43 protein-coding genes and 1 pseudogene (1 of these 44 only partly in view) are annotated in these 57,671 nt (G+C 57.0%); 17 read left to right on the plus strand and 27 right to left on the minus strand.

The window, feature by feature from the left end; genetic code table 11:
* The 3 genes from DYU11_RS29560 to DYU11_RS29570 all read left to right on the plus strand — a co-directional run.
* Positions 1-522: the 3' portion of a gasdermin gene (locus tag DYU11_RS29560; protein ID WP_119671352.1), read on the plus strand. Its footprint begins 324 nt before the window's first position; the window shows 522 of its 846 coding nt (coding positions 325-846); its start codon lies beyond the left edge, outside the window; its stop codon occupies positions 520-522.
* 61 nt (positions 523-583) lie between these two features.
* Positions 584-5,614, plus strand: a complete 5,031-nt coding sequence (locus DYU11_RS29565; protein WP_119671353.1) for a DUF5995 family protein — start codon at positions 584-586, stop codon at positions 5,612-5,614.
* On the plus strand, positions 5,611-7,734 hold the full coding sequence (locus DYU11_RS29570; RefSeq protein ID WP_119671354.1) for a sensor histidine kinase: 2,124 nt from the start codon (positions 5,611-5,613) through the stop codon (positions 7,732-7,734). Before DYU11_RS29565 ends, DYU11_RS29570 begins: the two co-directional genes overlap by 4 nt.
* 126 nt (positions 7,735-7,860) lie before the next feature.
* Here DYU11_RS29570 and DYU11_RS29575 read toward each other — a convergent pair whose 3' ends face one another.
* The 23 genes and pseudogenes from DYU11_RS29575 to DYU11_RS29680 form a co-directional block, all read right to left on the minus strand.
* Positions 7,861-8,856, minus strand: coding sequence for a redoxin domain-containing protein (locus tag DYU11_RS29575; protein ID WP_147368075.1), 996 nt, complete (start codon positions 8,854-8,856; stop codon positions 7,861-7,863).
* Positions 8,857-8,917: 61 nt separating this feature from the next.
* Complete coding sequence (locus DYU11_RS29580; RefSeq protein WP_119671356.1) at positions 8,918-9,253, minus strand: MGMT family protein; 336 nt, start codon at positions 9,251-9,253, stop codon at positions 8,918-8,920.
* Positions 9,254-9,412: 159 nt separating this feature from the next.
* Positions 9,413-9,976 carry a DUF3109 family protein gene (locus DYU11_RS29585; protein ID WP_119671357.1) on the minus strand — a complete coding sequence of 188 codons (564 nt, stop codon included), beginning with the start codon at positions 9,974-9,976 and terminating at the stop codon, positions 9,413-9,415.
* A gap of 40 nt (positions 9,977-10,016) precedes the next feature.
* Complete coding sequence (locus tag DYU11_RS29590) at positions 10,017-12,410, minus strand: T9SS type B sorting domain-containing protein (RefSeq protein ID WP_119671358.1); 2,394 nt, start codon at positions 12,408-12,410, stop codon at positions 10,017-10,019.
* A 226-nt stretch (positions 12,411-12,636) separates the two neighbouring features.
* Positions 12,637-15,096 carry a lytic transglycosylase domain-containing protein gene (locus DYU11_RS29595; protein ID WP_119671410.1) on the minus strand — a complete coding sequence of 820 codons (2,460 nt, stop codon included), beginning with the start codon at positions 15,094-15,096 and terminating at the stop codon, positions 12,637-12,639.
* Positions 15,097-15,138: 42 nt separating this feature from the next.
* Positions 15,139-15,780: an O-methyltransferase gene (locus DYU11_RS29600; RefSeq protein ID WP_119671359.1), complete on the minus strand. Its 642-nt coding sequence runs from the start codon at positions 15,778-15,780 to the stop codon at positions 15,139-15,141.
* Positions 15,781-16,012: 232 nt separating this feature from the next.
* Positions 16,013-16,375 (minus strand): DUF2237 family protein, encoded by a 363-nt coding sequence (locus DYU11_RS29605; RefSeq protein WP_119671360.1) that lies wholly within the window; start codon positions 16,373-16,375, stop codon positions 16,013-16,015.
* A 130-nt stretch (positions 16,376-16,505) separates the two neighbouring features.
* Positions 16,506-16,958 (minus strand): D-aminoacyl-tRNA deacylase, encoded by a 453-nt coding sequence (gene dtd, locus DYU11_RS29610; RefSeq protein WP_119671361.1) that lies wholly within the window; start codon positions 16,956-16,958, stop codon positions 16,506-16,508.
* A 15-nt stretch (positions 16,959-16,973) separates the two neighbouring features.
* Entirely contained in the window at positions 16,974-17,870 is an 897-nt protein-coding gene (locus DYU11_RS29615) for a class I SAM-dependent methyltransferase (protein WP_119671362.1), read from the minus strand.
* Complete coding sequence (locus tag DYU11_RS29620) at positions 17,858-19,078, minus strand: glycosyltransferase family 4 protein (protein ID WP_119671363.1); 1,221 nt, start codon at positions 19,076-19,078, stop codon at positions 17,858-17,860. Before DYU11_RS29620 ends, DYU11_RS29615 begins: the two co-directional genes overlap by 13 nt.
* A gap of 11 nt (positions 19,079-19,089) precedes the next feature.
* A complete protein-coding gene (locus DYU11_RS29625; RefSeq protein WP_119671364.1) occupies positions 19,090-19,893 on the minus strand; it encodes a glycosyltransferase in 804 nt (267 codons plus the stop codon).
* A 203-nt stretch (positions 19,894-20,096) separates the two neighbouring features.
* A complete protein-coding gene (locus DYU11_RS33885) occupies positions 20,097-20,222 on the minus strand; it encodes a hypothetical protein (RefSeq protein WP_262697198.1) in 126 nt (41 codons plus the stop codon).
* A 174-nt stretch (positions 20,223-20,396) separates the two neighbouring features.
* Positions 20,397-21,665 (minus strand): annotated as a pseudogene (locus tag DYU11_RS29630) (DUF418 domain-containing protein); the annotation flags it as partial.
* A gap of 126 nt (positions 21,666-21,791) precedes the next feature.
* Positions 21,792-22,226, minus strand: coding sequence for a TonB family protein (locus DYU11_RS29635; RefSeq protein ID WP_119671366.1), 435 nt, complete (start codon positions 22,224-22,226; stop codon positions 21,792-21,794).
* A gap of 46 nt (positions 22,227-22,272) precedes the next feature.
* On the minus strand, positions 22,273-23,625 hold the full coding sequence (mgtE, locus tag DYU11_RS29640; protein ID WP_119671367.1) for a magnesium transporter: 1,353 nt from the start codon (positions 23,623-23,625) through the stop codon (positions 22,273-22,275).
* 79 nt (positions 23,626-23,704) lie between these two features.
* Positions 23,705-24,493 (minus strand): 16S rRNA (adenine(1518)-N(6)/adenine(1519)-N(6))-dimethyltransferase RsmA, encoded by a 789-nt coding sequence (gene rsmA, locus DYU11_RS29645; protein ID WP_119671368.1) that lies wholly within the window; start codon positions 24,491-24,493, stop codon positions 23,705-23,707.
* Between the two features lie 78 nt (positions 24,494-24,571).
* The gene (locus DYU11_RS29650; protein WP_158600392.1) at positions 24,572-25,588 is read right to left on the minus strand and encodes a tetratricopeptide repeat protein; all 1,017 of its coding nucleotides are present in this window, start codon (positions 25,586-25,588) and stop codon (positions 24,572-24,574) included.
* Positions 25,575-26,240, minus strand: a complete 666-nt coding sequence (locus tag DYU11_RS29655; protein ID WP_119671370.1) for an RNA polymerase sigma factor — start codon at positions 26,238-26,240, stop codon at positions 25,575-25,577. Before DYU11_RS29655 ends, DYU11_RS29650 begins: the two co-directional genes overlap by 14 nt.
* Before the next feature lie 41 nt (positions 26,241-26,281).
* Positions 26,282-28,477 (minus strand): WD40 domain-containing protein, encoded by a 2,196-nt coding sequence (locus DYU11_RS29660; protein WP_158600393.1) that lies wholly within the window; start codon positions 28,475-28,477, stop codon positions 26,282-26,284.
* A gap of 53 nt (positions 28,478-28,530) precedes the next feature.
* Positions 28,531-29,952, minus strand: a complete 1,422-nt coding sequence (locus tag DYU11_RS29665; protein WP_119671372.1) for a C1 family peptidase — start codon at positions 29,950-29,952, stop codon at positions 28,531-28,533.
* A gap of 80 nt (positions 29,953-30,032) precedes the next feature.
* On the minus strand, positions 30,033-30,803 hold the full coding sequence (locus DYU11_RS29670; protein WP_119671373.1) for a hypothetical protein: 771 nt from the start codon (positions 30,801-30,803) through the stop codon (positions 30,033-30,035).
* A 1-nt stretch (position 30,804) separates the two neighbouring features.
* Positions 30,805-32,457, minus strand: a complete 1,653-nt coding sequence (locus DYU11_RS29675) for a LamG-like jellyroll fold domain-containing protein (protein ID WP_119671374.1) — start codon at positions 32,455-32,457, stop codon at positions 30,805-30,807.
* A gap of 280 nt (positions 32,458-32,737) precedes the next feature.
* Positions 32,738-34,363 carry an Ig-like domain-containing domain gene (locus tag DYU11_RS29680; protein ID WP_119671375.1) on the minus strand — a complete coding sequence of 542 codons (1,626 nt, stop codon included), beginning with the start codon at positions 34,361-34,363 and terminating at the stop codon, positions 32,738-32,740.
* A gap of 197 nt (positions 34,364-34,560) precedes the next feature.
* On the opposite strand from DYU11_RS29680, the gene DYU11_RS29685 reads away from it, so the two are divergent.
* The 6 genes from DYU11_RS29685 (at position 34,561) to DYU11_RS29710 (ending at position 44,046) form a co-directional block, all read left to right on the plus strand.
* Positions 34,561-35,847, plus strand: coding sequence for a hypothetical protein (locus DYU11_RS29685; protein ID WP_119671376.1), 1,287 nt, complete (start codon positions 34,561-34,563; stop codon positions 35,845-35,847).
* Positions 35,848-35,977: 130 nt separating this feature from the next.
* Positions 35,978-36,352 carry a hypothetical protein gene (locus DYU11_RS29690; RefSeq protein ID WP_119671377.1) on the plus strand — a complete coding sequence of 125 codons (375 nt, stop codon included), beginning with the start codon at positions 35,978-35,980 and terminating at the stop codon, positions 36,350-36,352.
* Positions 36,353-36,497: 145 nt separating this feature from the next.
* A complete protein-coding gene (locus tag DYU11_RS29695; protein ID WP_119671378.1) occupies positions 36,498-37,976 on the plus strand; it encodes a hypothetical protein in 1,479 nt (492 codons plus the stop codon).
* Between the two features lie 78 nt (positions 37,977-38,054).
* Positions 38,055-41,603 (plus strand): hypothetical protein, encoded by a 3,549-nt coding sequence (locus DYU11_RS29700; protein WP_119671379.1) that lies wholly within the window; start codon positions 38,055-38,057, stop codon positions 41,601-41,603.
* Between the two features lie 12 nt (positions 41,604-41,615).
* Positions 41,616-42,464 (plus strand): hypothetical protein, encoded by an 849-nt coding sequence (locus DYU11_RS29705; RefSeq protein WP_119671380.1) that lies wholly within the window; start codon positions 41,616-41,618, stop codon positions 42,462-42,464.
* 118 nt (positions 42,465-42,582) lie between these two features.
* Entirely contained in the window at positions 42,583-44,046 is a 1,464-nt protein-coding gene (locus DYU11_RS29710) for a hypothetical protein (RefSeq protein ID WP_119671381.1), read from the plus strand.
* A gap of 7 nt (positions 44,047-44,053) precedes the next feature.
* On the opposite strand, the gene DYU11_RS29715 is transcribed toward DYU11_RS29710, so the two are convergent.
* Genes DYU11_RS29715 through DYU11_RS29725 form a run of 3 tightly spaced genes read right to left on the minus strand, consistent with a single transcriptional unit; the run spans position 44,054 to position 46,140 of the window.
* Entirely contained in the window at positions 44,054-44,881 is an 828-nt protein-coding gene (locus tag DYU11_RS29715) for a hypothetical protein (RefSeq protein ID WP_119671382.1), read from the minus strand.
* 14 nt (positions 44,882-44,895) lie between these two features.
* On the minus strand, positions 44,896-45,789 hold the full coding sequence (locus DYU11_RS29720; RefSeq protein ID WP_119671383.1) for a hypothetical protein: 894 nt from the start codon (positions 45,787-45,789) through the stop codon (positions 44,896-44,898).
* Positions 45,790-45,798: 9 nt separating this feature from the next.
* Positions 45,799-46,140, minus strand: a complete 342-nt coding sequence (locus tag DYU11_RS29725) for a PKD domain-containing protein (RefSeq protein WP_119671384.1) — start codon at positions 46,138-46,140, stop codon at positions 45,799-45,801.
* A gap of 198 nt (positions 46,141-46,338) precedes the next feature.
* Here DYU11_RS29725 and DYU11_RS29730 point away from each other — a divergent pair, with 198 nt between their 5' ends.
* Positions 46,339-50,079 carry a PAS domain S-box protein gene (locus DYU11_RS29730; RefSeq protein WP_119671385.1) on the plus strand — a complete coding sequence of 1,247 codons (3,741 nt, stop codon included), beginning with the start codon at positions 46,339-46,341 and terminating at the stop codon, positions 50,077-50,079.
* 55 nt (positions 50,080-50,134) lie between these two features.
* Here DYU11_RS29730 and DYU11_RS29735 read toward each other — a convergent pair whose 3' ends face one another.
* Positions 50,135-50,572 carry a WapI family immunity protein gene (locus tag DYU11_RS29735; RefSeq protein ID WP_119671386.1) on the minus strand — a complete coding sequence of 146 codons (438 nt, stop codon included), beginning with the start codon at positions 50,570-50,572 and terminating at the stop codon, positions 50,135-50,137.
* Between the two features lie 413 nt (positions 50,573-50,985).
* On the opposite strand from DYU11_RS29735, the gene DYU11_RS29740 reads away from it, so the two are divergent.
* The 7 genes from DYU11_RS29740 to mnmE all read left to right on the plus strand — a co-directional run bounded on the left by DYU11_RS29740 (position 50,986) and on the right by mnmE (position 57,404).
* On the plus strand, positions 50,986-51,366 hold the full coding sequence (locus DYU11_RS29740) for a response regulator (protein WP_119671387.1): 381 nt from the start codon (positions 50,986-50,988) through the stop codon (positions 51,364-51,366).
* A 97-nt stretch (positions 51,367-51,463) separates the two neighbouring features.
* Complete coding sequence (locus tag DYU11_RS29745; RefSeq protein WP_119671388.1) at positions 51,464-52,225, plus strand: MBL fold metallo-hydrolase; 762 nt, start codon at positions 51,464-51,466, stop codon at positions 52,223-52,225.
* A 50-nt stretch (positions 52,226-52,275) separates the two neighbouring features.
* Positions 52,276-53,103: a LytR/AlgR family response regulator transcription factor gene (locus DYU11_RS29750; RefSeq protein ID WP_119671389.1), complete on the plus strand. Its 828-nt coding sequence runs from the start codon at positions 52,276-52,278 to the stop codon at positions 53,101-53,103.
* A gap of 123 nt (positions 53,104-53,226) precedes the next feature.
* On the plus strand, positions 53,227-53,790 hold the full coding sequence (locus tag DYU11_RS29755; RefSeq protein WP_119671390.1) for a hypothetical protein: 564 nt from the start codon (positions 53,227-53,229) through the stop codon (positions 53,788-53,790).
* The gene (locus tag DYU11_RS29760; protein WP_119671391.1) at positions 53,787-54,785 is read left to right on the plus strand and encodes an alpha/beta fold hydrolase; all 999 of its coding nucleotides are present in this window, start codon (positions 53,787-53,789) and stop codon (positions 54,783-54,785) included. Before DYU11_RS29755 ends, DYU11_RS29760 begins: the two co-directional genes overlap by 4 nt.
* Before the next feature lie 131 nt (positions 54,786-54,916).
* Positions 54,917-55,957: an oxygenase MpaB family protein gene (locus DYU11_RS29765; protein ID WP_119671392.1), complete on the plus strand. Its 1,041-nt coding sequence runs from the start codon at positions 54,917-54,919 to the stop codon at positions 55,955-55,957.
* Positions 55,958-56,024: 67 nt separating this feature from the next.
* Positions 56,025-57,404 carry a tRNA uridine-5-carboxymethylaminomethyl(34) synthesis GTPase MnmE gene (mnmE, locus tag DYU11_RS29770; RefSeq protein WP_119671393.1) on the plus strand — a complete coding sequence of 460 codons (1,380 nt, stop codon included), beginning with the start codon at positions 56,025-56,027 and terminating at the stop codon, positions 57,402-57,404.
* Positions 57,405-57,671: the final 267 nt, after the last annotated feature.

Below are 57,671 nucleotides of genomic sequence, written 5' to 3' on the forward strand. Positions count from 1 at the left end.
GGCGTAAAAACGCTGTCCTTATCTTTTCACAACGTACGTCGTCACTTCGCCGATCTCAACGAACTGGGGCTGGCCCTGGCCGGTCGGCGGCTGAACCTGAACCACCCGTCGCTGGGCCTGTTTCGGGGCGACGACCCGTACCAGATGCTGCTCGTGTCCGATGCCATCGTCAGCAGCGAGTTTTCCATCAACAAAGAGTCGGGTGGAGAAGGCAGCCTGGAAGCCGGTGTGCCGGCCCTGCACGATTACCTCGCCAAGGCTCAAACCAATCTCAGACGCGTATCAAACACAAAGTCGTCTATTACGTTTGAGGGTGATCAACCGCTGACGTTTGCGTTTTCGTGTGTGCGCTTGGAGACCGACCCAGCTACGGGGGCTTTGCAGATTCTGGAAGCGGTCACGCTGCGGGGCGATGGACCGCAGGAATCGCAGCCGCGCATACTGCTCGACAATGACCTGAACGAACCAGGGCTGCTGGTATTCGACGACGAGCCGGCTACCACAGAGAAATCTGACAAATGAACTTTTAGTCCTTGATAATCAGTGGTATTATCAATAGGTTTGTTTCAAACCCTTTCACACCATGACAACCCCTAACCCGACTTCAACGAAAGCAGATACGCCCCACCTGTACGCTCTTCTGGTAGGTATCGGCGCGTATAAACAAGTGAAAGCATTGAGCGGTCCGGTCAACGATGCTCAGGCTGTAGAACGGTACATTCAGCAACTCACCGATTTCAACGTTCATCCGCTTGTCCTGACCGACCGGCAGGCTACTAAAGCGGCTGTTATCGACGGATTTCTGAACCATTTAATTCAGGCCGGACCAAACGACACGGTCTTGTTTTTCTTTGCTGGTCATGGGACGCAGGAAGATGCTGATCCCGGTCTGTGGCCAACCGAGACCGACAGAAAACTGGAGTCCCTGGTCTGTTATGATGGCGATGCCGGTAGCCCCTGGAACTACCTCCTGGCCGACAAGGAACTCCGTTACCTGATCGGGAAAGTGAGCGCTACAGGAGCGCACATCGCGACGATTTTTGACTGCTGTCATTCGGGCGACAACACTCGTTCGGCTGATATAGTGGCTGAACTGCTCAGTGGGAGAGACGTGCGGGAACGGCAGATACAACCGTTTGCCGGTTGGCGTCCCTATGAAGCTTTTTGCTTTCATAATGAATTCTCTGAAGAACTGCTACGGGATCAGGGGATAGGCGTGGTGCTACCGCAGGGGGCGCACGTGCAGATAGCCGCCTGCCAGTCGGACGAAACGGCTAAAGAAGTAGATGGCGAGGGCGTGTTTACCAAAAGCCTGCTGGCTGTGCTGAAGGCCTCTCATGGGCAGTTGTCGTACCAGGATCTGCATAACCGCGTTCGGCAGTACCTGCGGTTTAGTTACGTGCAACGGCCAAGAGTGTATACACCGGATGAGAAGACAGATGGGTTACTAAACCGGGGTTTCCTGAATCGTCCGGTAGAGACAGGTACCGTAACGGCGTCGATCCTGTATAACAACGAGAAAGGCTGGCTACTCGATGTGGGCGCTATTCATGGGGTTGGGCAGACAGCCCGCACCATTCGACTTTATGATCCAATCACGCAAACGGCTCATCCGGTCGAAGTTGGTGAAATTGGCGCTGATTACACCATACTGACTATCGCTGACGATATCCGGCAGCGCCTGGACAAAGCCGTTGTGTACCGGGCTACCGTTGAGGGCCTGCTCACGCAGCCCATCCGGCTTCACTACAAAAATCACGATGGGCTGAAAAGTGAACTCACCGACTGGCTGGCGTCAACGGATTCGGGGCAACCTGATTCGCTGGACGGCATCATGATTCTTGAAGACGATGAAAAACAGGCCGATTACACGCTGCATAGCCGGAATGGCCTGTATTATCTCGCACGTCCTTGTGACGAGAACCGACCGCTGGTTGAACCTATCCGGTCCGATGATCCCGAAAAATTTACGACACTAACCCGTTACCTCAAACAGATCGCGCGGTGGCAATACCTCCGGGACCTGCGTAATCCGGCATTGGACGAGCCACGACTGAGCGTTTCAATAACGGTTGGCGATAGTGAGCCCGTTTCGGTGACGGGCGCTAACCCTGACCCGGTACCCGTTTCGTTTACAAAACAGGCCGATGGCACCTGGAGTACGTCGCTGACGATCCGGCTGACGAACACAACCAATCGGCCACTGTTCTGCACCCCTTTGTATCTGTCGCGGGACTTCATATCAGACCCTACTTATCTATCTAAAATTCATCAACTAATTAAACCGGGTGACAGCATTGAGCTGTCGCAGTCAGATATATATGACTCGAACATACGCTATAGCCCAATGGGATTTGGGCTGGAAGAAGTAATCCGGCAATACAACTGGCCTAAAGCGACTGAATACTTCAAGCTGATTGTAACGACCGACCCGCTTTCTGAGGTAACCCTGAACTTTTTAACGCTCGAAAAGCTTCCGGACCCACCGGTCCTGGTACTCGATGACGATCGGGGTGGATCGAAGCCACCGTCAACCCGAACGGTTGCGCTTCCACAGTGGAGTACCCAGACGATTACGCTCGATCTGATCAATCCAGAATACAATAAAGTTCGGCTAAACGAACTGGAACGCATGCTAGCCGTACCGGAGGATGAGCAACTGGTCGATGACACGGCGATTCGTCTGGAAAAGAACAAGCGGTTTATGATGGCCGATTTTGCGCTTGGTCTGTACTACGAAACGGATACAACCAACCCCCTCCATCCGACACTTAAGCTGCGCGACGAACTGACCGTGATTCAGCCCGACGGCGAACGGGGCCTGTTCAAGGATCTGGCGCTGAATCTGGCCAACAAGGCGGCTAACTGGTCCCAGAACCGGCAGTATCGGCAGCGGCTGGTCAGCTATCCCGACGAGCTACGGATCGTGGCCGAGGGGGATTCATGGTTTCAGTATCCGTTTCTGCTGCGCGACGTAGTCGATTACCTGTCGGGCGTTTACACGGTGTACAGCGTGGCCGCTGCCGGTGCTACCCTGAAGGACTACCTGAAAGATAGCCGGTTCACCGAAGCGATTAACGCGATAAAGCCGGGTTTCTTTCTGCTCAGTGGTGGAGGGAACGATCTGCTGGGCGAAGGATTCGCAGAACTGATTGCCGACGTGCCAAACCCTGCTCAGACCGGTCCTGAGCGTTACCTGGCGCATGGGTTTGAGAAAAAACTGACCGATATAGAAGAACACTTCAAACGGATTTTTGAGCTGGTCAGTCTCGCCAATTCGCAGGTGAAAGTACTCGTCCACGGCTACGATTACGTAGTGCCCGCCGGGTCCCACAAATTGCCGGGCGGTTCGGTGTGGATGGGTAACGTGCTGACGCAGAAAGGTGTCAGTAATCCGGCCGAGCGGGAAGCTATAGCCCGCTACGTGATCGACGCCTTCAACGAGCGGCTGCGTGGGGTGGCAGCTGCCTTTCCGAACGTAACGTACCTCGATCTGCGGGGTACCATCCAGCGTACCGAGCGGCTGGCCGACTACTGGTACGATGAAATTCACCCGAATGACAAAGGCTTTCTTAGCGTAGCCAACCAATTTGTTAAACAGATCCGACGCTTAAAAGGGGATTCGGCTGCGGAGTCTGATACTACGTCGTCGGCAGCCGATCGGTGGACCGACGAGTTCCTATGGAGCAAACGTCAGGTGGGTGACCCGCTCGCCGATGGCGTTATCACGACGTTGCTGGCTGAGAATCAGAAAGGCGAAGTCGACCAGATCTTTCAGCTGCTTGTGCAGAACCGGCAGTTTCCGAATCCGGCATTCTATAACCTGCCCGAGCCGGTGCGGAAGGTGGTGGAGAACTATTTTACCGAAACCAGGGCGCTGCCCGACTTCGCGGAGCCGTTCAAGCTCATGACGGCGGCCGACGTGTTCCGGCAGCACGGGCCCAAAATACTCTTCATCCTGCTGTGTAAGTCCCTGCCGCTGTGCTACACCTGCTGGCGGGGCGCTAAGGTGCTTTATCGTACCGGCCGGCTGCGTGTGCACGACGGGTCCCTGGATTCGTTTACCCGGCGGCTAATGGAAACGGCGCAGTTTGTGGTGGACATGCTGACCCACGACAACTTCAGGCACGACGGTACGGCCATTGTGGCCGCGCAGAAAGTCCGGCTCATGCACGCCATCATTCGCCATTTTGCGCAGGAGCGGAACTGGGATACCGAAACCTATGGAATTCCCATCAATCAGGAAGATCAGGTCGGTACGCTGCTGTCGTTCAGTGTTGTTATCATCGACGGTCTGGAGCAACTCGGCATTACCCTCACCCCCGACGAGCGGGCCGCGTACCTGCACCTGTGGCACGTTGTCGGCCGGATGATGGGCATCGACGAAGACCTGCTGTCGGAGAACGAAGCCGACTGCCGGTTGCTGATGAGCCGGATTCTGGACCAGCAGGCTGGTCCATCGGTTGAGGGGGCCGCGCTGACCGAGGCCTGTATCGACCTCATGACCGAGCGCATGATGATTAAGCCCCTGCAACGGTTGTCGCCGTATTTTGTGCGCTTTTTTATCGGCGACAACTACGCTGATATGCTCAGTGTACCTACTGCTGAAGCCGACGAGTCGACGCTGCTCAAAGCCGTACAGTGGTTCGATCAAAGCATCCGTGATCTGGGCAATAAAAACCGTATTCTGGCGTCGCTGGGCCGAACGTTCAGTCACGGCATGATCCGGCAGATACTGGCGTTCACAAATGCGGCTAAAAAGGAGCAGTTCTACCTGCCCTCGGCCCTGACCGACCACTGGGACGAAACCGTACTGCCCGACTTCCGGATTCCAACGCTTGAACGTATCGACGACGTTATTTTCTATCTCGACAAAGTAGCCCGGCACCTGCGGGCGCAGAACAATCCGATGGGCTATTTCTGCGCGGTGTATAAACTCGTGACCCAGCGTGTAGCTGAAGGGCTGCGGCTGGGGGTTTTCGAGAATCCGTTGGAAATGGAGCAGGTTGATGTTGGCTTTGGTAACCGGTACTTCGAAGCCCTGAATCAGTATTTCGACGGCAAGCCGGCTACCGGGCCCTGGCAGGTATCGTTTGACGCAGCTAAATCGCTCATAACTACCAACCAGCACATTTTTGTCGCGGCCAATGCCCACATCTCGTTCGATCTGCCCATTGTGGTGGCGGAGGTCTACCGAGGGAAAGATATTACCCGGTTCATGGGTGATTTTGAGCGCATGAACAAGCTCTTCGACGGTATGTACACCCAGATGAACGATGACATCGGTCGTATTTTCAAACCGTTCGGGCTGGCCGTCGAACACCTGTCGCAGGAGTTGATAGCGATGGAAAACAAGGTGATGAAAGCCGGCCGTGACCTGGCCTGGGCCAAAAGCCTTGAGCTGCACCAGGCCCGGACAGACAACGAGCACCGGCAACTGATCGATGAGCTGGAAATTGAATCGGCAAACCGGGGGCGTATCCTCACCCAGCCCTTTGCGTTGATTGGTACGGTAACCGAAGTCATTGCTCAACAGGAGTTCGGAACAGTAGCGCATAAAGTAGATGTGATGCTGCGAACGGCTTTATTACCCGTTGTACCCGAGCGCCTATGAAACACGTTTTCCTGCGGTTTTTCCTGTTTATAAGCCTCGTTGGGTCACTCAAGGCTGCACCGGTCCGGTTTCGGGATCCGGTGCAGCCTTACGACCTGTTTACGGCGAGTTCGCTGCTGGAAATACAGGCAGGGAGTGTCTCTATTGACCAATTGCTGCAAAACCCCGGTCGCTACCCGTTCGAACCTGCCCGAAATGAACTGATCAAACCGTATGATCGGCAGTTGAGCTATTGGCTGCGGGTTGAGATTACGAACGAAACCGACGAAAACCTGTTCCTGCATTTCGTGTATGCCGGTACGGAGTACATCACCGTTTACGAAGTGGTCGACCAAAAAGTGGTGGACGTGCACCGGTTAGGTACGCTTCAGCCCGAAACGACATACACCTATCTGAAAAGTAATGAAGTCTGTCCAACGCGGGTGCGCCGGGGGCAGACTCATACATTCTACGTGTCCATGCAGGGCGTTTATACAACCGCCTGGCCTGTTTTCTGCCGGTCGACGGATAATCTGCTGAATTACCTGCACCGCACTGATCTGTTTTATGGATTGTATTACGGCTTTATCCTGATCATCATCGTATACAGTCTGATCCTGTACGTCCGACTCCGAGAAACCGATACGCTGCGCTATGCCATCTGGGTGATTTTTGTAGGGCTGCAACTGGCCTTGTTCCGGGGGCACACCAACGAGTTTTTCTGGCCGTCGAATCCGTCCATTGAACGCTACGCGACCGTACTGGCCGGCATCACCGGGCTGCTTCACATTCCGTTTACGCTGGCTTTTCTGCGGCTTCGCCAGCAGGCACCGGTTCTGCACAAAGTAGGGATTGGTATTTTCGTGCTGTATGCCACGGGTATTCTCATCAACGTAGTGGCGGTTACCCTCCAGGAGCGGGTGGGCCGGCAGATTGACATTGTGCCGCAGGTTGCCCTGCTGGAGGGAATTTTTAGTATCTCGGCCGGAATCGTTACGTATCGCCGGGGCTTCCGGCCGGCCCTGTTCTACATCATTGGTAATGTCGTTTTCTTTGCGTCCATCTTTGTTTTTCTGGTGTATGCCGCCGGTCGGCTGCCGCATTCATTCTGGTCGTACAACAGCATTCACATCGGTTCGGGTGTAGAAATTATCCTGTTTACACTCGCGCTCACCTACAAGGTGAATCTGTTGAAGCGGCAGCAGGAAGCGGCCGTCCGGGAACAGTTACGGCTGTCGGAAGCCAACGAGCGGCTGGTGCAGGGACAGAACGTAATGCTGGAAAACAAAGTGGAGCAGCGAACCCACGAACTGAACCGCCAGAAAGAAGAACTGCAACGTACGCTGGACCAGTTGAGGGCGACGCAGGCGCAGCTGGTGCAACGTGAAAAAATGGCTTCACTCGGTGAACTGATGGCCGGCATCGCCCACGAAATTCAGAATCCGCTCAACTTCGTCAACAACTTCGCCGAACTCAGCGTCGAAATGCTCGATGAGCTAAATGATGAGCTGGCGAACGACCGAAAAGAAGAAGCCGAGCAACTGATCGACGACATGAAGCCAAATCTGCAAAAGATTGTTCATCACGGCAAACGGGCCGATTCGATCATCAAGAGCATGCTGGAACATAGCCGCAGCAGTTCCGGTACCAAGCAAGCGACCGACATCAATGCCCTGGCGGATGAGTACCTGCGGCTGGCGTACCATGGGCAACGGGCCAAGGACAAGAGCTTCAATGCCGAACTGGTCATGGACTTCGACAGGAGCCTGGGGGCAGTCGAAGTGATGCCGCAGGAGATGGCCCGGGTTTTGCTGAATCTGTACAACAACGCTTTTTACGCCGTTGCCGAGAAAGCCCGGCAGCAGCCGACCGGGTATCAGCCGCAGGTAAAGGTCAGTACGCACCGCGACAACGGTACGGTTGAAGTACGGATAAAAGACAACGGCACCGGTATTCCACGCGAACTGCTTACCAAGATTTTTCAGCCGTTTTTTACCACCAAATCGACCGGTCAGGGAACGGGCCTTGGCTTGTCCTTAAGCTACGACATCATTACCAACGGCCACGGCGGGCAGATGATCGTCAACACGGAAGCCGGTCAGTTCACCGAGTTCGTAGTCAGCATACCGGTTTTGAAGTAAGTAGAAGCAGGCTGATTGGTGGAATCAGATCATACGTGGAAGGCTACTTTGTTCGAAGCAAGGCACCAAGTATGGTTGCTATCTCCTCTACTGACTTCGCTCGGCCAATAACCTCTTTTCGGGCGTTTAGCAACACGTAGTAGGAAGATCGACGCCGAATTTGTTCCACACAGTAGTCGTTGGCTCAGCGGCATCGATGACCCGAAGCCAGGGTACGGTTTGTGAATCTGTAGCGTTTGTATCCTGCCTGGTTGAAACCCTGATTATTTCCAAACCCGATGGGTGATACGTTGCATAAAGCCTCTGCAGGGCTGGTTCCTGCTGTTGATGAGGAACAAGATAGCTTACATAAAATTCCAGCAGTACGTATTTACTTTTGACCTTCGACAACGTCAACCGGTTGCCGGACACCATCGATAAGGTGAAGTCGGGTGCTTTTATGCCCAGTCGCTGGCGCAACAGATGCCCGGTGATGCGTGCATAGGAAGGGTAAGCGGCAAAGGTGCCCAGTTTATCCAGGAGTTTTACCGCTGTCGGGTGCGGTAGCATCGTATAATTGCTTGCAAACAGATACCAACTGGCTTTTGCGAATGGGTTTGACTGAATCAGCCTGTCTATCTGCATCGCATAGGCGTTGTCCAGTGAATCGATCTGTTGCTGGGATGGAATTGACAGAATTGTATCCCCCTGGAAAATGATCTCTTTTTTGGTAGTGGCCCGTACAGTATCTAACACATCGTCGAATTGTTTCCATAGGTAATTCGTCGCCGATCCTTGCACTTGATAGGAAATAACAGCCCCGGAATCAACCGAAATCTGGATGTGGGTAGAGTCGATAAAAAACGTAAGATCTTCCTTGTGCCCTTCCACCCAAACGTAGGCTGGACAAGGTTCGGCGATGTTATGGACAAATCGCGCCCGCTGGTCGTAGATTGATGTTGTGTCAATCAGATTGGGTTGCGCCAGGGACCTGGCCACTAATAGCACCTGCCGACCTTCCCAGGATTTTGGAAACGTGCAGTCAATGATGGTTGACTGTGCCCATAGCGAGATTGGGGCTACCAAGAAAGCGATAAGGAGTAAACCTACAAACCGAGTATGAAGCAGCATACTTTCGGGCAAAGTAAGGTTGAGCAAAATCTGGACAAAAAGCTTATCCTGATTGGTGTCAATGAAGCGGTTGTTACACGGCCAGCTCCACGCTGGGGTCCCAGAGCAACTGCTGAAACTCCACCACCTGGTCGTTTTCCACCCGGACGCCCTCGGCTTCGAGCAGTTCCTGCATAGCCGTAGGCGGGCCGAAATGGTGTTTGCCCGACAGTACGCCAATCCGGTTAACGACCCGATGCGCCGGTACGTCCGGGCGGTTGTGGACGCCGTTCATGGCCCAGCCAACCATCCGCGCCCCGGCCCGAAGACTCAGGTAGCGGGCAATGGCCCCGTAAGTGGTGACGCGACCAGGGGGAATTTCGCGCACGACCCGGTACACTTCCTCGAAGTAGTCTTTTTCCTCAAGCATGGCGCTCGTAAGCGAATTCGATCGGTCTGAACGGCACGTCTGACCAGGCAAACTTGCTTACGAGCAGACGCGGAGTTGATCCAGGGGTAAAAACTGATTGGTAGTCACTGAATGACTGGTCAGACGTACCGTACAGACCAGTCATTCAGTGACTACCAATCACTTCTCTTCGATAGCGTTGACTAATTGGCCGTACCATGCTTCCCCATAGGCGCGGATGAGCGCTTCCCGCACAAACTTGTAAACCGGTACGTTCAATTGCTCGCCAAAGCCACAGGCCGGGCTACAGATGGGCCAGCGGTCGTAGTTGAGGGCGTGAAAGGCTTCGTATTTCGTAACACGGATAGGGTACAAGTGGCAGGAGATGGGTTTCTTCCAGTCCACTTTGCCGTCGTTGTAGGCCGCTTCGATGCCGCATTTCAGAATGCCGCGCTCGTCCCAGGTGGCATACACGCACTCGCGGCCGCCTACGGTCGTGGTGACGTAGCCGCCGTCGACGTCCTGTTCGTAGCGGCCGTTTTCTTCGATGGCTTTGATGCCCTCTGGCGACAGATACGGTTTGATGTCGTCGTAAATCCGGTCCAGAATAGCCGGTTCGTCGGGTTCGAGCGGGGCGCCCATATCGCCTTCCACGCAGCAAGCCCCTTTGCATTTATCAAGATTGCAGACGAAGAACTTTTCGGCTACGTCGTCGCTGATGCAGGTGTTTTCGATTAAGATCATAGCTGGTTGGCCCACCCGCTAAACAACCGGGTAAGCGCTGTCACCGCGCCAGGACCACCGATCCGCGTAAGGGTGCGATGTCGGGCGACAGTTTCAGTACGTAAATATACATCCCAGCCGGCAAAGGTTGGTCATTGAGCAGACCGTCGAACGGCTTTTTATAGCCGTCGCGTTCGTGAAAAACTACCTCGCCCCAGCGGTTGAAAACCGTAACCTGAGCACTGGGGTAGGCTTCGATGCCGAACAGCTGCCATGTATCATTGATCTGGTCGTTGTTGGGCGAAAAGATGTCGGGAATGCCCAGCCGGGCGCGAATCAGTACGCGCACCGTTGCTTCGGATACGCAGCCGTTCGCATCGGTTACGCTGACCCGGTAGGTCGTGTCCCGCTCGGGATTGGTTACGGTCGCCGTTGCCTGGGTGGGGCCGCTCAGCCAGGTCAGGGGTTGCCAGCGGTACTGAAACGGGCCGTTGCCGTTAACAACGGCTTCGAGTGTAATGATGCTTTGCGTACCCGCCGTCACCTCGCCGGGGAGCTGAATCGTGGGCAGAGCATTCACCCGGATCGTCTGACTGGCGGTGTCGCCGGGGCACCCGCCCGGACTGGTCGATCGATACACGATCTGGTGCGTACCGACACCCGCCTGGCGGGCTGAAAACGACGTACCATTGACGCCCGGTCCGCTGAAAACGCCCCCGGTTGGCGTGCCGCTTAGCGTAACAACGGGGCCATCGGTACCACAAACGGCCGCCAGCGGAGCCATTGTGGGTTTGACGCGGGGCTGAATAGTGAGTTTCAATACGTCGGAGGTGTCGCGGCAGCCGCCCGCATTGGCCACGATCACGGCGTAGTCACCCGCCTGTTTTGCAAAAAGGGTCGTGCCGGTCGATCCCGGTACATCGGTCCCGTTGAACCGCCACTGGTACGTAGCGCCCCCGCCGGCGGTCAGTCGCAGGGAGTCACGTTCGCAGATAACCCCGGATGGGGGCGTGAGCGTAGCCGTTGGTCGGGCGGCCTGGGTCAGCACGACGGTGTTGCTGGTGGCCGTACAGCCGGTGGAGTTGTCGCGAATCTCGACGGAGTAGCTACCGGGCTGGTTCACAATCCGGTCGCGTTCGGTAGAACCGCCGAGCGCCGTTCCATCTCGGAACCAGTTGTACGTAACCGGCAGGGTCGAGGCCCGGAGCGTGATGGTGTCAGACGCCGAACACAGAGCCGTTTTGGTGGGCGGCTCAATCTGAACGGTTTGTTCGAACGACCGGGCGGTCAGCGTGCGTGATTTGTTGGTCTGGCCGCAGTTATTCTTGAACGAAACGACTACGGTGTACTCACCCGCCTGATCGACCGTTAGTTTCGGCTGCGTTGCGCCGTTGAGGTTGGTGCCGTTACGTTGCCACTGGTAGTTCAGATCAGGGTTCGGTTCGGCCGAAAACGTTGCCGTTCGCCCCGTACACAACAGGGCGACGTCGGCCGCTACGGGGTAGGTATCGATGGTTGCGACGGGTTCGGGCGGAATGTTGTTCGGGCAGTCGACGGCGACGAGCTGGTAATCCTGCCGGGTTTCACCAATTTTCTGACCATTCCGAAACTCCTCCACTCTGACCGTAAAGACGAACCGTCCTTCGCGGTTGGCCGTTACCGTCAGAATACCCGTTTGTGGATTCAGCTGAACGGCCGGATTTCCCGGAATGGGGCTCGTAGCCGAGTAGCCACCGTTGAAGGTGATTGCCGGGAACGGCCCCGGAATCAGGGCGTTGGTATACAGGTTGGCCAGCGTCGTTACGTTGCCGCGCAGGGGGGTAGTAAACGAATACTGAAGCCGGTCGCCATCGGGATCGGTGGCCGCGCAGGAAAACGTAAACGGTTTGTTCACGCACATGTAATCGGCGTTGATGGGAAGGAACTGGGGCGACGAATTCCGGGCCGTAGCGCCCGTCATCGGCGGAAATTCGAGGTAATACGTAAAACCGACCTGGGTGCCGTTGAGGTTCGTAATGCCGCCACTTCGGCAGCAGTCCTGGTTAGAGAGGTAATAGCCGGCCGGGTCGGTGTAGCGGCTCGGGTCCAGCCGAATTTCCCGCTGGTATTCGACAATGCCCCATTGTACGTTCTGAGCGCCAGTGGGGCAACTGGTGTTCGTGATCGGGACTTTAGCCAGGTTGTCCTTACTCGTGATCGGCGTCGTGATGGAGAGTGAATCCATCAGCTGATTGTCCCGCTTACGGAAAATGACGAATAAAAGTCTCGGCGTAATAGGCTGTGTTCCGCGGTCCAGATCGTAATAGTACGTGAGTTTGATGAGAAATCGCCCCGGCTCTCCGTTGACGTTGGTCATCTGCATGTGCCCCCCGATGATGTGGTTGGCCCGTGCCGTAAAAGTGAGCGCAATCGTTAACAACACTCCGATAAGTCCAATCCACAACGCCCGATTCATAGTTGAATAAGTTGACTAATAAGCTGATATATAGCTGATTGTTGTCAGGTAAGCAGCGCATCCAGCGAGGTTAAATTACAAATAAGCGGGTTACACTACCGACTAAATCAATGGAACGGTCGGGTTCAACAATCGGATATTTATTAGACGGTTGATAAACCAAAAGCCGCCGGGGGGTCCCCCGGCGGCTTTTGGCCTGTTTCTGATCGATATACCGACCGGCAACTTATTCCGCCGGCTTCATGATCTTGATCTTCTGACCTTCTTTGACACCCACGTCCGTCAGTGAATTCCATTCCTGAATCTGTTCAATTGTTACGTTGTACTGCTTCGAGATCCGGAACATGGTTTCGCCTTTCTCGACCGTGTGGTAGATCACGGCCTGTTTGGGTTGCAGCGCCGATGGCGACGGCTGCACAATCCGCCCGCCGGGCGTCAGTTTGACGGTCAGTTGCTGACCCACCGCCAGCCGGTCGTCGACTGTCAGGTTGTTGAGCGACAGCAGTTCCTCAACGGTCAGGCCGTAGAGTTTCGAGATGCTGTAGTAGGTCTGCCCGGCTTCAACCGTGTGCTTGCCGCTGCTGCTCGCCGTACTGGTCGATGGAGTAACCGTGGGGCGTTCAGTCGGCGTTACCGAGGGGGATACCGGCCTGGGTTCGGGCTTTACCGGAGTCGTTGTTTTCGGCGCTGGTTCGGCCGGGCGCGTTTCTGTTTTTGGCGAATTCAGGGCTACGTCATCGGCAGGCCGTGTCGTAACCGGTCGGTTGGTAGTGCCGGTTGATGTGACGGGTGGCTGCTCTACGCCCTTTCCCTTATCGATCTGTGCCAAAGGCGACTCCGTATCGTCTGATTGTGCCTGAACCGGTACGGTCGGCGTGGCTTTTGCCGTCGTTGTCGGCCGGGTGGTCGCCGGCCGGGGTCGTTCCGGCGTACTGGTCGTCGTGGTGCGGTTTGGGGTCGCGTCGCTCGATTCGGTAACCGGCGCTGCGTCTGGGGTTCGTACGATTACGATCCGCTGCGATCCGTCTGGTTCCGTGGAGCGGCTGCTGGTCGATGAAGTGGGTGTACTGCTCGGGAAGCCACCGGTCGATGGCCGGGATGAAGGGGCTGGTTCGGCCGGTCGTTCCGTACGGGCGGGGGGCGGAGTGGTACGTGTCGAAGTCGGTTGCTCGACCGTAGCGGGTTGTGAATCCGGCGACTGATCGTCCGGGCTGATGCCGCCTGTGACGAGTTTAGGCTGGTACACTTTCCGCTCCGATGCATTTCGCGGTACGTTGCTGCTCCCGGTTACCGGGCGGCTCGCTCCGTTGTTCATAGCCACCTCAGGACGGGCCGCCGGGGTTGGGGTTTTGTCGTAGACCGGTGGTGTCGGCGAGTTAATGATCTCGATGGGTTTGCTGGCCGGTCGGCGTTCGCGCAGCCACATCACCCGACCAACGGCCAGTTTCTGCACCCGGTCGAGCCGGTTGTAGCGCATGAGCTTCTTCAGACGAATGCCGTAGCGCTGGGAGATGGAGCGGGCCGTTTCGCCTTCGCGGACGTTGTGGAAGGGTACCAGGGCTTTCTTTCGCTTTTTGGCCAGGTAATACACGTCGTTGACGATAACTGGGTCGCGTTCGCTCATGTCGTTGTAGCGCAAAAAGCTCGACAGGCTGATTTTGGCTTTACGGGCCAGCGAAGCCACATTGTCGCCCGCCTGGGCCTGAATGCCCGGCAGACCGTTGATTTCGTACAGTACCGGATCATTCTTAGACCCCTGGCCGATATTCACCCGCCGAAGCACCGGGAAACCCACATCGTTCTGCACAAAGTCCGGCGTTTTCTTGTCGCTGACGCTGACAATCTTCTGCCGCACGTCGTTGATCTGGTTGCTGGCTACCGGTATGGCCATGACGTACGCCTTGTCGTTGGGAATCATTTCGGCCGCCAGCCAGCGGTTATACTTCCGGATCTCGTTGGCATCGACACCCAGTTCGGCGGCTACCGACTGAATGGTACGTCCACCGCCGTTAGGGTATTCCAGCAGCGCAATCGTGTTGGCAGACCGGTGAGTCGGCAGGGCGCTTTCAATGGCGAGCTTATGGGCGAAAAAGCGCAGAATGTAACGGTCGGTACGTCCATCGAGGGTGATTTCGCGGGCGTATGACCAGTCGGGAGGGATGAGCTTGGCAATACCGCCTGCGCCGAGGTAATAGGAATACAGCGATGCCACCCAGTTGTTAAACTGCGCATTGCTCTTCTTGATGTACTTGGCGGCCCCGCGGGTCGATGCCGTAATGCTTTTGCGCTCGTCAACGTCGTCGTCGACGCGCAGACCGTGGTCCATAGCCGTTTCGCGCTTGAACTGCCAGAAACCAACGGCCATGGACGACGAAACGGCGTCGGGCGTCAGGGAGCTTTCCTGCACAGCCAGGTATTTAAAATCGGTCGGTACGTCTTCGTCGACCAGAATGGCTTCGATGATGGGAAAATACAGCACTACCCGGTCGAGTTTGGCATTCCAGTACTGCCGGTTCGACAGCAGGGCATTCACATCCTGCTGAATAATGCGACGGGCACCATCGTCCAGGCGCACCGAAATATCGGCGAAGGTTACGCGGTCAGGAATGGGGGGGGCGGCTATCTGGGCCAGCGCAGTTACGAGGCTTACCAGGAACAGCAGCGGGGTTAGGACCAGTTTTTTCATAAGCTTGCAATCACAGATCAAAATCATCTAAATTACTTGGCGTCACAGTTTACGGATCACGAACAATCCGTCACGAATCGGTAGCAGCACATTTTCCACCCGCGGATCGTCCTGAATTTTCTGGTTGAAGTCCAGCACGGCCCGCGTCTCTTTGTCCGATGGTTTCACCGGTTCGACCACCTTGCCACTCCACAGTACATTGTCGGCCAGCAGAAATCCACCCGGCCGAACCTTATCGATAACCAGGTCGAAATACAACGCGTAGTTCAGTTTGTCGGCGTCGATAAACACCAGATCGAACGTATCGGTAAGCGTGGGTATGACGTCCGCAGCCTGCCCGAGCCGGAAATCAATTTTCGGGCCCAGCGGGGACTGCTGCCAGTAGGAGCGGGCAAAGTCTTCGAGTTCTTCGTTGTTGTCGAGCGTAATCAGCCGGCCATCGTCGGTCAGCCCTTCGGCCAGGCACAGCGCCGAATAGCCGGTGTACGTACCAATTTCGAGCACCCGCCGGGGACGGATCATCCAGGAAAACATGGAGAGCAGCCGCCCCTGTACATGACCCGACAGCATTCGGGGCCGCAGCACGTGGGCGTGGGTGTTGCGGTTCAGTTGGCGCAGCAGATCGCTTTCGGGCGAGGTGTGCGCATCGGCATAAGCAGCGAGAGCGGCAGGTAAAAAATTCATTCGGTAACCCAGGCGCCACCGCCTGAACGGTGATACCAACGGGGGGAGGTTTGGGTAAAGTTACAGTTTTCTGGTAAACGACCGCATTTTACCCCCTGGTATACCCGAAAAATTAGTTTTTGGACGCAACCCTCGGCGATGGACACCGGAGGGTAGCGCAGGCTTGATCCAGCAGCTAGCAGACAGGTATTGTTCGTCACCCGGTGTTCGCCACGCGGTGTCCGTCACCCGGTCATTCTTCAAACGCCACTTCGCGCAGCATATCAAGCGTCACGTAGTGCAGGGCCCGTTCGTGGGTGCAGGCCAGCAGCACGGGCGGAGCTACGCCGGCGTCGTAGGCTTCTTTCCAGCGCAGGGCACACAGGCACCATTTATCGCCGGGATGCAGGCCGGGGAAGCGGTACTCGGGGCGGGGTGTGCTGAGGTCGTTGCCCCGGCTGCGCGTAAAGGTCAGAAAGGCGTCGGTCATGATGGCGCAGACGACATGGCGGCCCTGGTCCGCTTCGTCGGTGCGGCAGAAACCATCGCGGTAAAAGCCGGTCATGGGGCTGGTGCAGCAACTGCCAAGCTCGCGGCCAAGTACGTTATTGGGCATGGTTTGTTGTGGTTTGTGGTTTGTAGTTTTTTAGTTCGTGGTTTGTAGTTTTTTAGTTCGTGGTTCGTAAGGCATAGTCTAACTCTACCCGAACAACAAACCACGAACCACGAACTACAAACCACAAACATCAGATCCTGTTTTTCGAATCAATGATGATCGTCACCGGCCCGTCGTTGAGCAAGGCTACCTTCATATCGGCACCAAACTCGCCGGTCTGGATCGGCTGGCCAAGATCGGCGGATAGCTGCTGGATCATCTGTTTGTATAACGGGATGGCAACGTCGGGCCGGGCGGCTTCGATAAAACTTGGCCGGTTGCCTTTTTTAGTGCTGGCGTGGAGGGTAAACTGGCTGATGAGCAGAATGTTACCGGCAACCGCTTTCAGGTCCAGATTCAATTTTCCTTCGTCGTCGCTGAAGATACGCATGCCGACAATCTTTTTGCTCAGCCACTCAATATCGTCCCGGGTGTCGGTGTGGGTGATGCCGAGCAATACTAAAAACCCCAAGTTGATCTGACCTTTGATCTGTCCGTCGATGGTGACGGAAGCCTGTGATACGCGCTGAATGACGGCGAGCATGAACGTAGAACACGGTTATTTGACGCCCTCAATATACGCCGATGGTTCCAGTGGATAATCACCGAACGCCGACTGATCAAAATTATATCGATCCCAGTGGCGGATGGCCGAGGTTTTATAGTCCTGACTGCCAACGGTTCGAAATCCGGCTTCGTTAAACTGCCTGGTCAGGAAAACCGGATCGTAATACCAGCGGTTGTTTTCGCGGCTCAGCCGCAGATACCATTCGGGCGACAGCCGGTTGATGAGCTTCTGGAGAAAAACGCATGCCGCTTTCCGGAACCTGAACCCGGCCGGAGCAGGTGAGCCATCGACGTATAAACCCTGACGTAACACATCCGCTACGCGCAGGGCGGTGCTGGTCATCAGCGGGTCGGCCAGGAATTCGAGCAGGTCGCCGTTGAGGTCGCGCAGATGAGTCAGGTTATACGCCTTCGTTTGCAGCACCTTACCCATCTGTCCGCCCGATACCGGCCGAACCGCCTGGTCGATTACGTTCAGCAGCGCCCAGTGGTACCGGTGAAAATGGTCGGTGGTGGGGTTTTGCTGATACTTGTCGAGCCAGGTTAGGTAATCCTGCGCGAAAAAAGCCAGGTCGGGTGTCGACAGGCGGCAGATACCCCCCGGTTTCAGTACCCGGTACATCTCCCGCGTTAACCGGTCACCATCGGCCACCGACAGGTGTTCCGCTACGTGGAAGCTGTACACGTTGTCGAACGTCTGATCCGGAAAGGGCAGGGGGTTGGCCAGCGACAGGTTGATCAGATTTGGTTCATCGGGATAAGGCAGCGACGTAAACCGAATGTGGCTCCACTCGTTGGCGAGCACCCGGCGTTCGGGTACGTAGAACAGCGATTCCGTACGCCAGATGAGCAGGTTTTTTTGTCCGTACGGATTCGTTACGTGTTGCATAAAGGACGTTGGGTTACGGATTGGCAAATGGTGATAAAACGCTGGGCAAACTGGCCGATGCGCTGCTGATACGTATGGTCGGCCGTGGCTTCGAGGAGCGGATCAGGCCCGGGTGTAAGCGACGGCCAGTGGGTCTCAAGGCATTCGGCGAGGGCATGGGCCGAGCGCGGGTCAAACAGGGTGGTCTGCGGGGTAAGCTGCTCATGGTGCATCGGAATATCGGACGCAAAGACCCGTTTGCCCAGCGACCGGCAATCTTCCAGCAGGGCGCTCCACCCTTCAAACAGCGATGGCTGTACGACGGCGGCCGCTCCGCGCATGAGCTGCACCTGATCATGGCGGGGCAGCAGCCCCAGGATGCGAATGGCGGTGTCGAGCCGGTGGTTGGTTATGAACTGCTGCAATTGCTGAAAATAGGCCGGAGCGCGGTAGTCGTGTGGGGAGCCGGTGCAGACGAGTACCATATCGTCTACCCCCCGCTGCCGGAGCAGGCGTATGGCCTCAAACAGCAGGGCGTGATTCTTATGCTTCCAGAACTGACTGGGAAACAGCAGGTATTTGTCCGGCAGTCCGTACTGCTGGCGATACGCGGCTACGTCGGGTTCGGACCAGTGCTGGTCGAGGTACATCGTAAAGGGCAATAAGGCCACTTTATGGGCATAAGCCGGGTACAGGCGTACGGCATCCGTATAGCTAAACTGATTGCTGACGATGACCGTGTCGGAAAGCCGCATCAGCCGCTCAAAGACCTGGTTGCGGAACGCGATTTCCTTCGCCGGAAAGAATTCGGGCAGATGGACATGCTGAAAATCCGTGATCCAGCTTACCTGCCGGACCGACCGACGCGGGGCAATGAGGTCATTGGCCGGAAAGATTGCATCAATCCGAAGCGCCCGCAGCAGGCGCGGAAACTCGTTCGTCGGAAATGCCAGCTTCCGTTCCCTAAGGGCTTTGCGGAGCACGTAGCGCAGCCGGTTAGACCACTCGGGTCGTAACGACGGGAAGTAGTCGAGTGCGTACAGGCTCTGCAGGTAAGGCTGCATGGTCTGGTAATGGTCGGGGTCGTGCTGCTCCCGGCGCAGCAGCAGGTGAAAGGCCGCCTGCTGGTCGGGGGGGAGGAGGCTGTTCCCGTATAGCAGTCCCTGCTGGTAGTGAACCCCCGCTATCCACCGCGCATTGCCGTAGCCGATTAAACCAATGTTGTTCATACATGCGCCGGTTATTGGGTGGATAAGACAGACAGCGCCCGGGTCAGTCGACGGCGCAGCCGGACTTTGAGGTTCAGCAGGCCCCAGCGCCGGCGAAGCTGCCAGCTGTTCCGCTCGAAAAAGTCGAGGAGCTGCATCCAGCCTAATACCGGCCCCCGAAACAGGTGTCGGTGAATTTGCTCGATCTCGCTGAAACACCTGGCCGGGTCCCGGCTGCTGATGCCCCGTTCGCCGAAAACAGCCACGACCTCCGGTACCACCTGACAGGACAAACCCGCGAGCGCCAGCCGGAGGTGCAGTTCACGATCAGCCGCGATCTGCCAGGCGGGGTTGTAGCGGAACTGGTCAAAAACGGAGCGATGGTAAAAGGTACCCTGATGATGCAGCCGGCATTGTAGCCAGTAGGGCGATCCGAAACGAGGGTGCATTACGTAACCCTGCTCGGCATACAGAACGCTCCCGGCTACCACCTTCGCCCGGGTTTCGGTCATGACTACGCTCAGCGTTGCCAGGGTTGATGCGTCGCGCAGCTGGTCATCGCAGCCCATAAAAAACAGCCAGTTGCCCCGGGCCTGTTCGATACCGGCGTTCATGCTGGCGTAGAGGCCCAGGCCCGGATGGGTCAGCAGGTGCAGCCGGGGTAGTGTACGCTGGTAAGCCGCCAGCATAGACGGTGTGCAATCGGTGCTGCCGCCATCGACAACAATCACTTCGTAGTCCGTAAAGACCTGACTGGACAGACTACTGAAGCAGCGATCGAGGGTTGATTCACCGTTGAGTACCGGAATTATGATGGAAAGAAACGGAGCGTACACAAGTCAGATAAACTAGCTATCTGCAAGTAAAACAATTTTTGGTTTTGTAACCTATTCTTCCCTGAGTAAACGGTAACTCGATGATACGTAACCGCTTTGAAACGACTGATGTGGTATCGTCATCGGCTGATGATAACTGCCTTGGGTGGCAAAAAAACGGGCGTAATACTCTTGAAGCACCTGATGGGACGAAAATCACTGCATCAGCTTATCCGGAACGTCCTATAACCGGAAAAGCTGGAAGGAGCGGCAAGCGCTTTGGCAGCCTGCCGGCTCCAGGCGTCAATCTGCTGCTGAACCAGCCGTTCCGCCGTGGCGATACGGGTCATTTATCCGGCAGTCGGGCTGGTTCGGGGTTCAGGTGTACATGAAGCGTATTGCTAAGCTGCCGGTGCGCCAACCACGGATTGCTCATGGATGAACTCCCGCTGCATCGGTTGGCGTTTCCAGTACGTCAGCGAGCGCCAGACCCACTCCAGCGGCCCCATACGGAACGACCGGAGCCAGACGGCCGAGAAAATGATCTGAAACAGCCAGATACCCGCCACCACGTAATAGAGTTCATGGAAGGCCAGCCTGCCGTAGTAGCCCAGGCCGTAGCCGTAGAAAATCAGCGTGCAGATCATCGACTGCATCAGGTAATTGCTGAACGCCATCTGCCCCACATTGGCCAGGGCCTGCATCAGCCAGGGCACTACGTTGGAACGGAACAGCAGGAGCAGCAGACTGGCATGACCCAGCGCTGTTGCCGCCCGACGAATCTGGTACAGCGCCTGAACGGGAAATGCATTGGAGTCGATCACCTGGCCGGGATTTTTCACAAAAGCAACCTGACCCTGAAACGCGAGCCAGCCCAATGTGAGGCCAATTCCATAGCCGGCCACGAGCGTAATCAGGTACAGGCGGGCCGACAGCTTATTGGAGAAGAAGCCTAGTTTGAACAACGCCATGCCGATGAAAATCATGGCCAGCGCATCCCAGACGAAATCGTGGTAAAATTTGATTGACTCAAACTTTACGTTGAGTGGCATCAGAAACGTAAACACCGCAGCGTAGTTTCCCCGCATGTTTTTGATGATTTCGGCGTCTTTCTTCGGGTCTGGTTTTACCCGTTTTTCGAGGCCCAGCCAGGCTTCTTTCGCTTTTGTCTGCTCCGAGGTCAGTTTCCTTTTCTGTTTCTCCAGCTGCAGGGCGGTCAGGTAGCCCTGTCGGTTCTGTTTGGTTTCCAGGCCCTTCATCAGCCCTTTCCCTAACAGAATAACAATGCACAGGCCGGCGATGAGCAGCAGGCGGGTTGGTTTCATTTTCCGAAACGGAAACAGGAGCAGGCCACACAGCCCATACGTGTAGAGGATGTCGCCCGGCCAGAGCAGAATGAAGGCATTGAACAGCCCAAACACCACGAGCCAGAGCGTCCGTCGGTAGTAGTAATCCGCGACGCTGTAAGGACGGTCGGGCGCGTCTGGTTTGGCCAGAAACAGCAGGGCGCTGGCCCCGAACAGCATGGAGAACAACGCCCGCATGGTGCCTTCAAAGACCGTCGATACAACGGCATTGGTCTGGTAATCGATATGGTCAGCAGGCAGGTTCAGCAGGGTTGTCGAGTGCGTGAACGGCAGCCCAAAATACGGGATGTTCATCAGCAGGATGCCCAGTAGAGCAAAGCCCCGGATCACGTCGATGGTTTTGATGCGCTCGGTGCGAAGCACAGGACGAATGGCCGATTGGTCCGGCGCTTCGTCGGTGGTAAAGGAGGGGTTGATAGTTTCCATGTTGACAGGGTAAGGTGCAGCAAAGTAACATACTGTCAATCAGTGATTACTACGTAGTTCTACGCCATATTCTGTTGGTCGTTGGGTTTTTAGGGAACGGTACATTCAGGTGCTCAACCGAAAACCTTACCGCCGAATGGTAAAGGCACACCCGTCCGGACAGAACTCAACCGGAATCACGACGTTGACGCGGAGCGGATGGCCGTCCTGAGCGCCGGGTTGCCAGCGGGGCATCAGTCGTACTACCCGCAGTGCTTCGTTGATGAAGTCGTCCCGCCGGCCGTAGTGAAGCCGGATGCTGGACAGCGTCCCGTCTTTCTCGACCGTAACCCGAACGAGCACCCGATCCCTGGCTTTCTCGTTCGGGGCCGTGGCCGGATACCGAACCGACGTGCGCAGATAATCCCGCAGGGCGTCGACGCCACCCGGAAACTGGGGCTGTGTTTCAACGACCATGTAGGCCGTAGTGTCCCGATCCCACTTACTGGCCGATTCGGTGGACTGACCCATAGCCATCAGCGGCCCGACGGTGAAAACAAGAAAAAACAGGAGCCTGCACATGTACCGTAGATGCCCTCAATGCCCGTTTTGCACAAGCGGAATGCGATTATAATTCCGCCAGGAGGAGATCTGCAATGAGAAAATACACGCCGATGCCGATCAGGTCGTTGGCGGTGGTGATGAACGGGCCGGACGCTACGGCCGGGTTGATACCAATCCGGTTCAGCAGGAGCGGGGTGACCGTACCCATGAAGGACGCCAGCAGCACGACCGCCAGCAAAGACATGGCGACGACGAAGAACAGGCGCGGTTCGCCAATCAGGAAGGTATACGTACCGGCGATCAGCCCAACCACCAGCCCGTTAATGACCGCGACCAGAAGGGTACGCAGCAGTCGCTGGCCCAGGGTGGCGTTCAGGCCAGTCGTGTCCGACAGGCTTTGCAGAATCAGCGAAGACGTTTGAATGCCAACGTTTCCGCCCGTTGACCCGATGATGGGGATAAATGCCGCCAGGGCCGCAATTTTGCCCAGTTCGCTCTGGAATCCGTTGATGACCGTAGCGGCCAGCAGGCTGCCGACGGCTCCGGCCACCAGCCAGGGGAGCTGCACCTTCGACCGCGCCCAGATGGTGTCGTCTTCTTCAACCTCGCCCGACAGACCGGAAATGACCTGAATATCTTCTTCGGCCTGCTCGGTAATGAGATCCACGATGTCGTCGATGGTGATCCGGCCCAGCAGGCGCTTCTGCACGTTGACCACCGGCACGGCGTCCAGGTCATATTTCTGCATCACTTCGGCTACCTCGGCTGCCGGGCGGTAGGTCTCTACGTACACGATATCATCGTCGTAAATATCAGCGATCCGGGCGGTTTTGCGGGCCAGGACAATTTTCTTGAGCGATACCAGCCCCAGCAGTTTTCCTACGTCATCCACTACGTAGACAGCGTAGACATTTTCTACGTTTTCGGCCTGGTCGCGGATCTCCTCAATGCAGGCATTCACGGTCAGGTTCACATTGATTTTGATCAATTCCTTCTGCATCAGGCCGCCCGCTACGTCCTCATCATAATGGAGCAGGTCAAGAATAAAGCGGGCCTGTTCGCGGTCTTCGAGTAGCGCAATGACTTCTTCCCGGACCTGAATGGGCTGCTCGTTTAAAACGTCCACGGCGTCGTCGGATTCCATCTGATTGATAAACGGAGCCAGTTCTTCCGACGTGAAGGTTTTTAGCAAATCAACCCGTACGGCCGGGTCGAGGTTGGAGATAATCTCAGCGCCCACAGCGTGGTCGAGGAGGTTGAGCAGGTAGTGGGCGTGGTCAGTGTCAAGTTCGTACAGAATCCCCGAAATGTCAGCCGGATACAACTCTTCCATCTCGACCCGGAGTGTGGTGTCGTCTCCGGCTTCGATGGCGGTCTGGATACGGTCAAGGTATTCTTTGGTGAGTTCGAAAGTCATTTTGAAAGGGAGGAGAGGGATAAAGGAGAAAAGGGAGGAGAGGAGGAAAGGAGACTGAACCCTTACGCCCTTTCCTCCTTTATCCCTCTCCTCCCTTTCCGCCTTCCATCAATGTTGTCAAATGCACAAAATCGGCCACGCTCAATTGTTCCGCGCGTTTATCCATAAACCGACTGTCGGCTGCGGCTTCCGTCAGGCCCAGGGGTTTGAGCGCGTTCCGCAGGGTTTTCCGGCGCTGATTGAATCCGGCCTTGACAACCTGCGTAAATTTCCGCTCGTCGCAGGCCAGTTGGGCAACGGCGTTGCGCCGGAGCGTAATCACGCCCGAATGCACCTTGGGTGGGGGATTAAACACCTCCGGTTCTACCGTAAACTCATAGCGAATGTCGTACCAGGCTTGCAGCAGTACGCTTAGAATCCCGTAGTCTTTGTTGCCCGGTCCCGACGCAATGCGCTGAGCTACTTCCCGTTGCAACATGCAAACGACCTCCGGTACCCGGTCGCGGATGTCGAGAATGCGGAAGAAAATCTGGCTGGAAATGTTGTACGGAAAATTACCGATAACGGCGAATGGTTCATCCCCGAAATAATCAGGTTTCAGGTTCAGGAAGTCGCCTTCGATGATGCGGTTCTGGAGGGCTGGTACGGTCTCGCGGAGGTAAACCACCGACTCGTGGTCAATCTCCACAACCTTGACGCTGTAGGCTGTCTGGGGCAGCAGAAACTGCGTCAGTACGCCCGTTCCCGGTCCAATTTCCAGTACGTTCCGGTAGGTACCATGGCCACTCAACAACTCGGCAATACGCCGGGCTATGCTGAGGTCTTTCAGGAAATGCTGACCGAGATTCTTTTTAGGCTTTACGTACACTGGACCACGGATTAAATACGGGCGCAAAGGTACGGCTTTACCCTGTCTTTCCCGCCGATGGTCAGAAAGCTTTCCGGCTTATGGCAACTGACTGAGCAGTTTTCGGGCGTCGGTCTGGTACGGATGGTTCGGGCTGCCTGCGATCCGGTTCAGCAATCGTTTGCCTGGGGCCGCCTGATTGAGCTGCAGATAGCTTAACGCACTGTACCAGTCGGCGGTCTCGCGCAGGGGCGACTGGACTGTGTTCAGCACCCGCAGTGCCTGTTCGGGCTGGCCTTTTCGCAGGTAGCTCAACCCGGTGTAAAACCGCCGGTACGTGTCGAGTCGCCGGTTCGTGGCTGTGTTGGCGGGTGCTGTGGCCGATTCTGTCGGAGCTGCGCCAAACAGCGGTTCATCCTCTGCTTCGGCCGAATCGGTGGTGGCGGTTGGGGCATCGGCCGGGCGAGGTTTGGTGGCCTGGGGTCGGATGCGGCTCAGCAGCCGCAGAGCGGCAGTCGGGTCGTCGTTGTTGAGCGCGTCGATAGCCGACCGGAGTTCGGCCGGTGCCTGGCCCGCCAGGCGGGGGCGGTCGTCGAGATACGGTCGGCTCTGTTCGCGGTTATTGGGTGTTACGGTAGGTACGGACGTGGTTTGGGGTTCAGTTTTCGGGTCGACCGGGCTGGTAGGTGTGGTTTCGGTACGCTGCACAACAACTGGTTTTTCGGCCGTTGTCGGGCGGAGCGAGAACCAGATGCCAAGGCTTAACACAACCGTACCAACGGCCGCGGCTGCGAGCCATACGGGACGGAGCGAACGCCGGCCGGCCGACTGATCGGTCGGCAGCGGTAGTACGCGGCCTTCCTGATCGGCGGGTACGTGGTGCGTTTCTCCGATCGGAGCTGTCTGGCCGCGCAACTGCCGGTTAATGTCTTCAACGGTTTCGCGGGTACGTAGCTGCTGATAGTTCTGAACGAAGGAGCGGAACCACTCGACTTCGGCAGCGAAATCCGATTCGCTGCGCAGCCGCTCTTCAAGGGCTTGTTTTTCGGACTCCGTCAGTCGGTTATGAAGGTACGCATCAATTTGCGCGTAGTCCGTTTCGCTAAATGCCATCACTTGACAACATGTTTAGAGCCCCGGATTGACGGAGCTGTTTTATGGCTTTGTATTTTAGATTATAGACGTTTCGTATGTCAGACTGCATCCGTTCGGCCACCTCCTTATCCGACAGTTCCTGGAAGTAGGATAGCTCAATGGCGATGCGTTGTTGCTGCGGTAGCTGTTCAACGGCCTGCCGCAGGATTTTCTGGGAATGGCGGCTGGCTTCGTCGTCCATCAGGGCTTCCTCCACACTCGCCTGAGGATCAGTGAGGGTAGGGTTCCAGTCGGCCCCGGTCCAGTCCATGGTGTTGGTGGTCCGGAAGGTTTCCTGGCGGTAGCGGTCGATGGCCGCCATGCTGCACATCTGGTACAGAATGGTCGTGAACTTCACCTGCCGGGTAGCTGGGTCGCTGAAACGACCCGCTGCGATGCGCTCCGAAAACCGGCCGAGCTGTTCGTGAAAGATATCCTCGGCCACTTCATCAGATTCTGTCGCAACTACATTTCTTATTCGTTGGCGAATCTGATTTATAATCATCGACCGGGCTTTTTGTATGAAACATTCCCAGGCCCGGTTATACCTCCGCATACCATCCTGCCGACAGAAAGCCCGGTATTGGGCTTCCTGATCGTCAAAGTCTGAACAGGGGATCGATGGCTGGCTCATGAATGTATCGTGTGGAGGAAGTTGAGTAAGGGCTCCGGCGGTCAGTAACGCCGGCTTTTCTGCGTTCGGTTTGGTTCCGGCTTGCGGTCTACACCGGTCTGCCCGGCAGGGACCGGAACGGCTGCCGGGGTGGTTACGGCCGGAGTAGCTCCGGTAGGCGTAGCGCCCAGTTCGGGGGTTTTGTCGGTCAGGTAAAAGACCGGAAAATCGCCCGACTCACCCGGTTTAAACTGTGGGTGCTGATCCTGCTGCAGCACCGTACGGACCAGATCCGGAACACGGGTCTGCAAATACTGATACAACTCCTGAACCGTAACGACGGCATCCCGGTTGGCATCGGCCTTCCCCTGCTCCAGGGCTTCGGAGATGGCTTCGGTAAAGGCGCCGTTCTGCCAGGCTTCGTTCTCGTACGACAATTCGTTCTGGCCGCTGCTGCTGACCACCGCCAGACCCGGGGGGGCGTCGGCAATCAAACGGCCGGCATCGGCCACGTCAACGGCCGCCTTGCTGCCTTCGGGCATCGAAATGCCTCCGCTGTGGCAGGCATCGAGTAAAACTACTTTTTTGCAGGTAAGGTTATTCAGGTTAGCGATAATGTCGTCGCGGTAACTAATGGACGAACTGCGCCAGGCGTTATCCGAATACGAGCGGCCCAGAATCCGGAAGTCGTTGTTTTTGATGATTCCGTGGCCCGACACGAACAGCATGACTACGTCCTGCGGACGGATAACATCGCCCCGGTTCCCGAGCCGTTCGAGCTCTTCGCGCAGGTCGCCGGCTTTGGTCTGTTCTTTGGCAAACAGCTCCACCGATACGCGATCGAACAGACGGCCCTGCTGCGTTTTAAAGATGCGGGCAATCGACTCGGCGTCATTCTGAGTATAGCGCAGGTTCGACTCCACCCCAAACGCGTACACGTAGAGGTTGGGCTTGTTGGCCGGGGTGTAATTGACGATGAGCTGGCGGCTGCGGACCTCTTTCTGATTGGGCAGCTGCACGGCCCATTCCAGCGTGTCGCTGCCGTCGGGCAGGTTGATGGTCCGTTCGACGAGGAATTCCTGCTCGTGGTGTTTCAGCTTGGTTTCGCCCATTTTGTCGCCCTCGGGCAAAGGTTTGCCGTTCAGGTACAACCGCAGGCTCTGCCGCAGCTCGGTCGGGTTGGCCGCGGCCAGTACGGTAGCCTGCAGGTACAGGGTCGGGCTGGAGGCTATGTGCGTTCGGTTCTGATAAAGGAGGGGATTCGGCTGGGTCCAGACCACCCGCGTGATGGCTCCGCTGCCGGCAACGGTCCGGCCGGGGCGGTCGGGCCAGATGCGTAAGCTTTGATCTACCCCGCCACTAACGAGCTGTCGGGCGGCTCCGAACGATACGCTGCTGACCGCGGCACTGTGGCCGGTCAGGGTTTTTTGAAGTTTGCCCGTAGCGGCATCCCAGACCCGCACGGTGCCGTCGTCGCTGCCGCTGGCAATCAGCCGCCCGTCGGCGCTGACAGTGACCGAGCGCACGATACTGGTGTGGCCGGAGAGGGTTTGCTCGGTGGCACCGGATTGCCAGTTCCAGACGCGGATCGTGAAGTCCGAACTGCCGGTGATCAGCTTCTGACCGGTGGGGTCAAATGTAACGGCCCGTACGGCCCGATCGTGCCCGGTCAGCGTAGCCAGGGTGCGGTTAGCCTGCCAGTCCCAGACCCGGGCGGTGCTGTCGGCGCTGCCGCTGGCGACGTGTTTCCCGTCGGGGCCGAAGGCTACAGCCAGTACCAGCGCCTGATGGCCGGTCAGTTTGGCCAGCGTCGTTGAATTACTCCAGTCCCAGACCCGAATGGCCCGGTCCCAGCTGCTGCTGGCCAGGCGTTTCCCATCCGGGCTGAAGGCCAGCCCGGAAACGGCGTTGGTATGCCCTTTAAGCGTCGACAGAATCCGGCCCGATGCTCGGTGCCAGACGTAAATCAGGCCATCGGCCCCACCGCTGGCTACCAGCTGCCCATCGGGGCTAAGGGCCAGACTCAGGACCGCACTTTTGTGTTCACTGAACCGAAGCAGGGGGCGGCTGCCGGCCGTATCCCAGACCGCCACCGATTTGTCCGAACTGGCGCTGAAAACGTAGCGCCCGGTCGAATGGATTGCCACCGCGTTGATGCTCGCCCGGTGGCCCCAGAAGGCTTTTTCCTGGGCCATCACCGGCAGGGTCGCCAGCCACAGAACGAGCGGAGCGTAGCGATGGAGAACGACTTTTTTCATAACTGCTTTCATGGCAAATGAGAAACCTTGACTGATCGAGTTGTTTTACCCGGTTAGGGCGCAGACTTTACTTCCAGTACCAACGGCACGATGTCGCCCTTTTCAAAGATAGCAGAAAAGGCCATACGATCGGGTTCATACGCGATACCCTGCGCTACCAATCGGCTGCCCAAGGCACGCCGAAGTCGGGTCTGAACGTCGCCCGGCGTCTGGCGCATCCGCTCCAGAATACCCGGCAGATCGGCCAGCAGGGGATTGGTGCTATAAAGCACGCACACGTAGTCGGTGGTCGCCTGTTTGATGACGAGTGCGTCGTTAGGACTGGGAATTACCATCTGGTAACCGGCCATCGGCATCAGATCGGTTTCATCGCTGCCGGCCGTTGGCTGACTACCGGCAAAGGGTGTCCGGCGGGGATAATGAACATTGGGGCTGTCGCCGGGGCTAAAGCTGAACACGCACATATACTCACCCGGGCGGGTACTCTGCGTGACTAACTGAAACATGTCGCCCTGCTTCCAGTTCTTACGATCCAGTTGATACAGGCCGGCCGCTACGTGGTGGGGGCGGACGGTATCGGCCTGCAGGCTGTTGCCGTCGTCGGCGAGGTTCACAAACCGGAACAGACCGCCGAGCCGATGCTGGTTGGGTTTCAGCACGGGTTCCGAATCGGCCAGGGGCATGATGATGCCGCAGCGGGCCACCTGATCGAAGGCCGTGTACTTCATCCAGAAGAAACCGTCCTGGCCCCAGTTCGGACCGTAGCTGTTGAGCAGTTTGAACGCTTTGCGGAATTCGTCGTAGCCGACCACCACCACGGCGTGGAGGAGGGGCTTGGCGGTTTTGTCGTTAACGGGTTCGTAATAATCGGCGGCTTCGGTCAGTTTGCGGAAACCATCGGTCAGTTCAAGGCCCACCACCACCGGCAACCCGAGGGAAACGTAGTACTTGGTCCAGTAGCTTTTGCTGTCGTTGTTTTTGAAAACCCGCAGAGGTTTTTTGACCAGCTTCTGCGGACTGACTTTGGTAGGCAGTGCATCGGCACAGGTCAGGTTGGGTACGTCGCGGAGCCACACGTCGCCGTTGTCGGCCAGGTGATCGGCAATGGTTTCGAGTTTCTGACCCGTGGTACAGTTCTGCCCCATCGACAGCAGGGGGTAGATTGGAGAAAGGGCAAATCGTTGGGTAATGGCCTGCGGATCGTCCCGAAGCCTGGCGTCAATGGCCCGCTGAATGGCATAAGCTCCGTAGGCGGTGGAGTAGGCCACGCAGGTGTTGCCCGTCTGGCGGGCGGGAACGGGGCAGTAGGGCGACCAGTCGATGCGAAGCGGCAGGGTCGGCATATCCTTTTCGCCGGTGGGGCGGGGTGCGGCCGGAATGGTATTGAACGAGACCGGATCGAACACCAGACCCTGGGCCAGCGTGGCTAAGGGAAGCAGGCAGGCCAGCGTCAATAAGCAGGTAAACAGGCGCATGGAGGTAAAAACAGTTCGAGACAGGGATTTATTCGGACGAATGGCCGGAAGTTCATCATGGCCGGAGCGGTGTGCCGGGCCTACCAGCAGTAGCGCAGACCGATCAGGGGCGTCCGGGCCGTTAGATGCCACGATACGCTGGACGACAGCCGACGGCGCTGGCTATCGTTGCGCAGTCCCCGCAACAGGGTAGCGGTCACGTCGACCGCCCAGATCAGAGCCGCCGTCCGGGCCGCCACCAGGTACAGGCGGTTGGCTGCGTTGGCCTTGTCGTAGAGTGGCTGCGCTAGGTCAGCCTGCTGGAGCCGTTCGTCCTTGTAGAGGGCGTACTGTCGGTTCGATTCAGCCCGCCGGTTCAGGCCGTAGATCAGCAGGCCCGCGTATGCGGCCGTTACGAGAGGACGTAGCCCGACTTTGTGGCGGGGCTGCACGAAAATATTGCCAATACCGGGCAAAACCGCCGAGATCAGGGCGTTGGCGGGGCCACCCCCGATGTAGGCGGCCCGTACGGAAGGTACAACCCCGATGGTTACCGTAACGCTGTCGCCTTCAACGTCGGCGTCGCTGGTAACATCCCAGATAATGGTCTTGTTACGCCCCGATGTCTGACCGAGTCCAACATTACCCTGCATACTCCGTACCGGCAGGGCGCCTTTCTGCAAACTCTCGGCCGATACGTACACTGAATCGAGCCGGGTAGCATTGTCCAGATCGTACAGAATCTGGTAGCGAATGCCGTCCCGCTGGATGCGTACGTTTGAAATGGACGCCTTTGCCTGAGCCAGGCAGGAGCCTGTCGGTAGTATCCAGAGCAAAAGCAGCAGTCCGTTCCATCGCGTCATAGGCTTCATATTACGGCTTGGCAAGGGCTTTGATTTCTGAGTCGAGCAGCGCCCTGTTGTACAGGCGAATGTCGTCGATGGCCCCTTCCAGGTATTGTGGATCAACCCTCGACTGGGCTGCAAACCGAAGGGCACCCCCCCGGCAGTCGTCAATGACGTTGTTCAGCGGCAGCCGGGTCTGGGTCACCAGCAGCTCGCCGTTGAGGTAGATCTTCAGGCTCTGGCCTTCGTAGCAGAACAGCAGATGATTCCAGTCGGCGGCTGGCGGTTTGCTCGACGTACCGGTTACGGTTTGCCAGCCGCGCCCTTTTTTGCAGTCGCTGTTCTGTTTGACGCCGAACAGGCAGTCGATGGGTTTCTGGAGAACGTTCTGGTTAACAACGGCTCCGTATTGTTCGGCCTCGCCGTCGTCCCACTGGCATTTGGTAAACAGGCTTTGCTGCGTCAGCGCCACCCGGTTCGTGAGCTTGACCCAGAAACTAACCGACAGGGTGTTGGGACGCAGCAGCGCATGGTCGGGAATCTCAAAATAATCGTTACGCCCGTCGAAGCTGAAGGCATAATTGGCCCGGTCGTTGCGATCGGCCGTATAGGTAGCGCCGTTGAGCAACGCCCCCTGCAATTTGTTGGGACTTCTGTCGTCGGGGTTGTTGTCGGCGGGGTAATGAGCAATCAGTCCCCGGTCCAGTTCCACATCGGTCTGGGTGGTCAGGGTCTGAACCAGCCCGTACGAAATTCCTGCTTCGCTGACCGCAAACGCCCGGTAATAGTAGCGCGTATCTGGTTTTAGGTTGGCCAGCGGTACTGTGATCGAACTGCCCACAATCGTGAAGGCCGGCGGCTGTGTGGCGTCCTCGATCGTTGGCAGGGTGTTGGTTGAGGAATAACAAACTCCGTAGCGCGTGGCGGCCGGGTTACCCACCGAATCGATGCGCATATAAACCGTCGCTGAGTTTTTGGTCGTAATCGCCGTTTCGGTCGTTACGCCGGCCAGGGCCCACGTCCGGAACGTAACGGGGTCGCCGTACCCGATGCCCGCGCTGTTTTCGGCAAAGGCCCGTACGTAGTATACTGAATTGGGTTTGAGACCGGTAGCCGACAGGCTATAGGGACGACCCGTCAGGGGCACGAAGGGCAGGGTCATGGATACCGACTGCGGATCGCCCACGAACGGTTCGCGGGTGCTGGTCGAGTAGCAGACTCCGCTGCGGGAAATGGTACCCCGACCGTTGTCGTTCACGGTGAACGGGAGCGTAGCCGTACTGATGCGGATGTCGGCTGCCGGCCCGGTGGATACCACCGGAACCGTTACGTCGCTGACTTCAAAGGCTTTAACGAGTTCTACATTATCGGCGCACTTGTTACGCAGGGTGGCCGTTACGGTGTAGGAGCCAGGATTGCTGTAAGTATGAGTAGTCGACAGCTCGGGCAGGGTCGTAATCTTATCCTGACCGTCGCCGAATTCCCAGTATACCTCGTCGATGGTGCCGTTGGCTTGTTGCAGGCCAAAATTGACCGTGAGCAGGTTCGCTTTGCGGTCGATCTCCGCCGATGGGGTATCGCAGATGGGAAACTCGCGTTCCGGCAAACTCCACGGACCACAGCCCATCAGGGCAATGAGCAGCAGAATACAGACAGCACTATGGACGCGAGAAACGGACATATTTAGATAAAAGGCAACAAACAAAGTCAGGCTCGCCGGTCATCAGCACCAACATTTGTACAAGTATACACCAGATCCGTTTATTTACCGGCCCGAACCAGAATAAGAAATAGTGACTTTTCGTGAATGGTAACCAAACGGTGGGATGGTTCGGGTGGTACGCGGTAATCGGCTGGTCTCAGTGTTTCACTGATTTAGACCCGTAACGGGCTGGTATGGTTGCATGACCGCGACCGGCTAAACCCAAAGCATAACGAAAAAAAACGGAATCTATTGAGTGTCAGAAATCAGTATCGGTCAGTTCGAAATTCTGCTTGACCAGAATGAAGCCACCGGGATAATAGATGATCGGTTCGGGCTGGAGCATTTTCTGTATGTTGCCGGAGTCGCGTCGTTGGTTGCCGTTCAGATCAAGAATCAGCCGGACGCGGTACCGGCCCGGTTTCAGCCGCCCAAAGGAGTACGTGGGGGGGCCATACACCGATCGTACCACTACGTTCTTTTCATCCAGCAACTCGACGATGTACTTGTTACCCACCTGCGCAACGGTACTGGGATTGATCCGCCCGGCAATGAGCCCGAAACTTTCTTCATCGGCTAAGGTGTACTCATTTTTGACCCGGGCCACTGTGTCGCCCTGCACACTGATGAATGCCCCTTTTTCCAGCCTCAGGAATAAGCTGTCGTGCAGATTAACCGGCTTCCGGATCACCAGCCTGCCGTAGCTGTTGCTCCACGTAAAATTCTCACCGGTAAGGGGCACCGGTTTGGTACTGTCGGCATAAATGCTGACCAGTTCCGGATTGGACTTGCCCACTGGTCGGTTGAAGGTCAGGGTAAACTCAAGGTTCGGGTCGAGGGGTTCGCCCGGTGCCGGAACAATCTGTACCGCAAACGCCTGTCGGTTTTTAGCCCGGCTTTTTAACGGCGAGAAGTACACCCGTTCGCGCAGTTCAGTCGGGTTTCCGGCCGAATCCTGGGCGATTACCGTGAGCGGAATGGTATCGGCCGCAGCCCGGTCAGCGGGGCGAAACAGCCGGATCAGGGTCGGCGATTCCAGGAACGACACGAGCGTATCGCCGGGTTTGCCGTAGCGCAGCCGGTAGCTGGCAATCCCGGTGTTTAGTTCCAGCCCCAGGGTTTCGTCGGTGCGCTCACGCCGGGTGATGCGGGGTTTGCCGGTGTTCCGGAACGCCACGAGGTTAATGCCTTCGTAGTTGCGGTTCAGGTTCAGGATACTGTCGCGGAAGGCCACGCGCTCGCCCTGCGTGTTGTTGACCAGGTTCAGGTCCTTGTCGTCAAAACCATAGACCCGGTACTGTCCCACCTTTACGTTCTCGATGCGGTAGTTGCCGTTGCTGTCAGTCCGGGCAAAATACTGCGGGCGCTTTCGCTGGATGGGCAACGTATCCGTCGGCAGGAACAGGCCGACGAGAAAGCCCAGAATGGGTCGGCGCGATTCGTCGTCGACGACCGTACCGCTCAGACCCAGGGAATCGATGGCCGGGCCGGTGCTGAACACGACCTTCGTATTGGCGGCAATGTTCCGTTCGGTAATGTCCTTGATGGCGTCGGCAAAATCGATGGTATAGGTCGTATTCGGCTGCAGGGGCTTGTCGAAGGTCAGCCGGATGCCCTGCGGCTGCGACCGGACCAGGAACGTATTGCTGTCCTGGGGGGTGATGGTCACCTTCTGCTGAATGTTCTCCGTATTGACGTATTCGTCAAATTCGAGTTCAACGGTTTTGCCCGTGTAGTTGAGCTGCCGGTTCGTCGGCACGCTGCGGACGAGCTTGGGAGCGATGGTATCTTTTTTGCCGCCCGGTGGCTGAGCTACCTGCGCACAATTGTGAAACAGGAGGGGAAGTGACAGCAAAAAGAAAAGAATTAGCGAACGAAACTGCATGATTTAGTAAAGGACGTGCAAAGTAAACGCCGTTTCTTCGTTATACGTTACGGCAGTGGTGAAATGGTGTGTGTACCGGGTACGGTAAGTAAAATTTTAAGAAAAATTAAGCGTCTATGAATCGTCGGTCGGGTAGTCTGTTCCCATTTGGTACCTTTGCCGATTATCCGTTTTCCGCATCCGTTAAACTGTAATACATGATTCGAACCCGATTTAGTTTAGTCTTGCTGCTGACCCTTGGAGCGGCCTGGTGGTTTTCGGGGTGTAACCTTGCTCCCCAGGAAGAAACGCCCACGGCCCCCAAAGCTGATACCATCCGCCAGATTAACGTGTTCCTGGAAACCTCGGCCAGCATGAACGGTTACCTGCGCGGCAGCACCGAATTTAAAGATATCGTATCCGAACTGGTGACCAAAGCTGCGCAGATTGAGCCGGTACGTCGGCCGCTGGCCCTGTACACCATCGATAAAGACCTGAAGCCGTATTCGGGCGGGGTCAGCGCTTTCGTCGAAAGCCTGGCGACCACCCCGCTGGCGACCGGCAAAAGCTCCGAATTGCACCGGATTTTTGAGCAGGTGGGCGCAAAAGCCCGCAACGGCGAGGTGGCCATTCTGATTTCTGACTGCGTGTTGTCGTTCCCGGACGCCGAAATCCGGAAGAATCCGGAGATCAACCGCACCGATGCGTCGAGTGTCCTGAAAAACGCCATCAACCAGCAGTTTGCCCAGCTTCGCAAGGATACCATCAGCGCATCCGTCTACGCGTTTGAATCGGCCTTCAACGGTACGTACTACGACTACCAGAACAAGAAGCAGGTGCTCAACGGCGAGCAGCGGCCCTTCTACGTCTGGGCCATCGGCAAGCAGCGCGTACTGACGCTCTTCAACCAGCAGCTGCAGGAGCGCCTGAACGCCAAACCCGAACACCGGCTTGACTTTGGCGCGGGACAGACCGTAACGGACTATAATCTGTTCTTCACGCTGAACCGGGAGGGCGAAACCTGGGAGGCCGACAAACCCGCCATCAACAATCTCAAAAAAGTGAAGCCCGACGCGCCCGCCGAGTTTGCCCTGGGTGTCGACCTGAGCGGTTTGCCTGCCTACGCCCAAACCGAGGAGTTTCTGACCAAGAACCTGGCGGTATCGGCCGGGAACGCCCGGGTGAAGCTCGTGAAGGTGGAAGAGCGGGACGACGTGAAAGACGCTGAAAAGCTGAAAGCCAACGAATCCCGGATGCTGAGCGAGTCGTCGCACGTGCTGACGTTCCGGGTGTCGCAGCTTTTCGATGCGCAGACGCCCGTAACCATTACGCTTCCCGTGCGTTATGATACCTGGTACGTCGACCAGTCGACCATGGACGACCGGACGCCGGAAAACCGGCAGGGCAAAACGTTCGCTCTCCAGCACCTGATGAACGGCGTTCGCGAAGCGTACGAAACCGGAGCGGGTTCGTTCCTGAAACTGTCCGTCACGCTTAATCAATAGGTACTCGGTTAGTGGTTAGTAGTTTGTGGTTCGTAGTTCGTAGTTATTACCCTAGTAACTACAAACCACTAACCACAAACACAACCACAAACCACAAACCACAAACTGTCTTTAAACCGAAAAACCCCTCATGTTTACGGCTCTTTACGAACTGTTCATTGGCAAAAACCCCGATCCGACGTACCGCAATGCGGTGTTTACCTCCGTCGGTACGCTTACCTTACTCATCATGCTGGTGCTGGCCGCCCTGTTTTACCTGCTGCTGGGTCGCTGGCGGGCGGTGTTTCACCGGACCAGTCACTGGATTCTCTCGCTGGTGATTGCTCTCATCATCGGCTTTTCGCTGGCCATCAGCTATGCCAAAGACGCCACCGGCGAGCCCAGCGCCGACAGCTACATGTACGGCTTTGCCGGAGTAAACCTCCTGTGGGCCCTGATCGTCTTTGTGGGCGCGTCAGCCTTGTTTCGACGTGGTTCGGTGTACGCCCGGCATACTCCGTTTTAAGTTAAATAAAGGTGTTTGGTTTACGGTTCATAGTTTGTGGTTCGTGGTTCGTGGTTCGTAGTTATTACCCCAGTAACTACTAACCACAAACCACAAACTACAAACTACAAACCGTAAACCGTAAACTGACAACCGTTTTTACAACATGAAACTTTTTCTCTTCGCCATTGGCGGTACGGGTGCCCGGGTGCTACGCTCGCTGACGATGCTGCTGGCGTCTGGTGCCAAAACCCCCGCCGACCTGACTATTGTGCCGATTCTGCTCGATATGGATATGCAGAACGGCGATACGGCCCGGGCGCTGGACGGGGTAGAACTCTACCGGACCATCCGCAACTCGGCCTACCCGAACGGCAAAGCGCCGGACACGCGGGCGTTCTTCGCGGCCCCAATGCAGTCGCTGGGTACGTTGCAGAGCGACGGTGCGCAGGAGCGCATCGGGGACTCGTTTCTGCCGCAGCTGACCGAGCACCAGGGTACGTTCGAGACGTTCCTGAACGTCAGCACGATGGACGACATCGACCGCGAACTGCTCAAGACCCTCTACGATAACTCCGCCCGCCCGACCAGCGCCGAACTGAAACTGGACCTGTCGGTGGGTTTTAAAGGGAATCCGAACATTGGCAGCGTGGTCTTCAACGCCCTCGAAGATGCCCCGCTGTACCGGTATTTTGTCGGGGCGTTCAATAACGATACCGACCGGATTTTTATCATCAGTTCCATTTTTGGCGGTACGGGCTCGTCGGGTTTTCCGCAGCTGGTGAAGCTCCTACAGGACCCCAGCCAGAAAACGCCGATCCGCAACGCCCGGAAGGGGGCCGTGACAGTGATGCCGTATTTTGCGCTGGACGAGAATTCGCAGAGCGCCATCGACCAGAACCGGTTCAACTCCAAAACCAAGGCCGCGCTTTCGTATTATCAGAGTCAGATTCACCTGGATTCGCTGTACTACATCGGCGATAAGCCCGGTGCCAAGCTGTACACCAACGTAGAAGGTGGAGCTAAACAGACCAACAACGCGCACGTAGTGGAGATGCTGGCGGCCGAAGCCGTACTGGATTTTGCCAACCGGAGCGCGGGCGAATTCGGGGCTAAAACCTACTACGAGTACGGCCTCCGGCGCGACGACCGGAACCTGAATCTGGTGCATTTCGCCGACACGACCTACCAGAACGTGTTGCTGTCGCTGGTCCGGTTTGCCTACGCCAGCAAGTTCTACGTCGATTATATTCCGGCCAACCTGCGCGAGTCGTTTGCCAAAAGTCTGAATCTGCAGCAGCAACTCGGTACCGGCACCTACTACGTGGCGCTGACCAAATTCATGGGCGATCTCTACCGGCGGTGGCTGGCCGAAATGGCCGACAATGACCGGAAGTTCGATCCGTTCAACTTTGCCACGGATTTCAACGGGCTGGTGCGGGAAAAGCAGATTGAATCCAAAACGTTCATGGGTTTTGGGGATAAAGGCATTACCGACAGCTTCCTGCTGAACCAGGCCGGCGATATTGAACCCAAACTGATGGCCCCGTATCCGCAGCCCGAAGCCCGGCTCATGCACCTGCTGATGGCCGTAGCGGATCGCTGCATGGAGAAACTCGGCGACCTGAACCGACAGCTTGTTTAATCACTGGTTCTACGTATCCGGTAGCAGCCACCCTGAACAGGAACGTTGAATCACGAACCTCAAACTACGAACTGATCAATGCCCCATATCCTTCGCATCGACAACGACCCGAACGTTATTGAACAGAACCACCAGGGCTGGACGGCCAGCAGCACCGGGCTGGTGGGAAACCGTATTGAACACATCCCCGATACCATGCTGAATCAGGCCGGTATGGCCTCGAAGTCGGGTACGTCCATTCCCTCGCCGTTTGCGCGGCTGTACCTGTTCGACGCGGCTTTCCGGCTCGTAATGAACAACCTGCGCCCGGCCCAGCCGACGATGTACCACGTGCTGGTGTCGCACTGCCTCGACCTGCTCGAACTGCTGTTTCAGGGCGGCAACAGTCCCGACATTGCCTATCGCATCTGGAACCGCGCCGACCGCCTGTCGTCACTGACCGCGAAGGCTCCCCTGGCCAGTTCGCCCAACCGCCGGCATCCGCACGCCGTGCTGGCCAAGGCGCTTGAACTGGACATGCGGCACGACCTGGCCGACCTGCAAAATCTGACCTTGATTTATTACAAAGGGGCGCTGCTGGGCGGTACGTCGCCCCTGACCCTGGTGTTTACCTCACCGAACTGGGAACAGGAGCGCCAGAACAAGTTTCTGGACCCTCCCAAGAGCAGCACCGGCCGGACGTTGTTTCAGAACGAATACGTGCCGCTCGAAAACCGCGACCGGACGTTCGTAACGTACCTGAGTCGCCTGTTCGACGAATACAAAGGGCGGTTGCCGCAGAACAGCGGTCTGACCTTGTTTCTGGACAAACTCTTCCGCGATAATCCGTACCCGCTGCCGATTGATGCGGGGCGTACGCTCGACGACTTTGACGCAATCCGGACGGGCATCGAAGGCGCCAGTACGTTGCAGGTTATCGGCGGGCTGCCGCTCTACGCCGTGCGGGCCGACGACGTCCTGGAAGAAATTGAGCGCGACAGCGATTTCGTGATGATACCGACCGTTCAGCATTTCCGGGGTGAAACCCGGCCCAATGGGGTTCGGACGGACGTGCGCACACCCCTGGCCCTGGCATCGCGGATGGACGTGCGCGGCCGGTACGTCAAAAATACCGACTGGGACCCACGCACGGTGATTCCGGCGGCTTCGCTCAACGACCTGAGTGGGGGCGGTCTGCTGGCCGACCGGCGGCTGCCGGGTGTAGACAATGTGCAGTACCCGTTCGTCACGACCGACGATTTTCTGGAGGATTTCCTGATCCGGGTGCCGTACAAGATCAACAACGAGCGGTTTTTTACCGGGACACTCAACCGCGCCGACTGCGACTTCCTGCTGCCGGTCCGGAAAGAATACTTCAACTTCTTTACGCTGGAGGATCTGCGGGACAACCTGACCCTTGACGTACAGGAAACGAGCGTCGTCGCTACGTTGCGGATACCCGTGCGGGGTTCCAACATCCGCTACGTGGAGTTTCGCCGGACGTACGACCTGAGTAAAACCGAAACCGCCTACAAACTGCCGGTTGGTATGGGGTTCTTCCCGTTCTATCGGATGATCCGCCCCGAGCAGCAGGCCGTGAATCAATACACGGTGCTGGTGGCCGACGGCAGTACGTCGCAGGCCACGACGGTTGGCTTTTTCCGCTACGCCGATGTGGTGGGCCGGCAGGCACTGCCCGTGGCCCGGCCTACGCCCCGCAGTCCGAAAGACGGCGAACGGCCCGCGTCGTATTTCTATAAAGTACAGCAGGCCTTCGATCTGGTCGAACTGAAGCTGACCTACGAAGGCATTCCGTACCGGGGGCTGGTGCTGCCGCAGTTTACGCTGGTAGGCGACAATAACTACCGGGAATTTACCTTCGCCGTCGATTTTGGTACGTCCAACACGCACGTGGCCTACTCGGTCCGCGACGAAGGCGCTGAACCGGATGCGCTGACGGTGACCGATGCCGATCTGCAAACGGTGCTGCTCAACAAGCCCTACAAGGACGCCAACCTGCCCAACGTATACAGCAGCTACCATCGACCAATCAGCTTTGGGGAAATGGAGCAGATGGAACCGCTGCTTCGGCGCGAATTTGTGCCGTCGCTCATCGGGCGGGAGTCCCGGCTGGGAACACCTTTCGCGTTTCCGCTGCGCACGACCGTGTACGAGCGCGAGGGTCTGACCGAAGGGGGTGACTACCTGTTCAGCAAATTGAATCTCGGTTTTAACATTGACCTCGAACAGGGGCGCCCCGACGGTAACCGTTACCAGACCAACCTGAAGTGGCTGTTCGAGAACCGGCCGCACGATACGCTCAACGACCTGCGCGTACGAACGTTCTTTGAAACGCTGCTGCTGCTGATCCGGCACAAAGTGCTGATGAACAAAGGCGACGTAGCCAAAACCCGGATTGTCTGGGTAGCCCCGTCGAGCATGAGTCGCCGGACGCGCAACCGCCTGACAGCCGAGTGGCAGCAGGCCGCCCGGAACGTATTCGGCACCGATCAGAATTTTGAGAGTACGCCGATTCTGGAGTCGCTGGCGCCGTATTTCTACCTCCAGCAGCAGAACGCCATCCTCAGCACCGCCGATGCCGTTAACGTCGACATAGGGGGTGGTACGTCGGATATCATGGTGTTTGCCAAGGGGCAGGACCGCTATTTTAATACGTCGTTCCGGTTTGCGGCCAACGACATCTGGGGTGGGGGACTGGACGAAACCGGTTCGCCGTCGGCGACGCGCAAGGACAACGGCTTCCTGACGACCTTCATGGCCTTCCGGCGCAACAACCCGAGCAGCCGCGCCACCGAAGCCGATCAGACGCTGGACGCGTTTATGGATCCGGCCCGCAACATGACCGCTGAGGATGTGATCAGCCTGCTGTTCAAGTACGATTCGCACTTCCAGTTCACGAAGTCGATCCAGAACCAGCAACCGGCGCTTCAGGTGGTACTGTATCTGCATTACGCGGCCATCATCTACCACCTGGTGCAACTGATCGAAAATCAGTCGAAGCAGGACCCGACGGCCCGTCCGCTATCGCTGCCGCGCTTTCTGACGTTCACGGGCCGGGGGAGTCAGTACCTCAACCTGCTCGGCACCCGCAACGACCTGGTCGACTATACCCGGCTGTTGTTTGAAGCCTATTCGGACCTGCCGGTACCGGGCAATTTTGAGATTCTGATGACGCCGAACCCAAAGGAAACAACCGCCAACGGGGCCGTGCGCTACCAGAATGCGCCGGATCGCAACGCCTATCGGAACAACGAACCGACGGCCTACTGGGGTACCGAACCAGACGGAACGGCCGCGTTTGTGTACAACCAGACCCGCGCGGGCGACGTGACGCAGCAGGCGGGGTTCCACGAGTCGGTGCTGCGTAATGTGCAGACGTTCCTGGAAAAAACGCTGAAGAACCCGGCCATTACGGGTTTCCTGCGCGAGTTTGAAATCCAGCGGCCGGAGGAGTATTACCAGTTCCTGACCGGACCGGACCTGATGCACAGCCGGTTGTACGACAGCTATATGCTGGCTAAGATGTCGCTCGAACGCAGTCCGGATCAACTGTTGTCGGAGACGTTCTTTTTTCTGCCGCTCAAGCATGCGCTCTACGAATTGTCGAAACACATTGCTCAGGCCTAATCTGCCTTTGTTATGACGAAACAACTTGTAAAAATCGGCCGGCTGACCGGGTTGATGGTGATTGGCCTGGCTACGGTCGTGCAGGCGCAGGATTCAACCCGCGTGGCGTCGGCCGGAAGTGGAGTAGGGTACGGTCGACTGGCCATCATTTTATCGTTGCTGGCGTTGATTGGCGTAGTACTGCTTTGGCGTCGGACGTTGAATGCAAAAGCGCCCGCTCGGGACACGGCCCGGTCTACGGACGTAAACCAGAGTGTTATCCATGAACTAAGTGATCGCTTAAAAGTACTGGAACAGGAACGGAATCAGGTGAAAAAACGCCTGGACGTAGTGGAAGCCAGCCTGGAACAACTGCGTCAGCGGACGACAGTTCCGCAGAACCAGTTTCGCGAACAGGCGGTTCGCAACGAGCCGGTTCAGGACGTAACGCCCCGGACGACTGCGACAGCACCAACGCAGCCGCAGCCAACGCCCGAGCCTGCACCGACCCCGGCTGTCAGCCAGTCGCAGAACCGCACGCGCACGGCTCCGGCCCCCACGCTACCCAGCCGACTTTTTGCCCGGACGGCCGACGTACCCGGTGGGTTTAGTGTCGGTAGTTTGACCGAATCGCCCAGTCGACCAATGGTGTTCATCATTACGCCCACCGCGCCCATGCAGGCGACCTTCCGTGTGTCCGACGACCCCGAAGCGCAGCGGCTGGCGCTCAGCGACCCGTATTCATACCTGAGCGAAGCCTGCCAGTATACGTCGAGACCCGAACCCAACAGCCGGATCGTAACGGTTTTGGAAGGGCGATTGAGTTTGCAGGGTGAAATCTGGGTAATTGTGCAAAAAGCGGAAATTAGTTTTACCGCCTGATGTGTTAAGAAGGTTGATGGTCGTAGGTTGCAGATTGATGAACGGTTGAGCGATACTGACCGGGTTACTGTACCTTTGACCGGTAAACAACAACCATCGTACTACGTAGGCGGTATCTATGACGCTTAATGAATTACAGGAACGTATAAAAGAGGAGGTTATTCTGCACGACGGCGACCTGAAGGAGTGGCAGTGGCGACGGAATGGCCTCCTCACCGAAGCCGAACAGGATGGTCTGTCGGCGGCTGAGTTTATGCGGCAGGTCAACGACGTGAGCTATCGCGTTGGTGCCCTGTTTCCGCGGATTCATGCCTTGCGCGATAAAATCAGCGACTATGCCCGCGCCGACCGGAAACAGCTTACGTCGGCGCATATCAACGAAGTCGTGACGGAAGCCGAGCGGCTGACGCTGTTGCGTGCGTTCGTGACGGATCGCTGGATTCCGTCTATCCTGGCTACCATTCCCGATCCGGCACCCGTTGCTGAGCCGGTTCGGCCGGTGGTGCCGCCCGCGCCCGTTCCGCCCCCCCAACCGGCTGCTCTCCCGACCGAGCTGATTCCGCCTGCCTCTGGGTTGAGTCGCGATGAGATTCGCCGGCAGGTAGCCGCCCGACTCGATCAGTACAAAGCGGTGAAGCTGATTCCCGCCCAGGCGTTACGTAACCTGTACGACCTCAGCCGGGCCGATGAACCGATCATCACGGAAGAGGCCTTTTCGTACCTCGTTTCAAATTTTTACCAGGCCACCCAGGAACCGCACGGCAACTCGCTCCGCGACCGGCTGCTGTCGACGGATTGGCATCACCTGCTGCGCGAAGAGCCGGCACCCCCGCCCGTTGTGCCAAAAACTGAGCCACCCAAAACCAAGCCGATCGTTGTGCGTTCGTTCCGGGCCAATCCGGGCCGCGTTCGGAAAGGGGAGGCCGTCATGCTGGAGTGGGAGGTGGAAGGTGTGCCGTTCGTGACGGTCGACGATCTGGGATCAATGTTGTCGCCATCGGGCCGGGGCCGGGTGATTCCGTCCAAAACAACCAACTACCACCTCTTCGATCCGTCGGATCAGCCGCTGAGTCAGTTGACGGTGGACGTAATGCCGCCGAATCGCAGCGGATTCTGGGGTGTTTTGTTCGCCGTGGCGCTGCTGCTGGTGTTGTACTGGTTCCTGCAGAGCACGTTCGGGCAAAAGAGCAATCGGGACACGGATCGGGATAAGCCGAAGGTAGAAAAGACAACCCGGGCCGCGTCGGAGAAAACGACTCCGCAGCGCCCCCGGAAACCTCGTCGGCAGAAAACAACCGGGCTGACGGGAACAGCCAGCTCGTCGGATAACGCGTACCGATCCGGTGAAGCCACCCCCCGCTCGGCGAAGGCCACCCGTCGCTACGACGACATTCGGGAGGAGCGGGGCCAGTACGGCGAACAGCAGGCGTCGCAGGATGGCCGGTGGGGACTCTGGCTCGACGACCACTGGCTCATTCAGCCGGTCTACGACGACATCAGCGTGTTCCGCAATAAACAGGCTACCGTTATCCAGAACGGCCAGCAATACCAGATCGACATCAACGGCGAGCGCATCCGGTAACCCCGCGTCAATCGGGAACGAGCTGCACCTGAAGGTTCAGGAACTTAACCGTGGTAGACGCCGAAATAAAGCCGATGCCATTCCCGTTGAACAGCCTGAACTCGTGGGGGCTGTTCTCTACCTCGCGCCCGTTGATGTAGAAATGCAGTTTGTCGCCGGCTTTCCGGATCATCAGGGTGTTCTGTACCGGATCAACGGGTACCTGCGGGGCGGTTAGTTTGCCGGGCATGTACTGGGCAAAGGTGGTGCCGTTCACGACCGTTTTAATGGAAATCTGGTTGGTGCCCACCAGCCGGAACTGGCAGTTATTCTCCGCGTCTTTCACGCCGATCAGCAGCCCCGCATCGGGTTTGACACCCGGCGGTACGACCATATCGACCGTTACGGTGAAGGAAGCCGCCCTGTTCAGGTTGACCGACTGGGGCAGCTTGATGTAGCACTGCGCCGGTTTTGGGCTCGGCGGCAGGGCTTTACGGATGTAGTATCCCCCTTTGGCAATCTCAAACTCGTAGCCGTTGCGCCGACCGATCAGCCATAGATTTCGGTTGCTCTCGAACGATTCGCGAAACTGCAGCGCGTTAGGCGCGGCCGGGGCGGTGCGGTTTGGAGCGGTCGTTGTCGGACGGCTGACAACGGCCGTATCAGGGCGGGGACGGGCCACGGGCGGAGTAGCAACCGGGGGTGTTGATGGCGAGGCCGTAACCGGCGGGGGAGTAGGGGTTGCCCGTTTGACGCGAATGTACACCCAGTCGCTGGTGGCCGACCCGACCGTCGTTTCCTGTGCCCAACTGGTTGTCGACACGATCAGCAGACTGATAAAAAAGACTAAACGCATAGCTATCGTGGGTTTCAGAACGAATACTGCAGCACTACCGTTGGCTGACCCGCCTGCCAGCCGGGATGCCAGCTGACGCCCGGCGCTGGTTGTCTGGTGTTGCGGACGCCCCGCAGAAACGTCAGGACAACGTCGGTGGCCCATACCACGGCGGCTGCCCGCGTGGCAATGTAGTACCGCTGGTGCAACTGATTGGCCTGGTCGTAGAAGGGTTCGGCCTCTGTTACGTTGCGCTGCTGCTCATACAGCCGGTACTGTTCGCGTGACTGCTGGCGCTGAATCAGCCCGTAGGCCATCAGGCCGTAGCAGCCGACCGTAACCATCGGCCGGAAGCCAATTACCGGGCGGGGTGTCTGCACAAAAATATTACCGATGCCCGGTGCCACGACCGACAGCAGCGCCCAGCCCGGTCCGGCCCGGCGCTGACGGGGCAGACCAGTCGTGTCGGCAACGGCGGGCGTTGATGGCGGCCGGGTGGGTTCGGTGGTTACCGCTTCCGGTCTGATGGGCACAGGGCGCGGGGATTGCGTCACGGCCGCGGGTCGCGGTGGGTTTAAGCCGGTGCGTTTCACCAGCACCGTAGCCCGGATTTCGCCTTCAACTTCGTAGCCGTTGCCCAGCAGGTTCCAGTACACCCGGCGATTCGGGCCGGGGATTATGTTCATACCCAGGTCACCGGTGATGTAAGCTTTACCGGGCAGCAGTACGCGACCCTGCCGGTTTTGAGCGTACACGTACACCGAGTCGCCGGGCAGATTGCCGCGGATGTTATAGATGATTTCAATGCGCTGGCTGTTCACCTGCCGGACGCGTACCTGCGTGACCTCGACCTGAGCCATTGCCCGCGTGCCGATCAGCAGGAACAGAACAGGAAGCAGCCGAAACAGACAAAATACGGGTGGGGTCATACGGTAAGGTTAATTGCGAATGGTAATTTCTCGGGTGGCCGTAAACGAATCGTTGCAGCGGTTGGCAATAACAATCGTAACGGTGTAGGTGCCCGGGCGGTCGTAGCTGTACGTAACGCGGGTACCGACGCGCCCCCGGTTTTTGCCGTCGCCAAAATCCCAGCCAACGGCCCCAATGTCGCCCTGCGGATTGACAAGAAAAAACGTAACATCCAGCTGATCGGCCGTATAGCCAATATCGTCTACGCGGGGCTGTGCGCAGGTCGGAAACGTTTTGCGTTCCAGATTGAACGGCTCGCAGGCGGTCAGCGCCAGTACCATACCCAGAAAAAGAAACCGGACTCGATGCATAAACGCTGTACAAAGAGAAAAACAAAGTACGTAAAAATAGACGTCTGACGCCCCGACTTCGATCAATTGGCCGTTTATCGGCCCGGATCGGTATTTTTCGTATATTTAATCGTACGTTATCGTGGAGCTGGCCGTGGTCCGCCCAGGATTCGGCCCGTAACCGACGAAACGCCTGCTAAGTTACTGACTCACTGCCTCATGCGCTGGTCTGCCAAAACCAAAGACGAACTCATTGCCGAAATTAACCGGCTCCATACCTTAACCGACGGTACGTCGAACCTGACCGATGGGCTGCACCCGCCAACCTTCGACGTCCGCCCGACGGTCGATCAGTTGAATCTGGTCGGCCTGACGATCGATCGCGACGGAACACTGAGCTATGTGAATCCGTATACGTACCGCGTCACGGCCTGGCTGCCCGACGAAATCGTCGGTAAAAACTTCTTCGACATCTTCATCCCGGCCGCCGACCGTGCTCGCCTGGAGCAGGATTTTGACGAAGCGCTGGACCGGGGCAGTTTCACCGAGCAACGCGAAATCACCCTGCTGGCCCGCAGCGGGGCTGTCCGGAACGTACAGCTTAACTCGTTTATCCCGCACGTCGACAACGGAGAGGTATCGTCGTTTACCATCATCGGCGAAGACGTTACCAATAAAAAACGCGTAGCCTCGGCGCTATCGTACACCAACGCCCAACTGCAGGACCTGGTCGATAACACGAGCGACCTGATCCAGCTGCTGACCCTCGACGGCAAATTTATTTTCGTGAACCGGGCCTGGCGCGAGGCTCTGAACTACAGTTCTGAGGAGATTGCCGCCCTCAATCTGCGGGACGTACTGCACCCCGATTACGTAGACACCACCCTGGCCATGCTCAAACGCATTCAGGAAGGTGGACAACTGCCGTATTTCGAGACGGTGTTCCGAACGAAAAGTGGCCGAACCATTTTTCTGTCGGGGAGCGTCAACTGCCGGTTCGACCGGGGGCGCCCTACAGCCTTCCGCTGTATCCTGCACGACACAACCGCTAAAATCCGGGCCGAAAAATCGCAGAAGCTGTACTACAGCATCGCGAACTGGATGATCAATACACCCAACCTCGACGAATTTTACCATAAGATTCACGAGGAACTGGGGAACATCATCGAAGCCCGCAACTTCTTCATCGCGCTCTACGACCAGAGCAAAACGTACCTGTACTTCCCGTACTACGTCGACGAGTACTTTGGCGGCAACATGCGGTTCACGAAGCGAAAGCTCGGCAACGGCCTGACCGAATACACCATCCGGGCCAACAAACCGCTGTTTCTGTACGAGAAAGACATCCGACAGATGGCCGAGCAGCATACCATCGATCTCTACGGGCAGCTGCAGCCCAAGGTGATGCTGACGGCTCCGCTACGGATCGGCGACGAAATTACGGGCATCATCGGCGTCAAATCATACGACAATGCCCTGACCTACGGCCCCCGGGATCTTGAACTGCTCGAATTCATTTCGGGGCAGGTCGCGCTGGCCATCGCCCGCAAACAGTCGGAAGTGGCTCTCGACAAGCAGAACGCCCGGCTCAACGCCATTTTCGACAGCAGCACGTACCTGATCTGGTCGGTCAACAAAGCGCTCCAGCTAACGTCGTTTAACCGGAACTATACGCGCCTGATTGAAAGTCAGCTGGGCGAAGTGCCGACGCTGCACGTCAGTACCCCCAAACTCGGCTGGCGGATGATCGGTGAGGACAACCGCCGGCTGCTGGAAGAAAAATACCGGCAGGCGTTCCGGGGCGTGCCGCAGAACTTTGAATTGTATTTTGAAACCAAAAAAGGCGAAGTCTGGCTCGAATTTCACCTGAACCCGATTCTGCTGGCCGGTGGCGTCATCGAAGAGGTGTCGGGCATTGCCCGCGACATCACCAACCGCAAACGGGCCGAAATCGCAACGCGCCAGAGTGAGGAGAAATTCCGGGGGATCTTCGAGAACCTGCAGGACATCTATGCGCGTGTGGACCGGAAAGGCCGCCTGACGATGATCAGCCCGTCGGTCTTCAAGCGCATGGGCTACACCCCCGAGGAGGTGCTGGGGCAGGACATCACGCAGTTTTTTGTGGATAAGAGCGTTATTCACCGGGCCATGATCAAGCTGGGCCGCAACCGCAGCCTGCGCAACTTCGAAGCGACCATGCGCCGGAAAGACGGTACCGAGCGGCAGTTTATGTTCAACATGCTCCTGCTGAAAGATGAGCAGGGTACGTATTCGGTGGTGGCCGCCCTGGCCCGCGACATCACGGAACTCAAGCGGCAGGCTTCCGAACTGGTCAAAGCCCGGGATGAAGCCGAACGGTCGCTGAAGGTGAAAGAGCGGTTCCTGGCCAACATGAGCCACGAAATACGCACGCCGATGAACGGGGTGATCGGCATGATCGACCTACTTACGGATACAAAGCTCGACGACGAGCAGCGCGAATACGTTCGCACCATCAAACGGTCGTCGGAAACGCTGCTGAATATCCTGAACGATATCCTGGACCTCTCCAAGATCGAAGCCGGCAAGATGGTGCTCCACGAAGCCCCGGTGGCGCTCAAAGAAGTGTTCGAAAAGCTCATTGCCCTGTTTGGGCAGCAGGCCGCTTCTAAAAACAACCGGCTGACGTACCACCTCGCCGACGACCTGCCGACGTTTGTGATTGCCGACCAGACCCGACTGCTCCAGATTCTGTCGAACCTGACGTCCAATGCCATCAAGTTTACCGAAAACGGCTCCGTAGACGTTGACGTATCGCTGGTGAGCAAACGGGGTAAGTTCAACCGGATTCGGGTGGAGGTGCGCGATACGGGGATCGGAATTTCACCCGAAAACATCAACCTGCTGTTCAACTCGTTCAGTCAGGTCGATACGTCGTCGCGGAAATCGTTTGGCGGTACGGGGCTGGGGCTGGCCATTTCCAAGGAACTGGCGCATCTGATGAAGGGCGAGGTAGGCGTCGAATCGGAGGTGGGGCAGGGCAGTACGTTCTGGTTCGTCATTGAACTGAAAGAAACCGCCATTAGCCCCACGCAGCAGACGACCGAAGCCGCCGAGGTAACGCTGGCCAACTTCTTCAGCGAGTACCACCCGCAGGTGCTGCTGGTCGACGACAACGCCGTGAACCGAAAAGTGGCCAGCGAAATCCTGCGCAAAGCCGGCTGTATCGTTACTACGGCAGCCAGTGGGCCGGAAGCGATTGCCAGCGTAGCGCAGGGGGCAGGGGGCGAAGGGCATGGCGTAACGGCGGCAAAAGAAACCCCCGCGCCCGACACTCCACGCACTACGCCTTTCGACGTCATTTTCATGGACATTCAGATGCCCGATATGGACGGTGTCGAAACGACCCACCACCTGCGCGAGCAGTTCAAGCAACTGCCGCCCATCGTAGCCATGACGGCCTATTCCATGCGCGAAGATCGCGAACGGTTTCTGAGCCAGGGGCTGGACGATTACATTGCCAAGCCGATCCGGGCGCAGAGTCTGATTGCGAAGGTAAAGGAACTGGTCGATGCCGGTCAGTCAAAACGGGCCTCTACCGAACTGGCCCGGAGACAAAAGCGGGTAGCCGAAGAAGCCGCCCTACCCGTCATTGATCAGGAGATCGTGGGCCAGCTACACGACATCGGCGGGCAGGACCTGGTCGACAGTGTGTTTGATGAATTCGTGACCGAAGCGACCGAACTCGTTAGCGGAGCCAAAGACGCCTTTGCGCTCGGCGACATACCGACCGTAAAAAGTCACCTGCACACGCTGAAGGGCAGTGCCGGAACGATTGGCGTAGCTCGGGTGGCCTTCATTGCCCGCGAAGCTGAGGGAAAACTGAAAGTAAACGATACGGGAACCCTGGGCGAAGAATTAAAACAGTTGGATAAAGCGTTCACGGAGTTTCTGGATACGTACGCGACCGTCAGGAAATAACGCAGCCGGAAGGATGAATGATGGCCGGGAGGGCATCATTCATCCTTCCGCTCGTTCAGTTACGTACCGGAAACTGGCGTAACTGATTCTCCAGGTCGCCGATCGCGTGCTCAAGTTCATCGTGGTCCGGCGTAACGGGCATCCAGAACGGGGTATTGTCGGCGTGCCAGTTTGGCTGGGCTTCGTTGCTGAGTTTGATCCGCAGGGTATACTGATTGTTGTGGCGGGATACGTTGTTGAACCCTAAACCTGGTTCTATAAACGTCAGTTTTGGCGACAGTTCCCGTTCGCTGGCAACGGAACGCATCCACTTGAGAAGCAGCTCAATTTCCCACGTTGACAGCAGCGGGGCCGTACGCACGCATTCCCGGCCATTGTGTCGCGTTCTCAGGCTAACAATGAGCCAGTTACGGTCTAGAAAAAAAGGCGAATCGCTGTACTCATAATCCAGAATATTCAGCTCGAACACGCCTTCGGGTCCGGTCAGTTTCATGGCTAAGTGAGGAAAGATATAAACAAATGGATACTCGGTTCAGAAACGCAGTAACACCCAGGTTAATCCGCCGGCAGCAGGTGGCTGCATCAACGGTGTAAAGCAGAGCTAAAAGTCAAGATGATCAGTGGAGCAAGAGATATAAAGCTACAGAAAAAAATTGATTAAGCGTGTTACCAAATCAAAAAGTTTCGTAAAATTCTAAGTGCCTTTGTTCCAAAACCAGCTCCTCACCGGTCGGGGCCATTAAAACAGGGGTTAGTGGCCGATTAGAAGAGTTTTTTGGGTTTACACTTAAATCGCTAATTTCACCACTCGAACGAGTTTAGCATTTGAAGTTGGGTCATTGCCCGTATCTTTGACCAGTCTCAATCCAAGCTCTAAACAGCAAACTGCAAACTTCTTACAGTCCTATGTCAGCTTCCAAGCGTGTTTTGATTGCCGAAGATAGTTCCGTTATTCAAAACCTGGCCCGTAAAATTCTTGAGTTTCAGAACTATGACATCACCGCCGTTAAAAATGGCGAACAGGTGATGCAGATTCTGGACAAGGAGGATTTTAGCATTCTGCTGCTGGACATCAACATGCCGGTAATGGACGGCATGGAGTGTGTTCGGCGCGTACGGGCATTGTCGGATAAACAAAAAGCTGCTGTGCCTATCGTTGCCATCACCGGTAACGCCAAAAACTACACCGAAGAGGAATTCAAAACAGCAGGGTTCAACGACGTACTCGTAAAGCCCCTCAACTTCGACCGGCTCGTTGAAGTCGTGAACCAACTGACGGATAAGTAGTGAGTGAATGAGTGAATGAGCGAATGAGTGCCGCAACGGAGTTGAATGCTTTGTCCGGCACTATTCGCTCTTTCACTCATTCGCTCATTCACTCATTATGATAATTACTCTGCTGGGAACCGGAACCTCGTCGGGCGTGCCGTTGATTGGCTGCGAGTGTGCGGTGTGCCGTTCGGTGGATTTCCGCGATAAACGACTTCGGTCGTCGGTACACGTTGCCGTTGAAGGACGTAGCTTCATCATCGATACGGGACCTGATTTCCGTCAGCAGGTGCTGCGTCTGGGCCTCAAACAGGTCGACGCCGTTGTCTATACGCACGAACACAAAGACCACACGGCCGGCCTCGACGAAATCCGGGCGTATAACTTCCGGTCCGGCCAGGAAATCCCGATCTACGCCCGCGCATCGGTGCTTGATCAGTTGCAGCGCGAATTTGCATACATCTTCGCCGAACGTAAATACCCCGGCGTGCCGCGCGTCCGGATGCACGAAATCGCCAATGCACCGTTTGACTTGCTGGGCGTTCAGATCATACCCATCGAGGTGATGCATCACAAACTGCCGGTGTTCGGTTTCCGCATCGGCGACTTTACGTACCTCACCGATCTGAATTACATCTCCGACCAGGAACTGGAAAAGGTATGGGGTACCCGGGTGCTTGTGCTGGATGCCCTTCAGCAGCAACCGCATATTTCGCACTTTACGCTGGAGCAGGCCGTGGCCCTGGCCGAACGGATCAGGCCCGAACGGACGTATTTTACCCACATCAGTCATAAATTGGGCCTGCACCGGGAAGTCGAACTCACGCTGCCCCCCCACATCCGGCTGGGGTATGATGGACTTCGAATCAGCCTATAGCTATATTGTGGCGAAACTGAATGTAGGCCATTGTCTTATCCGTTTGCACCATGACAGGTATCTACCGCGACCGATGGCTGATTACGGCCGGGAGTTTGCTGAGCGGCTACTTTTTCGTGAACATTGGTCTGGATGAAAGCGTCTTTACCCTTTGGAATCAGCCGTCTTATCTGCGGGATATCATCGGGGCATCGCTGATTACAGCAGCAGTCTGGCTGGTGGTCCGCACCATAACGGTCTGGTTGGATGGCCGGTACGATTGGTTCGCAAAGCCCGCCAAACGGATTCTTAGTCAGTTGATGCTGGGCGTTATCGGACCGGTGGTCGTTTCCCTGCTACTGACCATGCTGTATTTTCAGTACGTAGTGAAGCAGCCCATCGCCGAGTCGACGTATCCTGTGTATGAGTTTCCGATCAGCGTACTGGTTATATTATTGATGAACCTGCTGTACGTAGGGCTTTACCTGTACCGGAAAGCGACGGTTCCCGTGCCGTCCTCCCCTGAACGTATTTCACCAACCCCAGAGCCTGCTTTCCGGAAAACGCTCATCGTCAACAGTGGCCTGCGCAACGTTCCGGTGTCGGTCGACGACGTTGCCTACATTTACATCGATGAGGCAACCATTTTTCTGACTACGTTTTCGGGTGGGAAGTACGTAGTCGCCAACTCGCTGGATGATCTGGCACGTGATCTGCCCGAACAGGCGTTCTTCCGCGTCAACCGCCAGTTTATTATCAACCGCAAAGCCTGTAGTTCGTACCTTAACGATACGTACGGAAAGCTGAAAGTGGAAGTTCGGCCGGCAATGCCCAGAGACATCATTGTGAGCCAGCAGAAAGCGCCTGACTTCAAAAAATGGCTGGAAGAAAGCCCCTGATTCAACCCGTATTTTTCCTGATTCATCCGTTGTTTTTCCTGATTCAGTAAGCATAACTTATTAGAATATAGTAAGTTATGTGCAAGCAAGGTAGTTTTGTTGCCGTAAACAACATCTACTACCATGCACCGAATCATCACTACACTCGCGCTGGTTGTCAGTTGCCTGACAATAGCCGGCGGGCAGGCGTTGAGGGTGGGGTACTACGGCGAAACCGTGACCCACTATGGCCTCAAAGCCGCCTACGAACGTACGCTCCACAGCTACGTAACGCAACGGAATCAGGCCCGCAAGTCCTTTCTGTTCGCGCCGGGACTGGCCGTCTACCGGCACCCCGCCAACCACTATGGAATGATTATCTCACCGGAGTTTGCGTACCGTCGGATTGGCCGGCGCGGGGGAATGGTCGAGGTGGGCATTGCACCCGCCTACTTTCGTTACGTTCTCGACGCCACTACCTACGAAGTGGCCGACACTGGTGAATTCCGACGGGTTCCATTGGCCGGGGGAGATGCTTTTTTGCCGACCATTTCGGTGGGGATCGGCAGGGATTTGTCCGTACGACGTGCCATGCCGCTTATGTGGTACACCCGCCTGAATCTGATGCAGCAGCGCCCTTACAATACATCCTCCTTACTGCGCTTCAGTCTTGAAGCGGGCATTAACCTTCCTCTCAAAAAATCATGAAACCGCTATACCGATTCCTGACCTTTTGCTGGCTGCTGGCCGTGGTGGCCTGCAGCGACCGCGATGTCCAGCCGGTAGAAGAAGCCAATCTGGTGCTGCGGCATAAAGGCGCAAACATGCCCATCTGGGTGCGCGGCAATGCCCGGTCGAATAAAATCATCCTGTTTGTTCACGGTGGGCCCGGCGACTGCTCCATGTGTTACCGCTACTACCTCAAGGGACTCGAACCCGAAACAATGGTCGCTTACTGGGATCAGCGGGTGGCCGGGTCGTCGACGGGTAAGGTGGCAGAGCAGACCCTCCGGTATGCGCAGTTCGGCGAGGATATGGTTAACGTCGTCAGACTGCTGAAGCGGGAATACCCGAACGCACAGATTTATCTGCTGGCGCACAGTTTTGGCGTGGAACTGGCCTGGCAGTTTCTGACCACCGAAAATTACCAGCAACTCGTGGCCGGGGTGATAGCCGTCAATGGAATGTACTCGTATTACAACTGGCTCTACTACGTACGGGAGTGGGCCTTGCGCGAAGCCCGCCAGCAAGCCAACGCGGAAGCGGAACAGTATCTGCTGGCGCACCCCGTCACCCCTGAAAATACCGCGACGATCGACTGGCAGGGCATCTATCGCTGGATGTACAAGCTGGGCGGCAATCCGGTCTCGTTGTATACCGACAAAAAATTTGTGCTGGATTATGCGTTCACATCGCCGAACACGGCCCTGGCGCAGTTCACCCACGGGAAGGCCTACAATTACTACGGTGAGGTCGAAAGCCGCCTGTTTGAAAAAGGACCGCTGTTGAAGAATGTGCGGGTACCGGTGGGGTTGTTCTGGGGCGTTAAAGACGGCGTAGTGCCGGTGGAAGTGGGACGTTCTACCAGGGAGGTACTCACCAACGCACCGGTGACAACTGTCGATTTTATCGAGTCATGGCATGAGCCGTTCGTGACGGAAACCGATAAATTCAACCGGGCCGTGCTGGCGTTTGTGCGATAAAGCGGGCCGCGGGCCGACGCTGAGCGTATTGCTAAACGGTGAGCGGAGCGAAGTGCAGCGGGGGCAAACCAATTGGTTGTCCCCGCCGTTATGTAAACAGAGCCAACGCCCAATGCTCTGACCGCTTCATTATGCAAACCACCGTAAAACCAACCCGTACGTTTCCCGATACGTTATTGAATCAATACCGCCGGCAGGGCGATGCCCCGGCCGACGCGGTGATCGCGGCCGTTACCGAAACGGGCGGAAAAGAAGCGTTGTCCAGGCTGATGCGCTGGCTGGCCGATACCAGTACGGTCGACACCAGTGCGCAGCCCGAGCCGGTGCAACAATTCGTTGCGCAGTATGGCGTGTTGCCAGCCTGGGCTGACCCGATGCTCATGGCGCGGGGCATGGCATTCTTTCAGAAACATGCCGGGGCGATTGGCCTCACGCTTGGCCTGTATTCATTACCGTACTGCTATCTCGGTGCCGACGGGGCCCAGGTGTTATGGCTGACGGAGCGAATCCGCAACGATACGGCCCGGCGGCTGCGCGAAACCGGCGAATGGGTGTTTACGGTCAATGATCCAAAGCAATGGCCGACCGGACAGGCCATTCGACACATCCTGAAGATACGCCTGATTCATGCGGCTTCGCGCTGGTTTGTACTGCACAGTGGTCGCTGGAACATGGATTGGGGGCACCCCATCAATCAGGAGGACATGACGGGGACCAACGGCGCGTTTTCGTACGTCGTGCTCCGTGGTTTGCGAAAAATAGGGGTTAGAGCCGGCGATGCCGACGAAGAAGCGTATCTGCACCACATCAACGTAGTGGGGTACATAAACGGCGTGGCCGAGGAGTTGCTGCCGCGAAACCTGCGGGAAGCGTATCATCTCGAACGGGCCATTGCCCGTCGGCACTTTACGGCGTCGGAAGCAGGAGCGGGCCTGACAAAATCGCTGCTCAACGCGATCAGTGAGGTTGTGACCAGCAACTCGGCCGGATCGCGGCCGGAGTCGGTGCGGAACCTCGCAGCGGCTCAAATGCGTTTCTTCCTCGGCGACGAGTATGCTACCATGCTTGGTATCCCAGACGTACCGGTCGAAAAACGGCTGATTACACTGGTAAATGCATTGCCGATTTTTCCAGAACTCATTCCAACAAAACCCTCCGTGGTCTCTGCGTAACTACTCGGCGTACTCTGCGTTTGAGCGAACTGTAAACGCAGAGTACGCTGAGAACGCAACGAGGTACATGAACAGTCTACAATTAGAGCCGATTGCGGCTTTGGCCACGGCCCCCGGGATTGGCGCAATTGCCGTTATCCGGGTTTCCGGCGAAGGGGCCATTGAAGTGACCAACCAGATTTTCAGAGGCAAAGACCTGACGGAGCAGCCGAGCCACACGGCCCATTTCGGTACGTTACGTGCTGCCGATGGCGCCATCATTGATGAAGTGCTGGTTACGGTTTTTCGTGCGCCCCGCTCATTTACCAAAGAAGATGTAGCCGAGATTTCGTGCCACGGCTCCGAGTTTATCATCCGCCAGATTCTGACCCGGCTGACGCAGGAAGGCGTTCGGCTGGCCCGGCCGGGTGAGTTCACGCAGCGGGCCTTTCTGAACGGGCAGTTTGATCTGGTGCAGGCCGAAGCCGTGGCCGATCTGATTGCCTCCGATTCCGAAGCCAGCCACCGGGCCGCTCTGACGCAGCTCCGGGGTGGCTTTTCGAAGCAGCTCAAGGCCCTGCGTCAGCAACTGATCGATTTCGTAGCCCTGGTCGAGCTGGAACTGGACTTCGGTGAAGAAGACGTTGAGTTTGCCAAACGCGACCAGCTACGCAGCCTGATGCAGGACATCCGGCGTGTGCTGCGTCCGCTGATCGATTCATTTGCCACCGGAAACGCCATCAAAAACGGTGTGCCGACCGTGATTGTGGGCAAACCCAATGCCGGTAAATCGACCCTGCTGAACACGCTGCTGAATGAGGAAAAAGCTATCGTTTCGGACATCCCCGGCACAACCCGCGACGTGATCGAAGACGAGCTGTTTATCGACGGGATTCGCTTCCGGCTGATCGACACCGCCGGGCTGCGCCAGACGACCGACACCATCGAAGCGATTGGGGTGGAGCGGACGCAGCAAAAGATGCGGGATGCCGCCCTGGTTGTGTACCTGTTCGATGGAGTGAACATCACCCCCGACGAACTCCGCGACGCTGTTCGGGAGGTGCGCGAATCGGGTAAGCCGTATCTGCTGGTTGGCAACAAAGCCGACGCTACGCCGGACGCCAAACGCCAGACGCTGAACGAGGTGGCGGCTGAGCCGGTTGTGTGGATATCGGCCAGAGACGCCCGGATTGATGAACTGACAGCCGCCCTGTCGGCGCGGGTACGTACGGACGCATCGGTGCAAACCGGCAGCGCCGTGGTGACCAACGCCCGCCATCTCGAACACCTGACCGGCACCGACGACGCCCTGGCTCACGCGATCGGCGGCCTCGACGCGGGGGTCTCCGCCGACTGGCTGGCGATGGACTTACGTCAGGCTCTGCGGCACCTGGGCGAGCTGACGGGGGAGATCACAACCGATGACCTGCTGGATTCAATATTCAGCCGGTTCTGTATCGGAAAGTAAACGCACTGAAGAACACGTTTGATCTTGTCGGTAAAATTCACACAAAGCCCTGAAAGACCGTATCAGAGTTTTTCTTGTCAAGAAGAGATTCTTGCCATTATTCGGCCGGTCGGTTGGTGGCTTTGTTCAGACCGTCTAGTAATTGAGGTGTAAACTACACAACATGGGGTATCTTTTGGCGCTTTGTTAATGTTTCGTATGGAATATAATTGTAACTTAGATCACGGCACAAAATATAGTATGAAAAAGCTAACACGCTACAGCAAT

The sequence above is a fragment of the Fibrisoma montanum genome, assembly GCF_003583365.1.
Classification (GTDB): domain Bacteria; phylum Bacteroidota; class Bacteroidia; order Cytophagales; family Spirosomataceae; genus Fibrisoma; species Fibrisoma montanum.

Coding starts and splice junctions, on each gene's coding strand:
- DYU11_RS29565 (WP_119671353.1), top strand. CDS start 584: ATGACAACCCCTAACCCGACTTCAACGAAAGCAGATACGCCCCACCTG.
- DYU11_RS29570 (WP_119671354.1), top strand. CDS start 5,611: ATGAAACACGTTTTCCTGCGGTTTTTCCTGTTTATAAGCCTCGTTGGG.
- DYU11_RS29580 (WP_119671356.1), bottom strand. CDS start 9,253: ATGCTTGAGGAAAAAGACTACTTCGAGGAAGTGTACCGGGTCGTGCGC.
- DYU11_RS29585 (WP_119671357.1), bottom strand. CDS start 9,976: ATGATCTTAATCGAAAACACCTGCATCAGCGACGACGTAGCCGAAAAG.
- DYU11_RS29590 (WP_119671358.1), bottom strand. CDS start 12,410: ATGAATCGGGCGTTGTGGATTGGACTTATCGGAGTGTTGTTAACGATT.
- DYU11_RS29595 (WP_119671410.1), bottom strand. CDS start 15,096: ATGAAAAAACTGGTCCTAACCCCGCTGCTGTTCCTGGTAAGCCTCGTA.
- DYU11_RS29600 (WP_119671359.1), bottom strand. CDS start 15,780: ATGAATTTTTTACCTGCCGCTCTCGCTGCTTATGCCGATGCGCACACC.
- DYU11_RS29605 (WP_119671360.1), bottom strand. CDS start 16,375: ATGCCCAATAACGTACTTGGCCGCGAGCTTGGCAGTTGCTGCACCAGC.
- dtd (WP_119671361.1), bottom strand. CDS start 16,958: ATGCTCGCCGTCATTCAGCGCGTATCACAGGCTTCCGTCACCATCGAC.
- DYU11_RS29615 (WP_119671362.1), bottom strand. CDS start 17,870: ATGCAACACGTAACGAATCCGTACGGACAAAAAAACCTGCTCATCTGG.
- DYU11_RS29620 (WP_119671363.1), bottom strand. CDS start 19,078: ATGAACAACATTGGTTTAATCGGCTACGGCAATGCGCGGTGGATAGCG.
- DYU11_RS33885 (WP_262697198.1), bottom strand. CDS start 20,222: ATGACCCGTATCGCCACGGCGGAACGGCTGGTTCAGCAGCAGATTGAC.
- DYU11_RS29635 (WP_119671366.1), bottom strand. CDS start 22,226: ATGTGCAGGCTCCTGTTTTTTCTTGTTTTCACCGTCGGGCCGCTGATG.
- mgtE (WP_119671367.1), bottom strand. CDS start 23,625: ATGACTTTCGAACTCACCAAAGAATACCTTGACCGTATCCAGACCGCC.
- DYU11_RS29655 (WP_119671370.1), bottom strand. CDS start 26,240: ATGAGCCAGCCATCGATCCCCTGTTCAGACTTTGACGATCAGGAAGCC.
- DYU11_RS29660 (WP_158600393.1), bottom strand. CDS start 28,477: ATGAAAAAAGTCGTTCTCCATCGCTACGCTCCGCTCGTTCTGTGGCTG.
- DYU11_RS29665 (WP_119671372.1), bottom strand. CDS start 29,952: ATGCGCCTGTTTACCTGCTTATTGACGCTGGCCTGCCTGCTTCCCTTA.
- DYU11_RS29670 (WP_119671373.1), bottom strand. CDS start 30,803: ATGAAGCCTATGACGCGATGGAACGGACTGCTGCTTTTGCTCTGGATA.
- DYU11_RS29675 (WP_119671374.1), bottom strand. CDS start 32,457: ATGTCCGTTTCTCGCGTCCATAGTGCTGTCTGTATTCTGCTGCTCATT.
- DYU11_RS29680 (WP_119671375.1), bottom strand. CDS start 34,363: ATGCAGTTTCGTTCGCTAATTCTTTTCTTTTTGCTGTCACTTCCCCTC.
- DYU11_RS29685 (WP_119671376.1), top strand. CDS start 34,561: ATGATTCGAACCCGATTTAGTTTAGTCTTGCTGCTGACCCTTGGAGCG.
- DYU11_RS29690 (WP_119671377.1), top strand. CDS start 35,978: ATGTTTACGGCTCTTTACGAACTGTTCATTGGCAAAAACCCCGATCCG.
- DYU11_RS29695 (WP_119671378.1), top strand. CDS start 36,498: ATGAAACTTTTTCTCTTCGCCATTGGCGGTACGGGTGCCCGGGTGCTA.
- DYU11_RS29700 (WP_119671379.1), top strand. CDS start 38,055: ATGCCCCATATCCTTCGCATCGACAACGACCCGAACGTTATTGAACAG.
- DYU11_RS29705 (WP_119671380.1), top strand. CDS start 41,616: ATGACGAAACAACTTGTAAAAATCGGCCGGCTGACCGGGTTGATGGTG.
- DYU11_RS29710 (WP_119671381.1), top strand. CDS start 42,583: ATGACGCTTAATGAATTACAGGAACGTATAAAAGAGGAGGTTATTCTG.
- DYU11_RS29715 (WP_119671382.1), bottom strand. CDS start 44,881: ATGCGTTTAGTCTTTTTTATCAGTCTGCTGATCGTGTCGACAACCAGT.
- DYU11_RS29720 (WP_119671383.1), bottom strand. CDS start 45,789: ATGACCCCACCCGTATTTTGTCTGTTTCGGCTGCTTCCTGTTCTGTTC.
- DYU11_RS29725 (WP_119671384.1), bottom strand. CDS start 46,140: ATGCATCGAGTCCGGTTTCTTTTTCTGGGTATGGTACTGGCGCTGACC.
- DYU11_RS29730 (WP_119671385.1), top strand. CDS start 46,339: ATGCGCTGGTCTGCCAAAACCAAAGACGAACTCATTGCCGAAATTAAC.
- DYU11_RS29735 (WP_119671386.1), bottom strand. CDS start 50,572: ATGAAACTGACCGGACCCGAAGGCGTGTTCGAGCTGAATATTCTGGAT.
- DYU11_RS29740 (WP_119671387.1), top strand. CDS start 50,986: ATGTCAGCTTCCAAGCGTGTTTTGATTGCCGAAGATAGTTCCGTTATT.
- DYU11_RS29745 (WP_119671388.1), top strand. CDS start 51,464: ATGATAATTACTCTGCTGGGAACCGGAACCTCGTCGGGCGTGCCGTTG.
- DYU11_RS29750 (WP_119671389.1), top strand. CDS start 52,276: ATGACAGGTATCTACCGCGACCGATGGCTGATTACGGCCGGGAGTTTG.
- DYU11_RS29755 (WP_119671390.1), top strand. CDS start 53,227: ATGCACCGAATCATCACTACACTCGCGCTGGTTGTCAGTTGCCTGACA.
- DYU11_RS29760 (WP_119671391.1), top strand. CDS start 53,787: ATGAAACCGCTATACCGATTCCTGACCTTTTGCTGGCTGCTGGCCGTG.
- DYU11_RS29765 (WP_119671392.1), top strand. CDS start 54,917: ATGCAAACCACCGTAAAACCAACCCGTACGTTTCCCGATACGTTATTG.
- mnmE (WP_119671393.1), top strand. CDS start 56,025: ATGAACAGTCTACAATTAGAGCCGATTGCGGCTTTGGCCACGGCCCCC.